General features: G+C 56.9%; 53 protein-coding genes and 2 tRNA genes (2 of these 55 only partly in view). 15 read left to right on the top strand and 40 right to left on the bottom strand.

The genetic code is table 11. The features are described from left to right. The 12 genes from CPY64_RS04220 to CPY64_RS19245 form a co-directional block, all read right to left on the bottom strand. A protein-coding gene (locus CPY64_RS04220) for a replicative DNA helicase (RefSeq protein WP_009457570.1) crosses the window boundary here: on the bottom strand, positions 1 to 208 show its beginning. Its footprint begins 1,163 nt before the window's first position; only the first 208 of its 1,371 coding nucleotides appear in the window; the start codon lies at positions 206 to 208; its stop codon lies off the left edge, out of view. 274 nt (positions 209 to 482) lie between these two features. Then, complete coding sequence (gene rplI, locus CPY64_RS04215; protein ID WP_042484281.1) at positions 483 to 938, bottom strand: 50S ribosomal protein L9; 456 nt, start codon at positions 936 to 938, stop codon at positions 483 to 485. Between the two features lie 18 nt (positions 939 to 956). After that, positions 957 to 1,229: a 30S ribosomal protein S18 gene (rpsR, locus tag CPY64_RS04210; RefSeq protein WP_003802444.1), complete on the bottom strand. Its 273-nt coding sequence runs from the start codon at positions 1,227 to 1,229 to the stop codon at positions 957 to 959. A gap of 89 nt (positions 1,230 to 1,318) precedes the next feature. Continuing rightward, positions 1,319 to 1,636: a primosomal replication protein N gene (priB, locus tag CPY64_RS04205; RefSeq protein ID WP_026484338.1), complete on the bottom strand. Its 318-nt coding sequence runs from the start codon at positions 1,634 to 1,636 to the stop codon at positions 1,319 to 1,321. A gap of 13 nt (positions 1,637 to 1,649) precedes the next feature. After that, entirely contained in the window at positions 1,650 to 2,048 is a 399-nt protein-coding gene (gene rpsF / locus CPY64_RS04200; RefSeq protein ID WP_026484337.1) for a 30S ribosomal protein S6, read from the bottom strand. 143 nt (positions 2,049 to 2,191) lie between these two features. Then, positions 2,192 to 2,995, bottom strand: a complete 804-nt coding sequence (gene folE2 / locus CPY64_RS04195; protein WP_042484276.1) for a GTP cyclohydrolase FolE2 — start codon at positions 2,993 to 2,995, stop codon at positions 2,192 to 2,194. Between the two features lie 149 nt (positions 2,996 to 3,144). Further along, positions 3,145 to 5,010, bottom strand: a complete 1,866-nt coding sequence (gene dxs, locus CPY64_RS04190) for a 1-deoxy-D-xylulose-5-phosphate synthase (protein ID WP_042484274.1) — start codon at positions 5,008 to 5,010, stop codon at positions 3,145 to 3,147. 113 nt (positions 5,011 to 5,123) lie between these two features. Beyond that, on the bottom strand, positions 5,124 to 6,032 hold the full coding sequence (locus CPY64_RS04185) for a polyprenyl synthetase family protein (RefSeq protein WP_080723742.1): 909 nt from the start codon (positions 6,030 to 6,032) through the stop codon (positions 5,124 to 5,126). 1 nt (position 6,033) lies between these two features. After that, a complete protein-coding gene (locus CPY64_RS04180; protein WP_003802451.1) occupies positions 6,034 to 6,300 on the bottom strand; it encodes an exodeoxyribonuclease VII small subunit in 267 nt (88 codons plus the stop codon). Between the two features lie 181 nt (positions 6,301 to 6,481). Next, positions 6,482 to 7,333 (bottom strand): sulfurtransferase, encoded by an 852-nt coding sequence (locus CPY64_RS04175; protein ID WP_042484265.1) that lies wholly within the window; start codon positions 7,331 to 7,333, stop codon positions 6,482 to 6,484. After that, positions 7,326 to 8,234 carry a DMT family transporter gene (locus CPY64_RS04170; protein ID WP_080723741.1) on the bottom strand — a complete coding sequence of 303 codons (909 nt, stop codon included), beginning with the start codon at positions 8,232 to 8,234 and terminating at the stop codon, positions 7,326 to 7,328. Before CPY64_RS04170 ends, CPY64_RS04175 begins: the two co-directional genes overlap by 8 nt. A gap of 112 nt (positions 8,235 to 8,346) precedes the next feature. Next, positions 8,347 to 8,481 carry a hypothetical protein gene (locus CPY64_RS19245; protein WP_255209290.1) on the bottom strand — a complete coding sequence of 45 codons (135 nt, stop codon included), beginning with the start codon at positions 8,479 to 8,481 and terminating at the stop codon, positions 8,347 to 8,349. Between CPY64_RS19245 and htpX the strand changes: the two genes are divergently transcribed. After that, a complete protein-coding gene (gene htpX, locus CPY64_RS04165) occupies positions 8,480 to 9,361 on the top strand; it encodes a protease HtpX (protein ID WP_026484332.1) in 882 nt (293 codons plus the stop codon). The two genes, CPY64_RS19245 and htpX, sit on opposite strands and share 2 nt — an antisense overlap. Positions 9,362 to 9,599: 238 nt before the next feature. Here htpX and CPY64_RS04160 read toward each other — a convergent pair whose 3' ends face one another. The 3 genes from CPY64_RS04160 to aceE all read right to left on the bottom strand — a co-directional run bounded on the left by CPY64_RS04160 (position 9,600) and on the right by aceE (position 13,927). Beyond that, positions 9,600 to 10,058, bottom strand: coding sequence for a GNAT family N-acetyltransferase (locus CPY64_RS04160; protein WP_042484257.1), 459 nt, complete (start codon positions 10,056 to 10,058; stop codon positions 9,600 to 9,602). Between the two features lie 62 nt (positions 10,059 to 10,120). Next, positions 10,121 to 11,065: an alpha/beta hydrolase gene (locus CPY64_RS04155; RefSeq protein ID WP_052362932.1), complete on the bottom strand. Its 945-nt coding sequence runs from the start codon at positions 11,063 to 11,065 to the stop codon at positions 10,121 to 10,123. Between the two features lie 186 nt (positions 11,066 to 11,251). Next, positions 11,252 to 13,927, bottom strand: a complete 2,676-nt coding sequence (aceE, locus tag CPY64_RS04150) for a pyruvate dehydrogenase (acetyl-transferring), homodimeric type (RefSeq protein WP_042484253.1) — start codon at positions 13,925 to 13,927, stop codon at positions 11,252 to 11,254. Positions 13,928 to 14,105: 178 nt separating this feature from the next. Between aceE and CPY64_RS04145 the strand changes: the two genes are divergently transcribed. Continuing rightward, entirely contained in the window at positions 14,106 to 14,555 is a 450-nt protein-coding gene (locus tag CPY64_RS04145) for a MarR family winged helix-turn-helix transcriptional regulator (RefSeq protein ID WP_042484250.1), read from the top strand. 60 nt (positions 14,556 to 14,615) lie between these two features. After that, complete coding sequence (locus CPY64_RS04140; RefSeq protein ID WP_042484247.1) at positions 14,616 to 16,280, top strand: Na/Pi cotransporter family protein; 1,665 nt, start codon at positions 14,616 to 14,618, stop codon at positions 16,278 to 16,280. Between the two features lie 104 nt (positions 16,281 to 16,384). Here CPY64_RS04140 and polA read toward each other — a convergent pair whose 3' ends face one another. Then, positions 16,385 to 19,102, bottom strand: a complete 2,718-nt coding sequence (polA, locus tag CPY64_RS04135; protein ID WP_042484244.1) for a DNA polymerase I — start codon at positions 19,100 to 19,102, stop codon at positions 16,385 to 16,387. Here polA and CPY64_RS04130 point away from each other — a divergent pair. The 4 genes from CPY64_RS04130 to hisM all read left to right on the top strand — a co-directional run bounded on the left by CPY64_RS04130 (position 19,101) and on the right by hisM (position 22,073). Beyond that, entirely contained in the window at positions 19,101 to 19,769 is a 669-nt protein-coding gene (locus CPY64_RS04130; RefSeq protein WP_042484241.1) for an LOG family protein, read from the top strand. The two genes, polA and CPY64_RS04130, sit on opposite strands and share 2 nt — an antisense overlap. A 102-nt stretch (positions 19,770 to 19,871) precedes the next feature. Beyond that, complete coding sequence (locus CPY64_RS04125) at positions 19,872 to 20,666, top strand: ABC transporter substrate-binding protein (protein WP_042484239.1); 795 nt, start codon at positions 19,872 to 19,874, stop codon at positions 20,664 to 20,666. A gap of 16 nt (positions 20,667 to 20,682) precedes the next feature. Next, complete coding sequence (locus CPY64_RS04120; protein ID WP_042484236.1) at positions 20,683 to 21,372, top strand: ABC transporter permease; 690 nt, start codon at positions 20,683 to 20,685, stop codon at positions 21,370 to 21,372. Continuing rightward, positions 21,372 to 22,073 (top strand): histidine ABC transporter permease HisM, encoded by a 702-nt coding sequence (gene hisM, locus CPY64_RS04115; RefSeq protein WP_042484233.1) that lies wholly within the window; start codon positions 21,372 to 21,374, stop codon positions 22,071 to 22,073. The genes CPY64_RS04120 and hisM overlap by 1 nt, the downstream gene beginning before the upstream one ends. A gap of 75 nt (positions 22,074 to 22,148) precedes the next feature. On the opposite strand, the gene CPY64_RS04110 is transcribed toward hisM, so the two are convergent. The 10 genes from CPY64_RS04110 to scpB form a co-directional block, all read right to left on the bottom strand. Continuing rightward, the gene (locus CPY64_RS04110) at positions 22,149 to 22,607 is read right to left on the bottom strand and encodes a DUF1641 domain-containing protein (RefSeq protein ID WP_171902905.1); all 459 of its coding nucleotides are present in this window, start codon (positions 22,605 to 22,607) and stop codon (positions 22,149 to 22,151) included. Positions 22,608 to 22,621: 14 nt separating this feature from the next. Beyond that, positions 22,622 to 23,812: an NAD(P)/FAD-dependent oxidoreductase gene (locus CPY64_RS04105; protein ID WP_042484230.1), complete on the bottom strand. Its 1,191-nt coding sequence runs from the start codon at positions 23,810 to 23,812 to the stop codon at positions 22,622 to 22,624. Between the two features lie 361 nt (positions 23,813 to 24,173). Further along, positions 24,174 to 25,991, bottom strand: a complete 1,818-nt coding sequence (gene typA / locus CPY64_RS04100; RefSeq protein WP_042484227.1) for a translational GTPase TypA — start codon at positions 25,989 to 25,991, stop codon at positions 24,174 to 24,176. Positions 25,992 to 25,994: 3 nt separating this feature from the next. After that, positions 25,995 to 26,747: a tRNA pseudouridine(55) synthase TruB gene (gene truB, locus CPY64_RS04095; protein ID WP_042484222.1), complete on the bottom strand. Its 753-nt coding sequence runs from the start codon at positions 26,745 to 26,747 to the stop codon at positions 25,995 to 25,997. A 33-nt stretch (positions 26,748 to 26,780) separates the two neighbouring features. Next, positions 26,781 to 27,194, bottom strand: a complete 414-nt coding sequence (rbfA, locus tag CPY64_RS04090) for a 30S ribosome-binding factor RbfA (protein ID WP_009457603.1) — start codon at positions 27,192 to 27,194, stop codon at positions 26,781 to 26,783. Positions 27,195 to 27,197: 3 nt separating this feature from the next. Then, complete coding sequence (gene infB / locus CPY64_RS04085; protein WP_042484218.1) at positions 27,198 to 30,254, bottom strand: translation initiation factor IF-2; 3,057 nt, start codon at positions 30,252 to 30,254, stop codon at positions 27,198 to 27,200. A 67-nt stretch (positions 30,255 to 30,321) separates the two neighbouring features. Continuing rightward, positions 30,322 to 31,806 carry a transcription termination factor NusA gene (nusA, locus tag CPY64_RS04080; protein WP_042484214.1) on the bottom strand — a complete coding sequence of 495 codons (1,485 nt, stop codon included), beginning with the start codon at positions 31,804 to 31,806 and terminating at the stop codon, positions 30,322 to 30,324. Then, complete coding sequence (gene rimP, locus CPY64_RS04075) at positions 31,803 to 32,294, bottom strand: ribosome maturation factor RimP (RefSeq protein ID WP_042484488.1); 492 nt, start codon at positions 32,292 to 32,294, stop codon at positions 31,803 to 31,805. The genes nusA and rimP overlap by 4 nt, the downstream gene beginning before the upstream one ends. Before the next feature lie 334 nt (positions 32,295 to 32,628). Then, positions 32,629 to 34,458 carry a 23S rRNA pseudouridine(2605) synthase RluB gene (rluB, locus tag CPY64_RS04070; protein WP_042484211.1) on the bottom strand — a complete coding sequence of 610 codons (1,830 nt, stop codon included), beginning with the start codon at positions 34,456 to 34,458 and terminating at the stop codon, positions 32,629 to 32,631. A gap of 2 nt (positions 34,459 to 34,460) precedes the next feature. Next, complete coding sequence (scpB, locus tag CPY64_RS04065; RefSeq protein ID WP_080723740.1) at positions 34,461 to 35,501, bottom strand: SMC-Scp complex subunit ScpB; 1,041 nt, start codon at positions 35,499 to 35,501, stop codon at positions 34,461 to 34,463. Positions 35,502 to 35,573: 72 nt separating this feature from the next. Here scpB and CPY64_RS04060 point away from each other — a divergent pair. Both CPY64_RS04060 and CPY64_RS04050 read left to right on the top strand, forming a co-directional pair. Next, positions 35,574 to 35,650: transfer RNA gene (locus tag CPY64_RS04060), tRNA-Met, on the top strand. 825 nt (positions 35,651 to 36,475) lie between these two features. Next, a tRNA-Met gene (locus CPY64_RS04050) sits at positions 36,476 to 36,552 on the top strand. Between the two features lie 216 nt (positions 36,553 to 36,768). Here CPY64_RS04050 and CPY64_RS04045 read toward each other — a convergent pair. Then, complete coding sequence (locus CPY64_RS04045) at positions 36,769 to 37,734, bottom strand: hypothetical protein (protein ID WP_042484483.1); 966 nt, start codon at positions 37,732 to 37,734, stop codon at positions 36,769 to 36,771. Positions 37,735 to 37,874: 140 nt separating this feature from the next. On the opposite strand from CPY64_RS04045, the gene CPY64_RS04040 reads away from it, so the two are divergent. After that, positions 37,875 to 39,017, top strand: a complete 1,143-nt coding sequence (locus CPY64_RS04040; RefSeq protein ID WP_042484205.1) for a GNAT family N-acetyltransferase — start codon at positions 37,875 to 37,877, stop codon at positions 39,015 to 39,017. Positions 39,018 to 39,020: 3 nt separating this feature from the next. On the opposite strand, the gene phaR is transcribed toward CPY64_RS04040, so the two are convergent. The 5 genes from phaR to CPY64_RS04015 all read right to left on the bottom strand — a co-directional run bounded on the left by phaR (position 39,021) and on the right by CPY64_RS04015 (position 43,973). Continuing rightward, on the bottom strand, positions 39,021 to 39,563 hold the full coding sequence (gene phaR, locus CPY64_RS04035; RefSeq protein WP_009457627.1) for a polyhydroxyalkanoate synthesis repressor PhaR: 543 nt from the start codon (positions 39,561 to 39,563) through the stop codon (positions 39,021 to 39,023). Between the two features lie 59 nt (positions 39,564 to 39,622). Then, complete coding sequence (gene phbB, locus CPY64_RS04030; RefSeq protein WP_009457629.1) at positions 39,623 to 40,360, bottom strand: acetoacetyl-CoA reductase; 738 nt, start codon at positions 40,358 to 40,360, stop codon at positions 39,623 to 39,625. A gap of 124 nt (positions 40,361 to 40,484) precedes the next feature. Further along, on the bottom strand, positions 40,485 to 42,116 hold the full coding sequence (locus tag CPY64_RS04025) for a PHA/PHB synthase family protein (protein ID WP_042484201.1): 1,632 nt from the start codon (positions 42,114 to 42,116) through the stop codon (positions 40,485 to 40,487). A 142-nt stretch (positions 42,117 to 42,258) separates the two neighbouring features. Continuing rightward, positions 42,259 to 43,026 carry a peptidoglycan editing factor PgeF gene (gene pgeF / locus CPY64_RS04020; RefSeq protein ID WP_042484197.1) on the bottom strand — a complete coding sequence of 256 codons (768 nt, stop codon included), beginning with the start codon at positions 43,024 to 43,026 and terminating at the stop codon, positions 42,259 to 42,261. Continuing rightward, a complete protein-coding gene (locus CPY64_RS04015) occupies positions 43,008 to 43,973 on the bottom strand; it encodes an RluA family pseudouridine synthase (protein WP_052362931.1) in 966 nt (321 codons plus the stop codon). Before CPY64_RS04015 ends, pgeF begins: the two co-directional genes overlap by 19 nt. A 95-nt stretch (positions 43,974 to 44,068) precedes the next feature. Here CPY64_RS04015 and CPY64_RS04010 point away from each other — a divergent pair, with 95 nt between their 5' ends. Beyond that, positions 44,069 to 44,866 carry an outer membrane protein assembly factor BamD gene (locus tag CPY64_RS04010; RefSeq protein WP_171902910.1) on the top strand — a complete coding sequence of 266 codons (798 nt, stop codon included), beginning with the start codon at positions 44,069 to 44,071 and terminating at the stop codon, positions 44,864 to 44,866. Between the two features lie 253 nt (positions 44,867 to 45,119). Here CPY64_RS04010 and CPY64_RS04005 read toward each other — a convergent pair whose 3' ends face one another. From CPY64_RS04005 to CPY64_RS03975, 7 genes are all read right to left on the bottom strand, one after another. Further along, positions 45,120 to 45,800 (bottom strand): TetR/AcrR family transcriptional regulator, encoded by a 681-nt coding sequence (locus CPY64_RS04005; protein WP_052362930.1) that lies wholly within the window; start codon positions 45,798 to 45,800, stop codon positions 45,120 to 45,122. 51 nt (positions 45,801 to 45,851) lie between these two features. Further along, a complete protein-coding gene (locus tag CPY64_RS04000; protein WP_052362929.1) occupies positions 45,852 to 47,147 on the bottom strand; it encodes a TRAP transporter large permease in 1,296 nt (431 codons plus the stop codon). A 2-nt stretch (positions 47,148 to 47,149) separates the two neighbouring features. Then, positions 47,150 to 47,656, bottom strand: a complete 507-nt coding sequence (locus CPY64_RS03995; RefSeq protein WP_042484193.1) for a TRAP transporter small permease — start codon at positions 47,654 to 47,656, stop codon at positions 47,150 to 47,152. Positions 47,657 to 47,676: 20 nt separating this feature from the next. Then, on the bottom strand, positions 47,677 to 48,669 hold the full coding sequence (dctP, locus tag CPY64_RS03990) for a TRAP transporter substrate-binding protein DctP (protein WP_042484192.1): 993 nt from the start codon (positions 48,667 to 48,669) through the stop codon (positions 47,677 to 47,679). 48 nt (positions 48,670 to 48,717) lie between these two features. Beyond that, positions 48,718 to 50,043: an NAD(P)/FAD-dependent oxidoreductase gene (locus tag CPY64_RS03985; protein ID WP_042484190.1), complete on the bottom strand. Its 1,326-nt coding sequence runs from the start codon at positions 50,041 to 50,043 to the stop codon at positions 48,718 to 48,720. Continuing rightward, the gene (locus CPY64_RS03980) at positions 50,040 to 50,405 is read right to left on the bottom strand and encodes an ethanolamine utilization protein EutQ (RefSeq protein ID WP_226791329.1); all 366 of its coding nucleotides are present in this window, start codon (positions 50,403 to 50,405) and stop codon (positions 50,040 to 50,042) included. The genes CPY64_RS03985 and CPY64_RS03980 overlap by 4 nt, the downstream gene beginning before the upstream one ends. A gap of 357 nt (positions 50,406 to 50,762) precedes the next feature. Continuing rightward, on the bottom strand, positions 50,763 to 51,650 hold the full coding sequence (locus CPY64_RS03975; protein WP_042484185.1) for an NmrA/HSCARG family protein: 888 nt from the start codon (positions 51,648 to 51,650) through the stop codon (positions 50,763 to 50,765). Between the two features lie 90 nt (positions 51,651 to 51,740). Here CPY64_RS03975 and CPY64_RS03970 point away from each other — a divergent pair, with 90 nt between their 5' ends. After that, on the top strand, positions 51,741 to 52,154 hold the full coding sequence (locus CPY64_RS03970) for a winged helix-turn-helix transcriptional regulator (protein WP_052362928.1): 414 nt from the start codon (positions 51,741 to 51,743) through the stop codon (positions 52,152 to 52,154). A 25-nt stretch (positions 52,155 to 52,179) separates the two neighbouring features. Then, positions 52,180 to 52,665 (top strand): hypothetical protein, encoded by a 486-nt coding sequence (locus CPY64_RS03965; protein ID WP_042484183.1) that lies wholly within the window; start codon positions 52,180 to 52,182, stop codon positions 52,663 to 52,665. Positions 52,666 to 52,679: 14 nt separating this feature from the next. On the opposite strand, the gene CPY64_RS03960 is transcribed toward CPY64_RS03965, so the two are convergent. Beyond that, a complete protein-coding gene (locus CPY64_RS03960) occupies positions 52,680 to 54,734 on the bottom strand; it encodes a DNA repair helicase YoaA (protein WP_042484181.1) in 2,055 nt (684 codons plus the stop codon). A 160-nt stretch (positions 54,735 to 54,894) separates the two neighbouring features. Here CPY64_RS03960 and CPY64_RS03955 point away from each other — a divergent pair, with 160 nt between their 5' ends. Further along, complete coding sequence (locus CPY64_RS03955; protein WP_042484179.1) at positions 54,895 to 57,243, top strand: Tex family protein; 2,349 nt, start codon at positions 54,895 to 54,897, stop codon at positions 57,241 to 57,243. 3 nt (positions 57,244 to 57,246) lie between these two features. After that, on the top strand, positions 57,247 to 57,671 hold the 5' portion of the coding sequence (locus CPY64_RS03950; RefSeq protein WP_042484177.1) for a hypothetical protein. Its footprint extends 88 nt past the window's final position; only the first 425 of its 513 coding nucleotides appear in the window; the start codon lies at positions 57,247 to 57,249; its stop codon lies off the right edge, out of view.

The raw sequence follows: 57,671 nt of genomic DNA, 5'->3' as shown, positions 1-57,671 counted from the left end.
CCAAGCCAATCAAGCGGGTAATGTGTTGCCAGATCAGCTTGTGATCAAAACGATAAAAATCCTCGTCGGTGACAATATCGGCCACCCGGTCAAACGCGGCATTATCGAGCAACAAGCCACCGAGCACCGACTGCTCCGCCTCAATGGAATGAGGCGGGACCCTAAGGTAATCCAGCGTTGAATCGGATTTGGCTGACTTGCTTTCCATGCATATACCTTCAAATCAAGGAAAAAAATCGACGCCGCAGCCAACAGTATGTGTTGTGCGGGCTTGAACAGTCTGTGTATCTGGGGTCAGAACAGTCAGGCTCAACAGTATGTTTGGCTGACAGGACCGGATGCGGCAGCACAGTCACGCGGCAGGCGTGCTGGCTCTCTTCGAACAGAATGAAGAGAAAACAAAAAAGCCGGCTTGCACCGGCTTTTTTGAGCTTGGCAGATACACTCCATGAAAGAATGTACCATGCGTCAACGCACTAGTCTTAGGCTACGTCGCCTTGAACCACAACGTTGATTTCAGCGATCACGTCAGGGTGCAGAACAACCTGAACGGGGTACTCGCCAACGGCTTTCAGGTGACCGTCGGGCAGACGAACCTGAGTCTTGACCAGGTCGGCAAAGCCAGCATTTTGCAATGCATTGGCGATGTCCATGGTGGTCACGGAACCGAACAGACGACCGTCCACGCCGGCTTTTTGAACCAGAGTGAAAGTTTGGCCGTTCAGCTTTTCGTTTTGAGCCTGAGCAGCAGCCAGCTTTTCAGCTTGCAGCTTTTCCAGTTCGGCACGACGTGCTTCGAACTCTTGCAGAGCAGCAGCCGTAGCACGGCGGGCAACTTTGCGTGGCAGCAGGAAATTACGGGCGTAACCATCACGTACGCGCACAACGTCACCCAGATTACCCAGGTTGGCGACTTTTTCGAGCAAAATAACTTGCATGACTAAGGTTCCTCTGGATTATTTGTGGTTGTCGGTGTACGGCAACAGAGCCAGGAAACGAGCGCGCTTGACAGCGGTGTCCAGCTGACGCTGGTAGTGAGCTTTGGTGCCCGTCAAACGTGCAGGGATGATCTTGCCATTTTCCTGGATGAAATCACGCAGGGTGTCCAGATCTTTGTAATCAATTTCTTCAACGCCAGCGACGGTGAAGCGGCAGAATTTGCGGCGCTTGAACAGTGGGTTCTGTTGTGCAAATTTGCGTTTTTTGTCTTTGCCTCTACGGAAAGCCATTTTGTGCCTCGTTAGTAACCGGGCTATACCCGGAAGAATTCAGTGTGAAGCGAGGTGTTGAACACTTCGCGACGATCGAGCCAGACCAGTCAAACCGTAACAGAGCCTTGTCCCGGAAAGTGACGCTGATATTGCTGCACATGCAGCACCAGTCGCGTCGAGCCTTTACGGGCGGGGGCAATAAAACCTTGTAGTTGCAAACGGGCTCCCAAAGGAGTATCTGCCAGACCCAATGCATTATTTCCCAGAGCCACTACCTGCATCGTCAAAACGATTTGCCGGGAGTGACCGGCTTCCATTACGGAAGATTCGTGTTCCAGGACCAATTCCAGAGCTGGGACACCCGCCGGCGTATAACGCAAAGGCTTGATGTCGATAAGCTGACCGGCAAGAGAGAACTGGTTCACGCAGTCGGAGCTATTACTCTTCAGCTTGAGCTTCAGCTTCAGCCGCTGCAGGAGCGCTGGCTTCAGTACTTGCTTTACGTGCTTCTTCGCGTTCGACGGACTTCATCATGACCGAAGCGCCTTCAGGGGCTTTCTTCGTGCCAGCGACGAGGTAACGCAAGATAGCGTCGTTGTAGCGGAAGGAATGCTCCAGTTCGTCCAGAGTGGACTGACCGCATTCGATGTTCAGGCACACGTAGTGAGCCTTGACCAGTTTCTGGATTGGGTAAGCCAGTTGACGGCGGCCCCAGTCTTCCAGACGATGAATAGCACCGCCTTCGGAAGTAACAATCGCCGAATAGCGCTCGATCATGGCGGGCACTTGCTCGCTTTGATCGGGATGCACAATGAACACTACTTCGTAGTGACGCATGGAACAACTCCTTGTGGATATCGCCTACTACCTGCTGTAAAACCAGTCAGGCACCAAGCGCGACAGCCCGCCCATTCAATCCGGGTCGAGCAAGAAACCATAGATACTAGCACCAAGAAAGGCTGGCTGACAAGCCAAAAGCCTTAGCCCTGCACGCTTGCGTAGGCAGAGTGATTATGAATCGACTCAAAATTCTCGGCTTCGATGCTATAACGCAACACTCCGGGCAGGCTGCGCACGCTGACGGCCACATCACGCACCAGGTCTTCGACAAACTTGGGATTGTCGTAAGCGTATTCAGTGACGTATTTTTCGTCAGTGCGCTTAAGCAAGCCCCACAGTTGGCAGGACGCCTGCTCTTCAACCGACTTGATCAGCGTGGGCAAATCCAGCGCCGCCGGATCGGCAAATACGGCCTGCACCGTGACGTGCGAGCGTTGATTATGGGCACCGTACTCCGAAATGGCCTTGGAGCACGGGCACAGGCTGGTGACGGGAACCAGCACGGACAATTCAAATTCAGGCTGGGCATCCACACCGACACGTGCTGTCCAGCTGACGGTGTAATCCATCAGGCTGGCCACACCCGATACGGGCGCCACTTTTTCCAGGAAAACGGGGAAGGTGGCTGTCATGTCGCCACGCCCGGCATTGAGCAAAGGCAGCATGGCCTGAGCCATCTGCACAAAACCGGCGGGCGTCATGGCTTGACGGCGGTACTCTTCCAGCAAAGCCACAAAACGCGACATATGGGTGCCTTTTTCTTCGGGCGGCAAGGCCACCGTCAACTCCCATTGCGCCACGGTGGGCACGGCCTGCCCTTGCAGGTCCAGCATCATCGGATGCCGCACCCCGCGCACACCCACGCGCTGAATCGCAACACGGCGTGTATCCATGCTGCTTTGCACATCTGGCATGGCCAAAGGCGATTCCGACACTGTATTCATATCCATCAGGTTCAGCTACGACAGAGCCGCAACCGTAAATAAAAACAATAATGAATTATTATCTTACGCTTATCGCAAGCGAGGTTCGATAACCTTAACAAGAACACGCATATTGGGGTATTTAAACCCTAAACTGTGCAGAAATTGCCTCACGCCTCAAGCAAACTTGAGAAACGCTCACGAATCGAACGCTCGATGCCGGCGGCATCCAGACCCAGATCCTGCGCAATTTTCTTCTGATCACCGTGGTCGATGAACTCGTCGGGGTAGCCCAGTTGCAGCACGGGCATCACCAGCGCATCACGGCTGACAAACTCCAGTACCGCGCTGCCTGCACCACCCATCAAACAGCCTTCTTCCACTGTCACAAAAGCCTGATGGCTTTGTGCCAGCTCTTGCAGCAAGGCTTCGTCCATGGGTTTCACAAAACGCATGTCCACCACGGTAGCGTCCAGAACCTCGGCCGCTTTCAGGGCCTCGTGCAAGACGGGACCAAAAGCCAGAATAGCCAGGTTCTTGCCCTGACGACGCAGATTGGCCTTTCCCAGCGGCACGGTATGGAGCTCCTGATCGACGGCAGCACCGATGCCGGCTCCGCGCGGATAGCGCACCGAGCTGGGCCCTGGGTGCTGATAACAACAGGTCAGCAACAAGCGGGTTTCGTTTTCGTCCGAAGGCGTGGCCACCACCATGTTCGGAATGCAGCGCAAAAAGGCAATGTCGTAATTACCGGCATGCGTTGCCCCGTCGGCGCCCACAATACCCGCGCGATCCAGCGCAAACGTGACATCCAGATTCTGCAGGGCCACGTCGTGAATCAGCTGATCGTAGCCGCGCTGCAGGAAAGTGGAGTAAATCGCCACCACCGGCTTTTGCCCTTCACAGGCCAAACCACCGGCAAAGGTCACGGCGTGCTGCTCGGCAATGCCCACATCAAAATAACGACGGGGGAATTGTTGCTCGAACTCCACCATGCCACTGCCTTCACGCATGGCAGGGGTAATACCGTACAGGCGCTCATCCTGCCTGGCCATATCGCACAGCCACTGACCGAAGATCTGTGTAAAGGTAGGACGCGGCTTGGTCGTAGGCGTAACCAGCCCCACTGAGGGATCGAATTTGCCAGGACCGTGGTAGAGCACCGGGTCGGCTTCAGCCAGCTTGTAGCCCTGCCCTTTACGGGTAACCACATGCAGGAACTGCAAACCACCCAGATCACGCAGATTGCTCAAGGTAGAGACCAGCGCATCCAGATCGTGGCCATCAATCGGGCCTACGTAGTTAAAGCCCAGCTCTTCAAACAACGTGGCCGGAGACAGAATCCCCTTGGCATGGCCTTCAAACTTGCGCGCCAGTTCCAGAACTGGCGGGACATGCTGCAAGACAGTACGGCCTACATTCTTGGCAGCGGCATAGAATCGGCCCGACATCAGGCGAGCCAGATAATGATTCAGAGCCCCCACAGGTGGGGAGATTGACATGTCGTTGTCGTTCAGCACCACCAGCACATTCACATCCGGAGTGACACCGGCATTGTTCAGGGCCTCAAACGCCATACCGGCCGTCATCGCGCCATCACCGATCACGGCAATGTGCTGACGCTCGATCCCGGCATTGCGCGAGGCCACTGCCATGCCCAATACGGCAGAAATTGAAGTCGAGGAATGCGCGGTACCAAAGTCGTCATACTCGGACTCGGAGCGCTTGGGAAAACCGGAAATGCCATCTTGCTGACGCAAGCTACCCATCTGATCGCGGCGGCCAGTCAGAATCTTGTGCGGATAGGACTGGTGGCCCACGTCCCATACGATACGGTCGTGGGGAGTCTCGAACACATAGTGCAAGGCGGTGGTCAATTCAACCGTGCCCAGATTGGACGACAAATGCCCACCGGTTTTGGATACGGATTGCAGAACAAACTCGCGCAGTTGTCGTGCCAGCTCGGGAAGATCACGTTGATCAAGCTGGCGCAAGTCGGCGGGAGACTGGATCTGCTCTAGGGAAACGGTTGTCATACTAAAGACGTCTATCCGGGCAAATAAGTGAAACGACTGTCTAAAAACAATCGCCAATCGGCTATTGTAAAACGCTTCGCGGCCTGTGCCAAAGTAGCACAGGCCCACGTCGCTTAATGATTGCGACCCACGATGTAGTCAGCCAGTTGCGTCAGTCGCGCAGCGGCAGGTCCCAAGGGGCGCAAAGCCAGCTGAGCCTGCTCGTTCAACGCACCGAGCAACTCGCGCGATCCGTCCATACCCAGGATGGAAACATAGGTGGGTTTGTTGTCGGCCGCATCTTTACCAGCGGTCTTGCCCAGCGTGGCGGTATCGGCTGTCACATCCAGAATGTCGTCCACGACCTGGAAGGCCAGACCGACTGCCTGGGCGTACTCCTCCAAACCATTACGCACGGTAGAGGACGCCCCCGCCACGATACCACCCAGCAAAACGCTGGCCTGCAACATGGCGCCGGTTTTCATGCTGTGCATCTCTTGCAACTGATCGCGATCCAGAGCAATGCCCACACTTTCACAATCAATAGCCTGGCCACCGGCCATGCCGGCACTGCCTGCAGCCTGAGCCAATTGGGTAATGGCTTGCACAATCAAGGCAGGGGCAATTGGCATTTGTGCCAGCAGCTCAAAGGCCAACGGTTGCAAGGCATCGCCAGCCAGCATGGCGCAGGCTTCATCAAACTGAACATGGGTGGTCGGGCGACCACGACGCAATTTGTCGTCGTCCATGCACGGCAAATCGTCGTGAACCAGCGAGTAGGCGTGAATCAATTCCACCGCCGCCGCTGCCAGCTCCAAGGCTTTCAGTTGGGCAGCCGCCATGGGCTTGCCTTGCAAGGCGGCCTCACCGGCGGCGTAGACCAAAGCGGCGCGCACGCGCTTGCCACCACCCAGCACGGAGTAGCGCATGGCTTCGTGCAAACGAGCGGGTTCCTGACTGACAGGGGGCAACAACTGTTCCAGTACGGTCTCAGTTTGCTCAACCCGGGCCTGCAGCCAATCAGAAAAACTGGTAGAACTCATCTTAACTATCTCCAACAGCTTCATCCCCGGACAAGGGGCGCAGCAGATTGCCTTGCAATACGCTGACTTGTTCTTGTGCAAGGTCCAGCTTGCGCTGACACAATTGGGCTAACTCCACGCCCTGCTCGTAAGCCTGCAAAGCCTGCTCCAGCGGCAATGCCCCGCTTTCCATGCGAGCGACCAACGCTTCCAGTTGCGCCAGGGCGGACTCGAAATCCTGCTGGGCTGGCGCCTGGGCGCTTTGATTATCATCGCGAGATTTAACCATAACTATTCCTGATCAATGAGGGCTGTTCGGACTAGCCGAGGCCCAATTGGAAGTGGCATTGTACGGGAGCCTGCGTCAGGCGGTAGCCTACAAACAGGATAGAGAGTCCGTACCAGGATAAAGCGGTAAAAAAAGCCGCCCTGAGGCGGCTTTTTCAGCACCACGAGGACGAGTCAGCAACCTAGCTGCGCGCAACAGGCCGGCTGGCATCACTGACCCATTCACTCCAGGAGCCGGGGTAGATGCTGGAACCAGATAAACCGGCCAATTCCATGGCAAAAAGATTGTGACAGGCTGTAATACCCGAACCGCACTGATGCACAACCATCTCTGCCGAAATCGAGCCCAGCAAGTCTTGAAACTCCTGACGCAATTGCTCGGCGGGTTTGAAACGCCCTTGTTCGCCCAGATTATTCAGGTGCGAACGGTTAAGCGCATCGGGGATATGACCTGCGACCGGGTCCATCGGTTCCACATCACCGCGATATCGTTCTGCGGCGCGCGCATCCAGCACAGTGAAAATAGGTTTGGACAGGTTTTTCAGTACCTGCTCGGTCTGCACAGTAGGCATGGCAGCCTGCTCAGGCACGCTCAACTTAGCAGCCGCTGGTACAGGCTTGGCCGAGCCGCTTTCTTCGGCTCCGCCCAATTGCTGCCAGGCCTGCCAGCCACCATCCAGAATGGCGACCTGGGGATGCCCCAGCCAGCGCAGCATCCACCACATATGGCTGGCAAACAAGGAACCCTGAGCATCGTAGACCACGACCTGCATGCCATCACGCAAGCCGTTTTGCTGCAAAAGCTGCGCCAGCTCCTGACGGCTGGGCAAAGGATGACGACCATTCAGACCCGTCTTGGGAGCTGCCAGATCGACCTCGTGATCCAGGAACACCGCGCCCGGAATATGCCCCTGCTCATAAGCGCGTCGTCCTGCCTGATGGTCGGCCAAATCATGGCGTACATCCAGAATCAACCACTCCGAGTTATCCAGATTGGCCTGGACTTGTTCTGCGCTAACCAGAAATTCAAACACGTTCTGCCTCCTTGACGGGTGCCTGCTCCGCTGCCGTGGCCTGACCTCGCAAGATACGATCCTCGCTGTAGGTACGCCAGGCCGACAACAGACCAGACCCAATAATCAATGCCATGCCAGCCCAGGCTAACCAGTCCGGCACATCGCCCCAGAAAGCAATGCCAATCAGGGCGGCGAAAATAATGGTGGTGTATTGCAAGGCTGCGGTCAACAGGGCCGAGCCCAATCCAAAAGCACGCGTCATGGTCAGCTGCCCGAACAAGCCGGACAAGCCTACCCCCAGCAAGGCCAGCCAGGCGCGCCAGCTTAGCTCACGCCAGCCTTCCCACAAAAGGCCAACCAGACTGGAACAGACAACAAAACAGGAAAACAGCAGCACGGTGCGCCACTCAGGCTCGCCCGAACGCCCCAGCGCGCGTACCTGCATCATGGCCACCGCGCTCAAGGCACCGGCACACAGGCCCAGCATCGCCGCCCACCATTGGTCAGGCGTAATGCTGGGGCGCAAGACACCGATCACGCCCATAAAGCCCAGCAGTACCGCAATCAGACGCACGGGATCACGCTGGGTGCCACCCCAGGCAAGCATCCAGAAAGCAATAAACAAGGGAGCGGTGTAGTTCAGGCTGACGGCTGTCGACAAAGGCAGATTGGCCAGAGCCAGAAAACCCAGCCACATGGAACTGACCCCGGAGACATTACGTCGGATATGCAGTTTCCAGCTTTGAGGAGCCAGCCGTAAACCACGGCTCTTGGCCCAGAACACCAGAAGAAGTACTGAGGGCACACCCCGGAACAAAACGATTTGCGCCATCGATGCGCCCGCATCGGCGGACACTTTGACACAGGCCCCCATAATGGCAAACATGGCGCAGGCTACCAGCATCCACAATGACTGCATGTGATCAGACCAAATCAGTAATAAGGGAAAGCCATTACTATACTCCCCACCTTGTAAAAGTGGCCCGGTAACCCCATATCCAGACCACTTACACAACAGCATGAAAGACAGCTCAAGAAACTATCTTGTCCAAAAGCTGACTAAAAGCTGAATCTTTGATTGTCCCGCCTGGAATCAAGGCTAAAATTCGCGCAGATCGTGTTTCCACGATCACGATTTCTTCTGTCATACCGGAATCCGCATTCATGAAACGAATTGTCCTTTTCTTAATAACCAACTTGGCCGTCATGCTGGTGCTCAGCGCCTCCATGAATATTTTGGGTGTGGGACGTTACCTGAACGCGCAAGGTCTGGACCTGACTCAATTGCTGATTTTCTCGGCTTTGGTCGGTTTTACCGGCGCCATCATTTCCTTGCTGATGAGCAAATGGATGGCCAAGCAAAGCGTGAATGCTCGCGTCATTGACCCGAACGCTCCCGCCAACGCCGAAGAAGCCTGGCTGGTAGATACCGTGCATCAACTGGCCGACCGCGCCGGTATTGGCCGCCCGGAAGTAGCCATTTACGAAGGCGAGCCCAATGCCTTTGCCACCGGTGCGTTCAAGAATGATGCGCTGGTCGCCGTGTCCACCGGCTTGCTGCGCGGCATGACCGAAGAAGAAGTCATGGCCGTGCTGGGCCACGAGGTCGCTCACATCGCCAATGGCGATATGGTGACCCTGACCTTGATCCAGGGTGTGGTGAACACCTTCGTGATCTTCCTGGCCCGTCTGGCCGGCTACTTTGTGGACCGCGTGCTGCTGCGTAATGATCGCGATGTGGGCATGGGTTACTACGCCTCGGTTTTTGTGTTTGAGCTGATTTTTGGCGTGCTGGCCTCCATCATCGTGGCCTGGTTCTCGCGTCAGCGTGAGTACCGTGCCGATGCCGGCTCCGCCCAGCTGCTGGGTTCGCGTCAGCCCATGATCCATGCTCTGGCCCGCCTGGGTGGCATGGCTCCTGGCGAACTGCCCAAGAACTTTGAAGCCTCCGGTATTTCGGGTGGTCGTTCGATCAGCGCGATCTTCGCTTCCCACCCCCCTATCGCGGCACGTATCCAGGCTTTGCAAAACGCCCAGTCAGTCTAAGAGCACCGGCAGCCTGAACGGCACATCCCAACAAAACACCCCAAAAGCCTTTGTGCTTTTGGGGCGTTTTTTTTTACCTTGGCGCAAAGTTAACGTATCGGCTGTCGGACGATCATCCTGTGCCGACTCGACGCCGCCTTGCTCCAGTCATTCAGATGGATCTCGTGGTACACGCCCCGAGGCTCCAGCACTTCCTGCGCTAGAAACCCGCCATAGGCGGTCACAGACAGCTCCAAACTTAATCTGCAAAGTGATATTCCAAAATATCGTCACCGAACTCATCACGCTGGCCACTTTCGGTCCCGCCCAAATGACGATAGAAACCATAGGAACGCACCTGAGGATCGCTATTACAGGCCAGGAACAGGCGCGTAAAACCACGCGCCTGCAAATCCTGCACCATCTGTTCCAGCAAACGGCGGCCCAAACCCAGGCTTTCGTATTCAGGCAATAGCGCCAGCACCATGATCTCGCCGCTCTCGCTATCACCAAAGCAATAGCCAGCCATCTGCTCATCGACCAGGGCGACATAGCCGGGGCAACTGCCATCCTCGATACCGGCGGCCCAGCTTTCGGCGGTAATCCCCAAGGCCGCTAGGTCCTGCTCGGAAAAGGCATTCTCGCGGGTCAGCCCCCGAATACGCAGGCATTCGCGGGCATCTTCAGGCACCGCAGCGCGCAAGATTGTCTTGCTCATTGACTACTCCAATAAAAGGAACGCGGACGACAAATCATCACCTTATCGACCATAAAAAAGACTTAAGGGGTGCCGCGCTTGAACTGATTGAGCCACTGGGCAATATCCCCCACCACCTGTGGCATGGCCGAGCTGCCGTCGGGCTGATTCATGCCGTGGTCCAGATCGGGATAGGTGCGCCACACCAGATGTGGGTTATCAACCTGAACCAGCATCTCGGCAGCCGCTTGCGGCGAGACCGAGGCATCGCGCCCGGACTGGATCACCAGCGTTGGAATACCAATTTGTCGCAGTACATCAGCCTGATCCAGGTTCAGCATTTGCTGCCACCAGTCCCGGCCATGCTGACTCATCTCGGTATCCAGACCAGCCTTGGCCTGCTTCAGAAAACCACCCAACCCATCCAGCATGGCTTGCTTGTCAGCAGCCGGCATCTCCTCCACCGACACGCTATAGAGCACATCATCCTGGAACCAGCGCCCGCCACCATTAAAGCTGACGGCGGCATCCAGATAAGGGGTCCGGGCCGCCAGCAGATGGACGATGACCGCCCCTTCGCTCCCCCCCAAGGCAAAGAGCTGGTCATAGCGAGTCTGGCTTTGCAGCTGTTTTAAAACTGCCTCAAGATCGGCCACACGCTGCTGGGGATTGTCGTGCTGAATATAGTCTGTCGGGCAGTCGCTGCGCTCGGGGTCATCGCTGGCGGGCAAAGCCGCTGTCAGCGCATACTTTTCTACGGCCAGCACCTGGGCTTGCGGGCGGGCTTTGGCCAGGGTTTCCCAGACAATCTTCTTGTGTGCCACGCTATTGCAGTCCGAGCCTTGCACAATCAGAAGCAGTTCATGCACGCCGTCCTGGGGAGCGACAGCAGGCTGGACATAATAATGGATGGTGCTGCCATCTGCACGCGCCAACTCATGAGACTGGACCTGAGCATGGGCCTGACCGCCCAAGCTAGCCAAGACAGCAAGGCCCACCAGGCGAGCCAAAGAAATTGAGTAATCCATGCCGTACTGTGGCACAGAATGATGAAGATTTGATGGAGAAAATGGCGCGCCCACCGCCATAAAAAAGGGACCAGCCAGCAAAGGGCTGACCTGACCAGGGGAGACAGCAGGCCATCGCACCCCTTGCTGACTGGTGTCCCGCCGCCGGTCGCCGTTTGCCCAAAAAGACGACCGGACTGGTAAGACTCAAGGCTTCATGGGATTGGTCTTCTCGGGGTTGATTTGATAGCGCTGCAAGGCCTCACTGACCAAGGAACGCGGCACCGAACCTTCATCAGCCAAGGCTTTCAAGGCCGAGACCAAGATGAAATGCCTATCCACCTCAAAGAACTCGCGCAGCGACGCACGTGTGTCGGAACGCCCAAAACCGTCCGTACCCAACGCCAGCAAACGACGCTCTGGCAGGAAGGGTCGAATCTGCTCCCCCACAATCTTCATATAGTCCGTTGCGACCACAATCGGGCCTGCGTGCCCTTCCAGGCAAGACTGCACATAAGGAATGCGCGGCTCGCTTTCCGGATGCAAGGTGTTCCAGCGCTCGGTGTCCAGACCATCACGACGCAGCTCGTTCAGGCTGGGCGCACTCCAGACATCGCTGGCCACGCCAAAGTCGTCTTGCAGCAATTGCGCGGCAGCCAGCACTTCCATCAGGATCGAGCCACTGCCCAACAACTGCACACGCGGGGCCTTGGCTTTGTGCTGCGGTCCAGCCTGCAAGAGATACAGCCCTTTGATAATGCCCTGCTCCACGCCGTCGGGCATCTCGGGATGCGGGTAGTTTTCGTTGAGCACGGTAATGTAATAGAACACGTCCTCCTGATCCTGATACATGCGACGGATACCATCCTGCATGATCACGGCCAGCTCATAGGAGAAGGTGGGGTCGTAAGAGCGGCAGCTAGGCACCACGCTGGAGAGCACATGGCTATGACCATCGTCATGCTGCAAACCTTCGCCCATCAAGGTGGTCCGGCCCGAGGTTGCGCCAAACAGGAAACCCCGTGTCCGTGCATCCGCCGCAGCCCAGATAAAGTCCCCCACTCGCTGAAAACCGAACATGGAGTAGAAAATAAAGAGCGGAATCGTGGGAACACCGTGATTGCTGTAGGCCGTACCTGCCGCAATCCAGGAGGAGATTGCCCCGGACTCATTCAGGCCTTCCTGCAAGATCTGCCCATCCTTGGCCTCTTTGTAATAGCTCAGCTGGCCGGCATCCTGCGGCGTGTACAACTGCCCTAAATAAGAGTGGATACCAATCTGGCGGAACAGACCTTCCATCCCAAAGGTGCGCGACTCATCCGGCACGATGGGCACAATCAATTTGCCCAGCACCGGGTCTTTCAACAAGGTGCTCAAGATACGCACAAAAGCCATGGTCGTGGACAGACCACGCTCCCCTGTCCCTTTCAGCTGGGCCGCAAAACTGTCCAAGGCGGGCACCGCCAAGGCCGGGACAGAGGTTCTGCGGAATGGCACAAAGCCACCCAAGGCCGCACGACGCTGCTGCAAGTACAAGGCTTCCGGGCTGCCTGGCTCCGGACGCAGATAAGGCAGCTCTTCCAGTTGTTCATCCGTCACGGGGAGCTGGAAACGATCCCGGAAGGCACGCACGGCATCGGCGCTCATTTTCTTGAGCTGGTGATTGATATTCTGGCCTTCACCGGCCTCGCCCATGCCAAAGCCTTTCACGGTTTTCACCAGAATCGCGGTTGGCCCACCCTGAGGGTTACGCGCAGCTTGCGCATAAGCAGCGTAGACCTTGTCGGGATCGTGACCACCACGAGCCAGAGCCCAGATATCCTCGTCCGACAAATCCGCCACCAGTTCCAGCAGTTCGGGATACTTGCCAAAGAAGTGCTCGCGCACATAAGCGCCACTTTGCGATTTGAAGGTCTGATAATCCCCGTCCACGCACTCCATCATGCGTTTACGCAGCAAGCCGGTTTTATCTTTGGCCAGCAGATCATCCCAGCCTGCGCCCCAAATCACCTTGATGACATTCCAGCCTGCGGCACGGAAGGTCGCTTCCAGCTCCTGAATGACTTTGCTATTGCCACGCACAGGGCCATCCAGCCGCTGCAAATTGCAGTTGACCACGAAGATCAGGTTGTCCAGCTTCTCTCGGCCACCCACAGCAATGGCGGACAGGGCCTCGGCCTGATCCATCTCACCATCACCCAGAAAGGCCCAGACCTTGCGGCCATCCATAGGCTTCAGGCCCCGGAAATCCAGGTAGCGCATGTAGCGAGCCTGATAAGCAGCCATCAATGGCCCCAGACCCATGGACACGGTGGGAAACTGCCAGAACTCGGGCATCAAACGTGGGTGCGGGTAAGACGGCAGGCCACGACGTCCGGCCTCACGACGGAAGTTGTCCATCTGCTCATCGTCCAGGCGCCCTTCTACATAAGCACGACCATAAATGCCGGGGGCGGAGTGGCCCTGTATATAGACCAGATCACCGTCAAAGCTTTCTGTACGGCCCCGGAAAAAATGATCAAAGCCCACGTCGTACAAGACCGCCGCAGACTGATAGGTGGCAATGTGCCCGCCCACATTGGAATGCCGACCAGCACGCAGCACCATGATCATGGCATTCCAGCGCACATAGGCATTGAGCTTGCGCTCCAGTTCCTTGTCACCCGGGTACGGGGTTTGCTGATGCACGGGGATGGTATTCACATACGAGGTAGTCACGCGCGTGTACAGGTCGCCATGATGACGCGCATCGAAATCCAGCAATTGGTCAATCAAATAATGGGCACGGGAGCGCCCTTCTGCCGCGGTGACCGATTCCAGGGCATCAAGCCACTCGGTCGTCTCTTGCGGGTCCACATCCGCGATCTGCAAAGCGTGATTCATAACAATCTCCAGGTGGATAGGCCGGATTCGCCACGTGGCGTCCTCACGGCCTGAACAAGACGCAGGGCAGGACAGACCCTCACCCATACGATTGCAATTGCAACTACTTTATGTAGCGCATCTTATCCACGTATAATTGCATTTGCAACTAAAAAATAAACTCCTGGGGGAAAGAACGATGAGTCGCTCCGATACTGATCTGTGGTTTTCCTTTGTGCGGGCGCACCGCAGCATCCTGAAAGAAATCGAACGCAGACTGGCTGCCGAGAAGCTGCCGCCTTATGCCTGGTACGACGTGTTGTGGGGGTTGGAAACCGGGCCGGAAGGCACCCGCCGCATGCATGAACTGGCCGACCGGCTGGTCATAGAGCGCTATAACCTGACACGACTGGTTGACCGGCTGGAAGCGCAAGGTCTGGTCCAGCGCAGCCGTTCTTCTGAAGATGGCCGGGCCGCTTTTGCCCGCATCACAGATGAAGGCCGGGCCTTGCGCAAACAAATGTGGCAGGTCTACCAGAGCGCGGTGCAGGAGCTGTTCCTGTCGGCCTTTTCCGACCAGGAACAAGCACAGTTTGCAAAAGGTCTGGATCTGGCTGCCCGACAGGCGCGGCAAACTCCCAACACCTGAATGTGTCCAACTGCAAGCTGAGACTCACGCTTGCAAGATGCGCTGGGCTATTATTTAGCAATGAAAGAAATCTTCGCACTTCTCGATTTCGGGGGTTATATCGCCTTGCTCCTGTGGGGTATCCACATGGTGCAAAGCGGTGTGCAACGCGCCTTTGGTGCTGAGCTGGGCGTCTGGATGGGCCATGCCCTGGGCCGCCCCCGTCGCGCCTTTTTTGCGGGTGCGGCCATTACTGCTGCCATTCAAAGCAGTACCGCCACCGGACTGATGATTACCAGCTTTGCCGCCACCGGCATGGTTGCCCTGGTTCCGGCCCTGGCCGCCATGTTGGGCGCCAATGTGGGCACGACGCTGATCGTGCAACTGCTGTCCTTCAAGATGACCGCGCTGGCCCCCGCCCTGATTCTTCTGGGTGTCTGGCTATTTCGCTCGCAAGAGCCTGGACGCCGTCGCGATCTGGGCCGCGTCTTTATTGGTCTGGGCCTTTTGCTGCTGTCCTTGCATGAACTGGTGGGTCTGTTCTCGCCCATTCAGGACGCCCCACTACTGCAAACCATTCTAGAAGCACTGGCAGGCAGCCCCATGACAGGCATGTTGCTGGCCGCCCTGCTAACCTGGGCCGCGCACTCCAGCGTGGCCATTGTGGTGCTGATCATCTCGCTGGCCAGCCATCAGCATATGGACCCACAGCTGACCTATGCGCTGGTGCTGGGTGCCAACGTGGGCACGGCCATCAACCCGATTCTGGAAGGGGCTGGTAGCACCAAGGACCCAGCCAACAAACGCCTGCCCATCGGCAACTTGGGCACACGTGTGTTTGGCTGCCTGATTGGCATGATCGTGCTGCCCTGGATTCCGGATCTGATGAGCTGGTTCACCGACGACCCGGCCCGTGCTGTGGCCAACTTCCACACCTTCTTCAACCTGGCCGTGGCAGCGCTGTTCCTGCCTTTGCTCAAACCCTATTCGCGCCTGCTGAGCCGTTACCTGCCTCGTCGCACCGATCCGGATGATCCTGGCCTGCCCTTGTATCTGGATCAGTCCGCACAGGAAGTGCCTGCCGTCGCCTTGGGCAATGCGGCTCGGGAAGCGCTGCGTCTGTCCGATATGCTGCAGGAGATCCTGGATACGGCCCGCCAGAACATGCTGAACAATAGCGCCCAAAGCATCAACCACGCGCGCTATATCAGCAATGCTGTCAACCGGCTGGAGCCGCTGATCACCACTTACCTGGCCAGCATGGACCAGGAAAACCTGAGCAAGAAAGATACCCGTCGTCTGAACGACATTCTGACTTTCTCCACCAATATCTCGCACGCCGCCACGATCAGCGTCAATGGTTTGCTCAGTCACACGGCCAAGCTGCGCAAGCAAGGCTGGATACTGCAATCGGAAGAACAGGCCGAGATCGGCAAGGTCATGGACAGGCTGATTCGCAATCAGCGTCAGGCTGCCGCTCTGTTCGTGGCCGAGGACGTGAAAACCGCCCGCTATCTGGCCTTTGAAAAAGACTTCTTCCGCGAGCTGGAAGTGGCTGCCGCAGACCGCCATATTCGCAAGATCAAGGCCGGTCAGCTGGACTCTGCTGAGCAGGGTTCCTTGTACCTGGAGATTTTGCGTGACGTGCGCACCATCAACTCCTATCTGGTCAGCGCCGCCGCCTATCCCATTCTGGCCAAGCACGACGAGTTGCTGCCCAACCGGGTACGCTCCAACGAGGAATAAACAGACTGCAGCCGGGCGGTTAAAACAAGCCGTTCTGCTGCTTAAAAAGGAAAAGGCGACCATCAGGTCGCCTTTTCCTTTTTTCTTTAGCTTGCCAAGAAGCCTTAGTGAGCCTGTTCCCAGTTATCGCCCACGCCGACTTCAGCCACCAGCGGCACATCCAGCTTGGCCACATTGCACATCAGGCCCGGCAAGTTTTCACGCAGGACATCCAGCTCGTCTTCGGGTACATCGAATACCAATTCGTCATGTACCTGCATCACCATCTGCGTACGCAGCCCTTTTTCTTCCAGCCAGCGTTGCACAGCCACCATGGCCATCTTGATCAGGTCAGCCGAAGTGCCCTGCATCGGGGCGTTAATGGCGGCACGCTCTGCACCGGCCATGCGTGGCCCTTTCGCGCCCTTCAGTTCAGGTAGCCACAGACGGCGACCAAACACGGTTTCCACATAACCCTGCTCGTGCGCCTGCGCTTTGATGCGCGTCATGTAGCTGGCCACGCCAGGATAACGAGCGAAATAACGATCAATATAGGCACGGGCTGCATCACGAGTAATACCCAGATTGCTGGCCAGGCCGAATTCGCCCATGCCGTAGATCAGACCAAAGTTGATCGCCTTGGCCGCACGACGCTGATCAGAGCTGACGTCCTTGGCATCCACACCGAAGATCTCGGCAGCGGTCGCCGTGTGCACGTCCCCGCCCTGCTCGAACACCTGCTGCAGATTTTCGTCGCCCGACACATGGGCCATCACACGCAATTCGATCTGGGAATAGTCAGCCGAAACCACTTTGCCCAGTTCGGACACGAAGGCGGCACGAACACGGCGACCTTCTGCCGTACGCACCGGAATGTTCTGCAAGTTAGGATCGGAGGACGCCAAACGCCCCGTAATGACGGCAGCCTGTGCATAACGGGTATGCACGCGGCCACTGTCCGGATTCACCATTTTGGGCAGTTTGTCCGTGTAGGTGGACTTGAGTTTGGCCAGACCACGGTACTCCAGCAGTACCTGCGGCAAGGGGTAATCCTGAGCCAAACGGGTCAGCACATCCTCATCGGTAGAGGGGGCACCGCTGGCCGTTTTACGAACCACCGGAATACCCAGCTTGCCGAACAGAATCTCGCCCACTTGCTTGGGGGAGTTCATATTGAAGGGCTGATCGGCCAGTTCGTAGGCCTTGTTTTCCAGCTCCAGCATTTTCTGACCCAACTCGTGGCTTTGGCGCGCCAAAGTAGGCACATCAATCTTGACGCCATTGCGCTCCACAATGGTCAGCACATCCGAGGCCTGAACTTCCAGCAGGTAAATGCGCTCCAGCCCCTCTTCCTTGGCCACTTGGGGACGCAGGCACTGATGCAGACGCAGGGTGTAGTCCGCATCTTCGCAGGCGTATTGCGAAGCCACCGGAATATCCACTTCATCAAAGCCGATCTGCTTGGCTCCCTTGCCGCAAATATCCTCGTAAGACGCCCCTTTCAGACCCAGCCATTGCAAGGCCAGCTCTTCCATGCCGACACGCTTGTGCGATTGCAGAACATAAGCCTGCAACATGGTGTCCTCGCGGATACCGCGCAGGCTGACTTTTTCATTCAGCAGGACATGAGTATCGTATTTGGCGTTATGCAGGACCTTGGCCGCCTCTGCGTTTTCCAACCAGGGGCGCAGGGTTTCCAGCACATAGTCTTTATCCAGCTGTTCCACATCCAGCGAGCCACGATGGGCCACCGGCACATAAAAAGCCTGACCGGCCTTGACCGACACCGACAAGCCCACCAGACGCGCCATCAAGGGGTCCAGGGAGGTGGTTTCCGTATCCAGCGCCACCAGCTCGGCCTTTTCCAGCAGGCTTAACAGGGACTGCAACTGTTCTTTAGTCGTGACGGTCTGGTAATCCAGCTCAGCGGGGGCTGCAGGCGTTTCAGCCTCGACACGCGCATCCTGGGCGGGCACGCGCGTGGGATCAGCCGTCAGTTCACGCAACCAGCTACGGAACCCATAGGTTTCGTAGATATCCTGCAACACGGCATTGTCGCGGGGCTCCGGCTCCAAGGCTTCGAAATCCCCCGTAAAACCAGGCACCTCGCAATCGAGTTTGACCGTGACCAGCTTGCGCGTCATGTCAAAGTTGGAGCTGAAATCACGCAGGTTCTGGCCGGCCACCCCCTTGATCTTGTCGGCATGCTGCAACAGTTCGTCCAGGCTGCCATACTCGGCCAGCCACTTGGCGGCCGTCTTGGGGCCCACCTTGGGCACGCCGGGAATATTGTCCGAAGTGTCGCCAATCAGCATCAAATAATCGATAATCTGATCTGGGCGTACGCCGTACTTGCTGGTGACGCCCTCTACATCCAGCTTTTCGTTACTCATGGTATTGACCAGCTGCACATGCTCATTGACCAGCTGGGCCAGGTCCTTGTCCCCGGTAGACACCACCGTCTCGATGCCATTTTCAGCCGCCAGACGGGAAAGCGTGCCGATGATATCGTCGGCCTCTACGCCAGGCTGACAAATCAGATGCCAGCCCATGGCGCGTACCGCTTTGTGAATAGGCTCTATTTGCACTGCCATATCTTCGGGCATGGAGGGCCGGTTAGCCTTGTATTGATCGTACAGATCGTCCCGGAATGTGCGGCCCTTGGCATCGAAAACGCATACCATATAGTCCGCCTGATAATCCTGTAGCAGACGGCGCAGCATATTGATGACCCCGTACAAGGCGCCTGTAGGCTGGCCTTGCGCGTTTCGCAGATCGGGCATCGCATGGTACGCTCGGTACAGATAGCTGGAACCATCAACGAGCAACAAGGTTTTTTTCATGTCTAACAATAAAATCGTCCGTTTACCGGCCTCTGAGCAGATTCCTACCATCATGAAGGAACTGCAAACTGCGGTCGATACATTAAAAGAAATGGGTGCTGGCGTTAGTGTTTTCGGCAGCGCACGCATCAAACCCGGTCATCCTTACTACGAACTGGCCCAGGAACTGGGTCGTCGTCTGGCCGAAGCGGGCGTCACCCTGATTGCAGGCGGCGGCCCTGGCCTGATGGAAGCCGCCAATAAAGGCGCGTACGAAGCAGGCGGGCAAAGTATTGGCCTGAATATACGCTTGCCCCACGAAACCACCAACAACCCGTACCAGACACAAAGCCTGCAGTTCGAGTACTTCTACTCGCGCAAGGCCACCTTTTTCATGCACAGCTGGGCTTACATTGCCCTGCCTGGCGGCTTCGGTACCCTGGACGAGCTGTTTGAAGTCATGACTTTGGTCCAAACGGGCAAAGTCCCACCCGCACCCATTGTACTGATCGGCACTTCCTTTTGGTCCGGCCTGCTCGACTGGATTGGTGAGCAATTGATGGAGATGGGCCTGATCGGCCCCAAAGACCTGAATTTGCTGGTCCTGACCGACGATCTGGACGAGGTCATGGGCTACATCAACCAGTGCTGCGTACTGCCTAGGGCGGAACCCGCATTGCCCCAGTAAGGCGTACGGGTTAAATTTGCAGTCTTTCTTCGGCCCTCCATCAGCAGGGCCGAATTTGTATTGAATGCCACAAGCTAGTCGATATTTGCCGGAGTCCTCCACATGAACAAAATGCTTGCCCGCCTCCTGATGGTGGCTTTTTGCAGTGCCTTGGTGCCCGCTGCTGCCCATGCAGCCGGGCCGTCCGAAATCCGTTTTGCCACTGAAGCGGGCTACCCCCCCTTCGAGTTTCTGGACCCCAGTGGCGAGCTGCAAGGCTTTGACATCGACATCGGCAACGAAATCTGTAAGCGCCTGGACGCCAAGTGCGTGTGGATCGACCAGTCCTTTGACAGCCTGATCCCTGGCCTGCAAGCACGCAAGTTCGATCTGGCCAACTCCACCATGACGGCTACTGAGGCACGTGCCAAGGTGATCGACTTCAGCGAGCCCATGTACATCGTGCCGGTTCGCCTGGCTGCGCGCAAAGGCAGCGGTCTGGAACCCACCGCCGAATCCCTGAAAGGCAAGCGTGTCGGCGTGCAACAAGGCACCACCATGGAAACCTATGCGCGTCAGAACTGGGCCAATAACGGTGTGACCATTGTGGCTTACCCCAGCTACACCGACGCCTTCAATGACCTGGCCGGTGGCCGTGTGGACGCCACCTTCCAGGAAGCGCAAAACGCCGTTGAAGGCTTTTTGACCAAACCGGCCGGTGCCGACTTTGAGCTGACCGGCAGCACCGTGGACGACAGCCCAATTCTGAACGAGCCTATCGCCATGGGCATTCGCAAGGGCAACAAGAAACTCAAGAAAACCGTTGATGAAGTTCTGCGCGAAATGAAGGCCGATGGCACCATGCAAACCTTTGCCGACAAGTACTTCCAAAAAGAAAACATTCGCATCGCGCCCTGACCTGGATACCTGAACCATGTTGCTTTACGGTTATGGGCCGCAGTTGCTGGTCGGCACCTGGGAAACCATCAAACTGGCCGTGCTCTCACTGCTGGTTTCCCTGGTGCTGGGTCTGGTCGCTGCCCTGATGAAACTGTCCCGCGCCTCGCTGCTGCGTTGGGTGGGCGGTTTGTATACCACCTTGATCCGGGGCGTCCCGGACCTGGTGCTCTTGATGCTGTTCTTTTTCAGCCTGCAAATCTGGCTGAACGAGCTGACTGACTGGCTGGAATGGGACATGATCGAGATCGATCCCTTTGGCGCCGGTGTGGTCACGCTGGGCTTTATTTATGGTGCCTACTTTGCCGAAACCTTCCGTGGTGCCCTGATGGCCATCCCCAAAGGCCAGATGGAAGCCGGCAAGGCCTGTGGCTGGAGCGCCTGGCAGGTTTTGCACCGCATCCAGATTCCACAAATGATGCGCTACGCATTGCCCGGGCTGGGCAACAACTGGCAAATCCTGCTCAAATCCACCGCGCTGGTGTCCCTGATCGGCCTGAGCGATGTGGTCAAGATTGCGCAAAACGCTGGTAACGCGACCTTCAACTCCTTCTTGTTTGTCGGCATCACCGCCCTGATCTATCTGGGCCTGACAGCCGTCAGCAATATCGGGCTGGGCTACCTGGAACGACGCTACAACATTGGCGTGAAAGGAGCGCAGTTCTAATGGATGTTCTGAACGAATTCTGGCGCGCCTACCTGTACCAAAGCAATGGTCAGCTCTCGGGCCTGGCCATGACACTGTGGCTGCTGGTGATCTCGGTCGTGATCGGCTTTTTCCTGTCTATTTTCATGGCCATTGGCCGTGTCTCGGGCAAAGCCTGGCTGTCGCGCCCTATCGGTGCCTTCACCTACTTTTTCCGTGGCACTCCCTTGTATGTGCAGATCCTTTTGATCTACACCGCCATGTACAAGCTGGCCATCGTCAAATCCGTGCCTGCATTGGAAGCCTTCTTCATGAGCGGCTTCAATTGCATGATTCTGGCACTGACCTTGAATACCGTGGGCTATACCACCGAGATTTTTGCCGGCGCCATCCGCTCCATGCCGCCCGGCGAAGTCGAGTCGGCCCGCGCCTATGGCATGTCCGGCTGGACCTTGTACCGCCGCGTGATTCTGCCGCAAGCCCTGCGCCGTGTCCTGCCTGCTTACAGCAATGAAGTGGTGCTGATGCTGCATGCCACCTCGCTGGCCTTTACCGCCACGGTTCCTGACCTGCTCAAGATCGCGCGAGATGCCAATGCGGCCACCTACCAGACCTTCACCTCCTACGGGATTGCTGCACTGATTTACCTGTGCGTGTCCTTCATTCTGGTGGGTGCTTTCCGTATTGTGGAAAAACGCCAGATGGCATTTTTGAATCACTAAGTGCTGAGGTACTGAGTAAAAAAATGGGCCGCTTGCAAAAGCGGCCCATTTTTCTTTAGCGATACAGCTACCGTATCAATCCCCCATATGGTCCAGGTTCTGATAGCGCATCTGGCGCCCCATCACACCGGCCATCATCAGAAAGAAAGTCAGACCACGTCGCACTTCCGGCTCCTTGGCCAGGCGTATAAGCCCCATCAGGGTCGGGGTGGTCTCGGTAGCCCTCACCTGGTCCGCAGCCATACGTGCAGCGTTTCCAACCGACCAGGCGGCCCCTACGCCCTCCTCAAAGCCCTTCATGAGCTTTTCAAGCATATAGTCGTCGCTCATATCGACCAGATCGACCAGCAGGGACACCGCATCCACCACCCGATTCAAACGACCACCCGCCAGCAAGGGTTCGATCTTACCGATCAACTCATCCAGGCCCTTGATGCCTGGATCTTCTCCCAGCAGGCTTTCCAGAGCGGAAGGGGCCTTCTGAGCAGCGCCCGCATCACCGGGATTCAAGGATTTATCCGATACCGAATTCATCTGTCTCTCCTGAATTAGACCAAGCCACGGGCCACGGCCCAGTAAATACCCCGGTTAAAACCCTTGCGCAGCAAGCCACCCAGCTTGGTGGGCGGCGTAGGATGCACATCCTCCTTGTAGTCGTACCAGAGCGGCATGCCGCCCTCCAGACCCATTTGTGCCACCGCCACCACCCGGCCATCGTATTCGTCACAAGTGCGTCCGAAACGCAGCTCCGAGGCCAGGTTATTAACGACGACGGGAGACTGATTGTGACAAGAACCACCGGCTTTACTGATAGGCAAGTCCACCGTATCGCCCAGTACATACACATTGTCCAGGCCCAGCACTTTCATTGTCTGGTGATCCGTGGGTACCCAGCCTTCGTTGTCGGCTGCTTGAGAAATTCCCGAGTCACGAACGGCGGGCACGGCCGTAATGGGAGGAGTTGCCATCAGGAGGTCGAATGGCTCTTCTGCGCCTTCTTCGGAATAGGCAATCTTGCGTTCAGGGTCCACCCGGCTCAAGGTAAAGCCGCGTTGGTGCTTGATGTCTCGGTCCTCAAAAATGGGCGGCAAAACCTGACACACCTCGTTTTGCATGAACAGGCAGTTGCGCAAAAGCTGAGAGGTCGTTGGATAGGTGTAGGCAATCTCCACCTTGTCGCGCACACCACGGCGGCGCAGATACTCATCCAGCATCAAGGTGGTTTCTACCGGCGCGATACCGCACTGGTGGGGAACGTTATGGGTCTTTGGGAAAGTCACCGTTACCAGCACACGGCCCTTTTCCAGCTTGCTCAGGCGGTCCGCCAATTGGCGCGCGGGCGCATGCTGATAGAAATGATCACCGCCCTCTTTCAGGCCTTCGATTTTTTCCGGTGAGGGGACGCAGCCGGTAGACAGAACCAGGTAGTCATAGTCGATCTTCTTGCCGCTGGCGCAGTGCAGACGGCTGGCCTTGAAGTCGAAACCAGTGACTTCCTCCAGCTGGAAATCAATTTCGGGACGTAAAAGGGAAATTTGGGGGCGTCGCAGCTCGTCCCTGAAAAAAGCATCAAAAGCCACGTACATAAAAGCGGGCTTGTAATAATGCCAGGGGGAATTGGACAACATGGTAATGCGGACTTTACCAGAGCGAATTTCCGGGTATAGCTTGGTCACCAGATGATTGGCGGTCATCGTACCGCCAATACCACCACCTACAATCACAATATGCTGCACCATCAGTATTCTCCTTAATGGGGGAAACTGCGCAGAGCATCCTTAATCAAAAAAATCCAGCAAAAACAGGATGATACACAGCAATAACTGAGACTTCGCAAAGCGAGCTTGGTAATGTGTCCAGCCAGTTTGTATCAAGCAGGTATTAAGCCAAAATTAAAACAGCACTCTCTTTTTGATAAGCTGCTTAATCAATTTTATTTATCTCACACCCTCTGCTGATTTTAAAAATCAAGCTGGGGCGATTATGCATGCGCCCCAGCTTTTTAATAATTTCTGGAAATCTGACCTGACCCAGACAATATAGAATAAAAAAAACGCCTGCATCAAGCAGGCGTTTTCTCGTATCGCTAAACCCGAAAAATCAACTTTCGCGTTGGCTACGACGGCGCTCGTGTTCCTTCAGATAACGCTTGCGCAGGCGAATGGACTTGGGAGTCACTTCAACCAGCTCGTCATCATCCAGAAAGTCCACGGCGTATTCCAGGCTCAAGCGGATAGGCGGAACCAGATCAATGTGCTCGTCCTTGCCGGAAGCGCGCACGTTGGTCAGTTTCTTTTCCTTGATGGGGTTAACCACCAGATCATTGTCGCGGCTGTGAATACCAATGATCATGCCTTCGTACAGGGCATCACCGGGGGACACGAACATGCGACCGCGATCCTGCAGTTTCCACAAGGCGTAGGCCACGGCATCCCCGTCGTCCTGGCTGATCAGCACGCCATTACGACGCTCGCCAACCGCGCCTTCACGCATGGGGCGGAACTCGTCAAAGGTGTGGCTCATCAGGCCAGTACCACGTGTCAGCGTCATGAACTCGCCCTGGAAGCCGATCAGGCCACGGGCGGGAATACGGTACTCCAGGCGTGTACGACCACGGCCATCGGCAACCATATCCTGCAAGTCACCACGACGGCGACCCAGTTCTTCCATCACGCCACCTTGGTGGCCGTCTTCGACGTCCACGGTCAGTTGCTCGTAGGGTTCCATCTTGACGCCGTTCTCTTCACGAATCAGCACGCGTGGACGCGATACGGCCATTTCATAGCCTTCACGACGCATGTTTTCGATCAGAATGGTCAGGTGCAACTCACCGCGACCGCACACTTCAAACACGGTATCGTCGTCGGTTTCGTTCACACGCAAAGCCACGTTGGACTTCAATTCGCGGTCCAGACGGTCACGCAGCTGACGGCTGGTCACGAACTTGCCTTCACGGCCGGCCAGAGGCGAGGTGTTCACCATGAAGTTCATGGTCAGGGTAGGCTCGTCAATGCGCAGCAAAGGCAACGCTTCCTGGTGAGCAGGATCGGTTACCGTGCAACCAATGCCCAGCTCTTCAATACCGTTGATCAGCACGATGTCGCCGGCTTCGGCTTCATCTACCGACACACGCTCCAGACCCTTGAACTTCAGAACCTGGTTGATGCGGCCCTTGATAGCTTCGCCATCAGGACCAAATTTCACGACCACGTCCTGGGCCGCGCGCACGCGACCACGGTTCACACGGCCTACACCGATCTTGCCCACGTAGGAGCTGTAGTCCAGGGAACAGATCTGCAGCTGCAAAGGTGCGTTGACGTCATCTTCACGCTGAGGAACGTGTTCCAGAATCGCGTCGAACAAAGGACGCATGTCGCCTTCACGCACATCTTCGGTCAAACCGGCGTAGCCCGACAGACCCGATGCGTAAATGATGGGGAAGTCCAGCTGTTCGTCGGTCGCGCCCAGTTTGTCGAACAAGTCGAACGTGGCGTTGATCGCGAAGTCAGGACGGGCGCCGGGACGGTCAACCTTGTTGACCACCACAATCGGACGCAAACCCAGTTCCAGAGCTTTACGAGTCACGAAACGGGTTTGAGGCATGGGGCCTTCAACCGCGTCCACCAACAACAGCACGCCGTCAACCATGGACAGCACGCGCTCGACCTCACCACCGAAGTCGGCGTGGCCGGGGGTGTCGATAATGTTGATGTGGGTGCCTTCGTATTCGACGGCACAGTTCTTCGCCAGAATGGTAATACCGCGTTCTTTCTCGATATCGCCCGAGTCCATGACACGTTCGGAGATATGTTCGTTGTCACGGAACGTACCTGCCTGTCTCAACAATTGATCGACCAGGGTGGTCTTCCCGTGGTCAACGTGGGCAATAATGGCCACATTGCGCAATGCGCGTCTCATAACTCATCCTTCTGATTGAAGTTTTTTGGGCAAAATCTCGGTAGGCAAGCTCTCGATGGCCAGCAAGGCCGACATCGGGTCTTCCATCGCCTGCAACCCGTCCAGGGTGTAGGCGTCGTCGATATGAAAAGGTCCTAACTCTGTCCGGCGCAAGGCCGTCAGATGGGCAAAACACCCCAGAGCACGTCCAATGTCTTGCGCCAGGGTCCGGATATAGGTTCCCTTGCTGCAACGTACAAACAGACGCGCCGATTGCGGCGTAAAGTCTTGCACCTGCAAATCGTGAATCACGAGATGTCGTGCCTCACGTTCCAGCTCTATACCCTGACGGGCATATTCATACAGGGGCTTGCCATCGCGCTTGAGCGCGGAATACATGGGCGGCACCTGGGTAATGGGTCCTCGGAAAGCAGGTAGTACTGCTTCCAGCGCCTCGAGGATGACACCGGCAAAATCTGCCGGAGCCTGGGACACCACATTGCCGGTCAAGTCACCTGAATCGGTTTCCTGCCCAAACTGCAAGGTAGCTTCATAGGCTTTGTCTGCTTCCAGCATCGTGGCGGAAATCTTGGTAGCCCGGCCAAAACAGCAAACCAGCAGGCCCGTTGCAAACGGGTCCAGGGTTCCAGTATGGCCAGCTTTGCGGGCATCCAGAGTGCGGCGAGCACGCTGCAAGGCGTGGTTGCTGGACATTCCGTCGGACTTGTCCAGTAGCAGCACACCGTCAATCAACTGCCCGCGTTTTCGCGTAGCCATCGTGTGTCAATCCGTGAAGAAACAACAGCCGCGTCAGGGCTGTTCGTCTGGCTCGTCCGATTTGGAAGCAGAGCCAGTCAATTCGCTATCGGCCTGGTTGGCGCTGTCGATGAGCTTGGAGAGCTCCATGCCGCGTTCCAACTGTCGGTCGTGATGAAAATGCAGAGTAGGAACGGTATGGATATGCAGCAGCTTGAACAGCAGCGAGTGCAACCAACCGGCCTTCTCGGTCAAAGCCGCCTGGGCGACTTCGGGCTCGGCGCCCAGCACCGAGTAATACACTTTGGCGTGAGCGTAGTCGGGAGACAATTCCACGCCGGTCAAGGTAATCAGACCAGCGCGGGTCATGTCGATCTCGCGCTGGATCAGGACCGCCAGATCCTTCTGGATCTGGTCGGCCAGGCGCAGATTGCGCCCTGGGTTTGGTTTGGACTTGTGTCGTGCCATAAATTACAGTGTCCGGGCGATCTCTTTGATCTCGAAGATCTCAAGCTGGTCGCCCACTTGGATGTCGTTGTTGCCGCGCAGCGTGATACCGCAATCGAAGCCGGAACGCACTTCCTTGGCATCGTCCTTGAAGCGGCGCAGGGAATCCAGGTAGCCACTCCAGTGCACGACGTTGTTGCGCAACAAGCGAACTTGCGAGTCGCGACGGACCACGCCTTCGGTAACCATACACCCAGCGATGTTACCAATACGTGACACGTTGTAGACTTCACGAATTTCAACCATGCCGATGACTTCTTCGCGCTGCTCGGGAGCCAGCATGCCGGACAGAGCCGCTTTGACCTCGTCAACCGCATCGTAAATGATGTTGTAGTAACGCAGGTCAATGCCATTGGCTTCAGCCAGTTTCTTGGCGCTTTGCTCGGCACGGACGTTAAAGCCGATCACCACCGCGTTGGACGCAATAGCCAGGTTGACGTCGCTCTCGGAGATGCCACCCACGGCCGCGTGTACAACCACCACACGCACTTCGTCGGTAGACAGCTTGACCAGCGACTGCACCAGCGCTTCTTGCGAACCTTGCACGTCGGTCTTGATGATGAGCGACAGGGTTTGCGTGCCTTCGCCCAGGTTGTCGAACATGGACTCCAGCTTGGCGGCCTGTTGACGCGACAGTTTCACATCACGGAACTTGCCTTGACGGAACAAAGCGATTTCACGGGCTTTACGCTCGTCGGCCATCACAACCAGTTCGTCACCCGCGGCTGGCACTTCGGTCAGACCCTGAATTTCCACAGGAATCGACGGACCTGCCGAGTTCAGCGACTTGCCGGTTTCGTTCAGCATGGCGCGAACGCGACCGAAGGAAGCGCCAACCAGCACGCTGTCACCACGATTCAAGGTACCGCTTTGAACCAGGATGGTGGCGACAGGACCGCGGCCCTTGTCCAGACGGGCTTCAATAACCGTACCCTTGGCTGGTGCGTCAACCGGAGCCTTCAACTCCAGCATTTCGGCTTGCAGCAGCACGTTTTCCAGCAATTCGTCGATGCCCTGGCCGGTCTTGGCCGACACAGGAATAAAGGGCACATCGCCACCGTATTCTTCAGGCACCACTTCTTCGGCCACCAGTTCCTGCTTGACGCGTTCCGGGTTGGCTTCAGGTTTATCAATCTTGTTGATCGCCACCACCAGCGGTACGCCAGCAGCGCGAGCATGGTGAATCGCTTCACGAGTCTGAGGCATCACGCCGTCATCGGAGGCCACCACCAGAATCACAATGTCTGTTGCCTTGGTACCTCGAGCACGCATGGCCGTAAAGGCTTCGTGACCGGGGGTATCCAGGAAGGTGGCAGTGCCGCGATCCGTTTTAACGTTGTAAGCACCAATGTGCTGCGTAATACCACCGGCTTCGCCCGACGCGATCTTGGCGCGACGGATGTAGTCCAGCAGCGAGGTCTTGCCGTGGTCAACGTGACCCATCACGGTTACCACTGGCGCGCGGGGCTTCAGTTCGGCGTCGTTCTGGGCATCCGTATCCACCAGGAAGGCTTCAGGATCGTCCAGCTTGGCGGCAATTGCCTTGTGACCCAGTTCTTCGACCAGAATCATGGCCGTTTCCTGATCCAGCACCTGGTTGATGGTAACCATCTGACCCAGCTTCATCAGATGCTTGATCACCTCGGCAGCCTTGACGGCCATCCGGTGAGCCAGATCGCTGACCGAAATGGTTTCAGGCACGTGCACTTCACGGGCAATGAATTCTGCCACTTGCGGTTCGCGACGCTCGGCCTGCGCATTGCGGCCACCACGGCCGCCCTTGCCACGACCAGCCTTGGCATTGGACTTCCAGCCTTCGCGACCACCACCGGCACCGGCGGAAGCCACATCAGCCTTGGAAGGCTGCTTCTTGCGACTGGCATCGTTGGTCCAGCCAGGCGTGCTGTCGGTCTTGACGGGTTTGCCTGGAGCCTTGTCAGTTTTCGAGCCTTTGGCGTCTTTCTTCTGAGCGCCCTTGGCACCTGCCTTGCTATCAGCCTCTGGCTCGGGAGCACGCAAGACCTTACGAGGACGGTTCAACATATCGCGCAAAGCAGCGGCCTCTGCCTCTGCGGCCTTACGGGCGCGATCACGATCCTGGTCTTGCTCCACATCGGCGGCAACAGGCGGAATCACCGGGCCACGCACTGCACGGCGCTGACCAGTGGCGGCCATATCCCGAGGTTTTCCAGTCGAAGTGGGCGTTTTAGTCCCTTGAGGGTGCTGATTTTTATTCACAGAGTTAGCTTGACGGGCGTCGTTTACAGATTTAGTAGGTTCCACGGGCTTTTCTTGGGCCGTAGGAGAGGGAGCCGATTCGGCCTTTTCCTGAACAGGCGCTGCCGCGGCTTCGGAGGGTTCCGTTGCAGCAGGTGCTTGTTCCTGAGGCTGAGGCTCGGGTTTCTTAGTATTTTCCTGGGCAGCCACAACGGGCTCTGCAGGAGCAGCAGGTTCGGGCGCGGGCTCAGCAACAGGAGTCGGCTCGGGAGCAGCGACCACTTCGGGTTCAGGCTCTGGCTTGGGCTCAGGCTTGGACTCCACAGGGGCTTGCTCTTTCACAGGCGCTTCAGGAGCGGCTGCCACAGGAGCGACGGGCTCGCTGACAGGCGCGGCAGGCGCCTGTTCAACAGCCGGTTTTTCCTGACTGGCCGCCTGGGCCTGAGCAGCTTGCTCCTTTGCATTTTCCTGTGCCAATGCCGCATTGGCTTCTGCCACCAGCTCGGAGGGATCACGCTTTACAAACACACGTTTTTTGCGTGTTTCCACCTGAATCGTGCGGGAGCGACCCGACCCGTCATCCTGACGGATCTCCGATGTTTGACGGCGAGTCAGGGTGATCTTGTTGCCTTCCTGACTGCCGTGCGAGCGGCGCAACGATTCAAGCAGCTTCGCCTTATCCGAATCAGTGATGGTGTCATCAACTGATTTGAGCTCAATACCTGCGCTACGCAACTGCTCCAGCAGAACATTCGCAGGCATTTTCAGTTCTTGAGCGAACTGGGCGACAGTGTTACTCGACATTCGACTCTCTCTTGCTTTACTACAACTATTCTTAATGAATACAACGCGCGGGACCTAGCTAGACATATCAGGCCTCGTCGTCAAACCAGTGGGCACGGGCACGCATGATCAGATCGCTGGCCGCATCTTGCGCCAGGCCGGTCATCTCGGACAGCTCGTCCGTTGCCAGTTCCGCCAGTTCATCCAGCGTTGTAATCTCGTTTTCGGCCAGTACGGCGATCAGCTCGGGCGTCATGCCCTCGACTCCTGCCAGTTCCTTGACCGCGGTCTGTACCAATTCTTCCTTGGCGATGGCCTCGCTCAGCAGTGCATTGCGGGCGCGGGCACGCAGCTCGTTGACGGTTTCTTCGTCAAAGGCTTCGATGTCCTGCAATTCCTGCATGGGCACATAAGCGATTTCTTCCAGACCGGTAAACCCTTCGTCGATCAGAATATCGGCCACGGCTTCATCCACATCCAGACGGGACATGAAGGTAGCGCGCAATTCTTCGCGCTCTTCGTCCTGACGGTTGCGGCTTTCTTCCGGTGTCATGATGTTGATCTGCCAGCCGGTCAGCTCCGATGCCAGACGCACGTTCTGACCACGCGAACCAATCGCCTTGGGCAGGTTTTCTTCGTCTACCACCACGTCCATGGCGTGCTTGTCTTCGTCCACCAAAATGGATTCGACGTGTGCCGGCGCCAGAGCACCGATCACAAATTCGGCCGGATCATCCGCCCACAACACGATATCGACCTGCTCACCGCCCAGCTCGTTGCGCACCGCAGTCACGCGCGAACCACGCATGCCCACGCAAGTACCGATAGGATCGATGCGCTTGTCATAAGCAATAACGGCGATCTTGGCGCGCACACCCGCATCACGGGCAGCGGCCTTGATTTCCAGCAGACCCTGTTCGATCTCGGGCACTTCGTTCTCGAACAGTTCTTTAATAAAGTCAGGCGCAGTACGCGACAGGATGACCTGCTGGCCACGTGCTGCGTAATCCACTTTCTGAACCCAGGCACGAACACGATCGCCCACGCGGATATTTTCCTTGGGGATCATTTCCGAACGAGGCAGACGTGCTTCGATCTTGCCCATTTCGATAATGGCATCGCCCTTATCCATGCGCTTGACCGTACCGGAAACAATGGTTTCACCACGTTCCAGGAAGTCGTTCAGAACCTGTTCGCGCTCGGCGTCGCGGATCTTTTGCAAAATGGCCTGTTTGGCCGCCTGGGCACCGATACGACCGAACTCGATAGGTTCGAGCGGCTCTTCGATGTAATCGTCCACTTGCAGCTCGGGATCGATTTCCTGGGCGTCCGACAACATTTCCTGTTTATCGGGCTCTTGCAGGCCGGCCTCATCAGGCACAACCAACCAGCGCCGGAACCCTTCGTGGGCGCCAGTTTCCCTGTCAATTTCCACACGGATATCGACATCTTCCTTGAAGCGCTTTTTCATGGCCGAAGCCAAAGCGCTTTCGAGCGCGGTGAACACGACATCACGCGCTACGGATTTTTCACGCGCCAGCGCATCGACCAGCAATAGAATTTCGCGACTCATCGCTTCTTACCCTTGAAATCAAGAACGGGATCCAATTTGGCACGATCCACCTGGTCATAGGTGAATTCGACCTGCGTCAGCTTGCCCGATGCTTCGTCCAGTTCCAGCCTAAAAACGGTATCCAGCGGAACACTAGCCGGTAGCGCCCCTTCAGGAGCGTGGAGCGTACCCACAAACACTTTCCGATTATCGAGTGCTTCGTGCAGGCGCACCTGCACCCGACTGCCCGCAAAACGCACGTAATCGCCAATGCGCAGCAAAGGGCGATCCACCCCCGGCGAGGTCACTTCCATGCGGTTGTAGTCCACGTTTTCCACTTCGAAAACGCGCGACAATTGTTTAGACACCCATTCGCAGTGTTCGATACGCACCCCTTCCGGGTGATCGATGATGATGCGTAACAAGCCTAGCGGCGCACGCTCCACGTCCACCAGTTCGTACTCGGTACCCGCCAGGGTCTCTTGTGCCAAAGCCAGAATGTCTGCCATAAAATCCAAAAAAAATGGGCTGTACGCCAGCCCATGGTCACCATGCACACTTGAGAGTCAAGCGGGCCCTGGTCTTGCGCATTGCCAACGTCAAATCGGGATAGTTGCAGGCGCAACCGAACCGGATGATCCACGCGGTCTTTACCTTGACTTTGCCTTGAAAGACCGCCCTATTCGCTGGCGCGCAGCATCAAAAAAGACCCAGCCGACACAAACGTCTCTGAGCCAAGTTCTATATTCTACCAGAAAACCGGAAAATACGTGCATTCACACGGCCTTACAGGCCCAAACCGCAGGGTTCGGGCCACAAACTCAAAGTCCGTGCGACTTGGCTTTACCGGCGCCCGCGTCCCAAGTGGGATTCATGGGCTGCCGAGCTGGCTGGCTGCCAGTCGTCATCACGACGGCTGACACGGCGCACCACCGTTGTTTTCTTCACAGACGCCCTGGGCGCTTGCCCGGCACCGGCGCGATCGGAAGCACCGCGACGGGTTGAAGGCGCACGTCCTTCCTGAGCACCGCGAGCGTGACCGCCACGGGCCTGATCACCACGACCTTGCTCACCACGCGCCTGATCGCCACGTGCTGGGCGGCGGCCATTATGCACACGGGCACCTTCCTGCGAACGCCCCTCGCGACCGCGACCTTCGTGTGTACGAGCCTCCGAAGAACGTCCTTCTGCCGAACGACCGCGCTGCTGCCCACGAGCACCCTGGCCGCTACGTGGAGCACCACGTCCGTGACCACCCTGTTCACGACGACCACCATCGGGATGACCGTTGGCCAGACCACCGCTGATGAACAAGGCGCCGCTGACGGATTCATTCACGCGCACATTGTTCGAGGAACGACCGCGACCAGCCACACGACCACCACGACCCATGCGAGCACCGCTCAGACCATTGTGCTCCAGCGTCCCGAAACCGGGAGGCAAGGCGCTATCGTGAGACAGTGGCTGGCGTTCGCGACGCTGGTGCGGGCCTTCGTCATCCGATTCCTTCACCAGGCCCAGACGCAGCATGAATGCCATCACCACATCGGCATCCAGCTCTTCCCAACGACCACGGCGCAGGTTTTTAGGCAGACCGACATCACCAAAACGGGTACGAATCAAACGGCTGACCGTCACACCCATGGCTTCAAACATGCGACGCACTTCACGGTTACGACCTTCATGAATTGTGACGCGATACCAACGGTTGCTGCCCTCACCGCCCAAAAACTCGATCAAACCGAACTTGGCCACACCGTCTTCCAGCTGCACACCATCACGCATGGACTGCATTTGCTCTTCGCTCAGCTCGCCCAGAACACGTACTGCGTATTCACGCTCGGCACCGTAGCGTGGATGCATCATGCGATTGGCAATATCGCCCGATGTCGTGAAGATCAACAAACCTTCGGTGTTCAAATCCAGACGACCAACAGACAACCACTTGCCCACTTTCAGGGAAGGCAGGCGACCGAACACGGTGGCACGACCCTCAGGGTCGTCGTGCGTAACAATTTCGCCAGCGGGCTTGTGGTACAGAATCACGCGCGGAGGGCGCTTGGTATTGGCCCGATTGATCAATTGACCATTAATACGCACCTTGTCGTCTGCACTGACACGTTGACCAATATGAGCAGGCTCGCCATTCACGGAAACACGGCCTGCAACAATCAGCTCTTCCATATCGCGGCGCGAACCGATACCGGCCTCGGCCAGCACCTTGTGCAATTTAGGCTGCACCAGCTCGCTGCCCATGTATTTACCCAGGCGCTGCGACAGACGATTTTGCTTGTCCAGGTGGCTGAATGCGATGTCGTCATCCCCATCCAGAATCACAACCGGCGCGTCATCAACCGGGTTCGAATAGCGAGCATCCTGCGCGCTGCCCTGGCGTTTGCCAGCACCACCGCGTGCATCTTGACGACGACCAGCCGGGGCGGGTTTGCGACGATTATTCTGTGGGCGAGCAGGACGGGCCTTGGCCTCACTAGGAGCGGCCGCCTGGGCCTCTTCATTCTGACGGGGAGCCGACTCTTGCGTGGCATCGCCACGACGGCGGCGAAACGGGGTGCGCAACTTGCGCCCTTGGCCTTTCGCGCGGGGATTCTTGGGGTCGGCCGCGCCAGAGGCGTCCGACATGGAGGCTGTGTTCGTCTCGTGCGAATCAGTCATTTTTAATCATTTACTCCAGAGTTTTTTATTTCATCCGGTGCCTGTATATCCGATAGGCCAGCCGTAGCCTGGGCCTCATCCACGGGGTCCGGTGTCGTATTCACTTCAGCTTGTTCAGTTTGTGGCCGCTCCGCCTCTGGAGCCGCCTCAAGCAAATCGTCCTGACTACCTGGCTCGGAATCCGGTTCGGACTCCAGCTCAAGCTGAGCAACAGAGGCCTGTAGCGGCTCCATGCTCACTTCCAAAGCAGCGTCTTGCTCTGCTTCTTGTTCTATTTCTTGCCCTGCTTCGGAACCCGTCTGCTGCGTTGCTGCAAAGGCAAACTCGTGCTCTGCGCCCTGCTCTGCCGCTTGCTCCTGGTTCTGACCCTGATGATCTTCACCCTGCCGTTGATCCGGTTGCTGACCCTGTTGCAGGTCCAGTTCTTGATCCTGCTCTTGATCTTGCTGTTGACCCTGTTCTTTGCCCTGCTCCTGATCAGCCGATGCCGCCTGCCCGTTTGGCAAGGACGCCAGCACATCCAGGGAATCCAGAGTTTCAACCGAAGGCAATTCATCCAAAGAACGCAGACCCAGATCGTTCAGAAACTGACGGGTCGTTCCCAGCAATGCCGGGCGTCCGGGCGCATCACGATAGCCCAGCACTTCAATCCAGCCCCGATCTTCCAGGGTGCGCACAATTTGAGTCGATACGCTGACACCACGTATGTCCTCAATATCCCCACGGGTAACGGGTTGCCGCCAAGCAATAATCGCCAAGGTTTCCAGCACGGCCCGCGAATACTTGGGCGCGCGCTCCAGACTGAGGCGGGACAAAAACACTTGCATGGCCGGGCGACTTTGAAAGCGCCAACCCGAGGCGACCTGAACCAATTCCAGGCCACGCTCTTTCCAATCCAGTTGCAAGATAGCCAGATAACGGCGCAGATCATCCGCGCTCAGCGGCGGGGAGACAAACATCTTGCGCAACTCGGCGCTGTTCATGGGCTGCTGCGCACACAGCAAAGCCGTCTCCAGGACTCGGATTATTTCACTTTCAGTCACTGCTGGGAAGCCTCACTTTCTGGCGATACTTGCATAAAGCAAAAATTCCATGTTAATATTTATCTTTTCCGGCGCGGGGTGGAGCAGCATGGTAGCTCGTCGGGCTCATAACCCGAAGGTCGTAGGTTCAAATCCTGCCCCCGCAACCATCATCCGGAACTGCTTAGCAGAATCAAACAAGCCAGCCAATTCGCGCTGGCTTTTTTGTTGCCCGCCGTTTTGATCTTCAATCTTGCGCGCAGCGCAGCCCATAGCCAGGGCACGCAGACCAGCCATCAGCACCGCGGCAACAATCCCAGCCACAGCAAAGGCCACCACAGCGGCCACAGCACGCACCCGAGCCACTATGGTCGCCACCGGGCCTTGTACAGGGCCGGACGCGCACGCAAGCCCACCGCCCTGGCTCAAACCAGAAACAGCCGCTTTAAAAGCAATTAAAAATGTTGTGTAAGCACACATGCTGATGATGAGTATGTCCGCAAGCCCTATCGGACTGGATTTGAATTGGCGCTCCTGATTGGCGGAACGCGAAAACAGCACAACAACGTTTGGGGCAATAACTGATCGGGGCGACAGGTCTACATTGTCAAATGCCAACATCAAGGCACCAACAGACCACCGCAGGGGTTATCGATTGCCTAAACCTGAAGCAAAGCCAGAAACAGAGAAATTCGTTTTGCCGGGACATCCCGCCTAGTAGGGGAGCCGACTGCTATCAAAGCCAGATGCCAGCCATCAAGAACTGGTCGCTATACAGGGAGCCGCTTGCGCGTTTGAGCTTTTAGAAATGCCAATCCGGCTGAACCTGTAAGCACAGTCCGTATTACACCATTGCGACCAGCAAGACGCAAGAAAATTGAGGGCCGTTTTATCCTGCCTTCATGCCCTTCCCGGCGACAATCGCCAAATATTAATGAAATAAACACGCCACACTATGTACATAATCAAAAACTATGTTATAGTTACTTTTCTGACGCGGGGTGGAGCAGCATGGTAGCTCGTCGGGCTCATAACCCGAAGGTCGTAGGTTCAAATCCTGCCCCCGCAACCAAATTTAAAAAACCGTCGCTTATGCGGCGGTTTTTTTTGTCCTGCTTCCGGCGCTCACACTACCAGGCTTTCCCGCCGCTTGCGACAAAGCAAGCAGCACGCCCCGGACACGCCTTGCGCCCTAAGCCATAGCGTGTGTTGAACAGCACCCTCACTATCAATCGTAAAAGCCAGAAAAGCACTGCCAGCCCTGACAGCCAACAGTGCTTGGTGCCGATCAATTCGATGCGTCGGCCTTGCCAAGGCCAAACAACTTCAAGCCATAACGCAGGTGATCACGCAGCCAGACATAGGCAGAGGGGACTTCTTGCCCTGTATCGAACCTGGCTTTCACCTTCAGGCCGGACATCAATTTACGCATTTGATCCACAGACAAGCCAGACTCCAGGCGTGCTGCAGGCCAAGGCGGGTCCATGTTCATCTCCAGTGACAAACGTCCCTCGGGTGCGGGAAGTTGGGCGATGAAGGCCAGCAAGGCATTGCGACTATCCCGATCAGCCACCGAGTCAGGCATCAGCTGCACGGAAGTACGGGCTGCCAACAAGGCCTTCTCGACGGCGGGACGCGGGTCCTCGTACATGCTCATGTTCAAGACCAATGCAGGCATGACCATGGTCTGGATCAGATTCTGATTATCCAGGTACAGATTCAGGCTTTTAAGCTCCACCTGCTCCAGCTCATCCGCGCCCAAGGAACGTCCTGCTGCCGATGGAATCTCGAATTGAGCCTGAACACGAACCTCACGCAGGTACTTGCTGCGCAGTCGGAGCTGCTCCACATCCAGTTGCGCCGAGGCCGAGTCCCACTTGTACTTAAGGGAAAAATCCATGGGCTTGGCTTGCAGGCGCATCACGTAGTCCTGCCCTGGCAAACGCCCTGTCAGAACGTAGATTCCGCTTACTCGTAGATCCATGGAATCAGGAATAGCTTGCTGCTCGGAAAGTTTTGCCAAACCCTCATCACGCAGGATCAGCTCATCAAAGGCCAGCAGCATCGATGAAAAGCCGGCCGACAACTGTCCGTTCTGAACCAGACATGCTCCATCCTGATCCAGCATCTGCAACTCATCGCCGAATTGCGGCTGCAAGACGACGTGATTACGCAAATACTCACAAGCAGGACCTGCTTGAGCCGAACTCGCCAGCACCATCACGGCACCCAGCGTCAACGCAATTTTCTTCATGAATTCCTCGTATTGGGCAAGCACAGGCGACAATGCCCAACAAGCCTTCCCTTTGCATGAAACGCTGGCTAGTATACAAAGCCGTCAGGGGCAATACCCTACCCCTGTTTCAAAATAGGCGCACTGAAGTCCCCCTTGCCATGGCCAGCACTGAACCCATCCAATTTTCACTTTGCACACAACTGAGTCAGCTCGACGCGGCACACTGGGACGCGCTCTCTGGCCATCACCTGCTGCTCAGCCATGCTTTTTTGACAGCTCTGGACGCCGCTGGCTGCGCCACGCCACAGACAGGCTGGTCGCCCCATTACCTGTTGATGCATCGTGGACAGAGGCTGTGTGGCGCCGTACCCCTGTATCTGAAGCATCACTCCCGGGGGGAGTATGTGTTTGATCAGGGCTGGGCTCAGGCCTATCACCGCCATGGGCTGGACTATTACCCCAAGCTCCTGTGCGCGATCCCCTTTACGCCTGTCAGCGGCCCTCGCCTGCTGGCTCGCTCCCAGGAAGATCGCGTGCTGCTGGCCCGACAACTGATCCAGCTGACACAGAGCAATCAGTTGTCCTCTGTGCATGTGCTGTTCCCGAATCCGGACGACAGGCAGGCTCTGGAGCAAGCAGGTTTCATGATTCGCCATGATGTGCAGTTTCACTGGCAGAACCAGGACTACGGCAACTACGAGGACTTTCTGGCCTCCCTGACCCAGCAAAAGCGCAAAAAAATGCGACAGGACAGCCGCAAGGTCTACGAACAGGGCCTGTCCTTTGAACACAAGCAAGGCCAGGACATTAGCGAGCAGAACCTGGACTACTTCTACCAGTGCTACGCCAACACCTATCAGGAGCGTGGACAACGCCCTTATTTGAATCGGGATTTCTTTGCGCGCCTGCACGCGCAGTTACCCGAATCCCTGGTGCTGATTCTGGCGCAGCAAGATGGACAAGACGTGGCCTGCGCCCTGTCGCTACGGGACGGGCACACACTTTATGGACGTTACTGGGGCTGTACTCGATACGTACCTGGCCTGCATTTCGAGACCTGCTACAACCAGGCGATTCAGTTCTGCATTGCGCAGCAACTGCGTTTCTTTGAAGGCGGCGCTCAAGGGGAGCACAAGCTCTCGCGCGGCTTGCTGCCCACTCCCACCAGCTCGGCGCACTGGATTGCAGACCCGCGCTTTGCCCACGCCATTGAAGAGTTCCTGCATGAAGAAGCGGGCCATGTGGCCCGCTATCAGGAAGCACTCAGCAGCCATACCCCGTTTAAAACGCTGGCAGGCTAAAAATCAGTCTTTCTTGTCTTTGCCTGGTGGCGCAAAGGGAAAGACCGAAAACATTTGCCGGGTCTGATCCTGCATCTGGTCCTGCATTTGCACGAACAGATTCTTGCTTTGATCGATATAGCTGTTCATGACGGTTTGCATCACAGGCGCCTGTATGCTCATGAATTGTGCCCAGGCCTCGGGGCCGAACTGTCCACCATACACGCCCTTGGACTGTTCGGTCATGCGCTCCTGAATCTCCATGAAGGCCTGAATGTTCTTTTCCAGATACGAGCCCATCACCCCCTGCATGGCATTGCCATAAAAGCGGATGATCTGCATCAGCACCGGAGTGGAGAACATGGGGATACCCCCGCTTTCTTCCTCAAGAATGATCTGCAACAGAATACTGCGCGTCAGGTCCTCGCCGCTTTTGGCATCGACGACCGCGAACTCCTCTCCTGACAGGACCAGTTGCTTGACATCAACCATGGTGATGTAAGCGCTGGCCTGCGTGTCGTACAAGCGACGATTGGGGTATTTCTTGATGAGTCGAGGGGATCCCATGCTGGTGCTTACTTCCTAATCAATAAAACAAAAACACGCGCTATGCACTGCAACAAGCCTTAGCTCATGTGCAAGCCACCGTTCAGGGAGAAATCCGCACCCGTGGCAAAACCGGAATCACCCGAAGCCAGCCAGGCCACCATGGAGCCAATTTCATCCGGCGTACCCAAACGGCCCACTGGAATGGTCGCCACGATTTTCTCCAGAACATCGGGGCGAATCGCACGCACCATGTCCGTACCAATATAACCGGGGGAAATAGTATTGACCGTCACCCCCTTATTGGCAACCTCCTGGGCCAGGGCCATGGTAAAGCCGTGAATCCCGGCTTTGGCCGTGGAGTAGTTGGTCTGGCCAAACTGTCCTTTTTGCCCGTTCACCGAACTGATGTTGATGATACGGCCCCACTGACGCTCTACCATGCCATCAATGACTTGCTTGGTCACGTTGAACAAGCTGTTCAGGTTGGTGTCGATCACCGCACGCCAATCTTCCTGGCTCATTTTACGGAAGGTGCCGTCGCGTGTAATCCCGGCATTATTGACCAGCACGTCCACACGACCAAAATCGGCAAATACCTTTTTAAAGGTCTCAACGGTCGAGTCCCAGTCTGCTACGTTGCCCACCGAAGCATGAAATGTGTAGCCCAGCTCGGCCTGCTCGCCCAACCATTTCTGAAAATCACGGTTGGGGCCGCAGCCGGCAATAACGGTAAAACCGTCTTTGGCCAGGCGCTGACAAATGACTGTCCCTATCCCTCCCATACCACCAGTTACGTAAGCTACTTTGCTGCTCATATACATCTCCTGAAAGGGGTGACAAAGCTCGATCCCTTTGCCGGCCCGGGCAATGTAAAGCCTGACATCGGGATAAAGGAAGCAGGCCGATTACCCTGCTCCCGAAACCTGAAAAATTGAAGAATTAACTGGCGCGTACTTTGACGTAACTGCCGGGCGCCTCTTCCAGAACGGGATAACGCGCATGGCCCAGGCGACGTTTTGCACGACGTCGCGAGCCCGACAAGGGCGCAATCCAGGCAATCCAGTCTGTCCACCAGCTGCCGGGTACGGACTGGGCTCGCTCCATATACTGCTGGGCATCCAGCGTGGCGACCGGCTCGCCATCTTGCAGCACCCAGTAATTGCGGCGCTGCTTGGCAGGCGGGTTAATGACACCTGCGATATGGCCCGAGGCTCCCAGCACAAAGCGATGCTGGGCCGCAGGCAAGGCCTGCAAGGACGCGTAGGCCGACTGCCAGGGCACGATATGGTCTTCTTTGGAGCCATACAGGTACACAGGCAAATCCAGTTGGCTCAAATCCGCGCGGTGCGCCCCCACGGGGACACCACCCTTCTGAACCAGCCTGTTTTCCAGATAGGTATTGCGCAAATACCAGGTAAAGAAAGGACCGGGCAAATGGGTGCCGTCGGAATTCCAGTACAGCAAGTCAAAAGCAGGTGGCTTTTTACCTTGCAAGTAGTTGCTGTTCACATAGTTCCAAACTAGCTCGGCGGGACGCAGGAAAGAAAAGGTACTGGCCAGCTCGCGAGCATTGAGCAAACCACCCTGCCCCAACTGCCACTCCCGAAACGCGACCTGTGCCTCGTCAATAAAGACGTTCAGCATGCCCACGTCGGTAAAGTCCAGCATGGTGGTCAGCAAGGTCATGGAAGCGGCCGGGTCCTGGCCTTTATCGCGTGCCAGTGCCAAGGCACTGGCCAGCAAGGTGCCACCAATGCAAAAGCCCAGCGTGTTGATTTTCTCCTGTCCCGACAGCTCTTGGCTGACGCGAATCGCCTCCAGCACGCCTTGCTCCAGATAATCCTGCCAGCTCAGGGCATGAATATGGGCCGCGTCGTTAGGCTGGGGATTTCGCCAGGACATCAGGTACACCGTCAGCCCCTGATCGAGGGCATGACGCACAAAAGAATTCTCGGGCTGCAAGTCCAGAATGTAGAACTTGTTGATGCACGGGGGCACGATCAGCAAGGGCACGGCATGCACCATGCTGGTGGTGGGTGCGTACTGAATCAACTGAAAAATATCGTTCTGGAACACCACGGCACCCGAGGTGGTGCCCACGTTTTGCCCCAACTGAAACTGGCTTTCATCCGTTTGGGTCATGCGCCCTTTCTGCCAGTCGTCCATAAAATTGGCCATGCCTTCCAGCACAGACTGGCCGCCCGTCTCCATCATGGTTTGCAGGGCCTGGGGGTTGAGCATCAGATAGTTGCTGGGCGACATGGCCTCAGCCCACTGCATCATGGAAAAGCTCAGACGCTCGCGCTGTGCGGCGTCCAGCTCCATCAGGTCCAGCATCTCGTTCATGGCCTGAACGCCAAGCTGCCAGACATGGGCATTGAACGAGGCGGTAGGATTGCTCTGCCAGGCGGCATCCGCAAAACGGCGATCCTGTGGGGGTGGCAAGGCGCCGCGTTGGGCCTGGTCCCACAGATCCTGCCACTGCTGCATGTAACGAGCCTGAAGTTCAGCACAGCGGGTGGCATCCATCGGTTTGCCAAAACCTTGAAAAGCACTGTTGTTACTCGACATCTGCCACCTGTAAACGAATTGCAAATACGCTTAGAGCATGACGTTCGTAACAAAAGCAGTCAATTGGGGTAATTAATTAGGCTGGCACGCCAATAGACGGAATTAAAGATTCCATATCGTATTCAATACGATCAAAAAACCGTTAAAGCGGGTTCAAGCGAGCAATGGTGGCCTGTCGGCCCGTCAAGGACGAGCGCCGGTAGGAATAAAACAATTCATTGTCTTGAAACGTGCACAAGCCACTTAAATGCACCGTCATTTTGCCGGGGCCCAATTTTTCCAGTCGATGGCGTGCAATACCCGGCAAATCCGCCTGCCATTTTCCAGGACGCTGTCCCTGAGTAAAAAAGGCGGCCAATTCAGGCTCGTCCAGGACATAGGCATCAAAGACCTCCTGCCCGACTTCGAAGTGCTCCTGACTGATCGCCGGCCCAATCCAGGCTTGCCAGGACTGGGCTTGCGGACAACGAGCAGTCATCGCCTGCCAGGTACGCTCCAGGACTCCGGCTTGCAAACCACGCCAACCAGCATGGGCCACGCCCAGCACCTGGGCCTGCTCGTCCCAGATCACCACCGGCAGGCAATCCGCCGTCAGAATGGCCAGGGTGCGATCCCGACGTGTGGTGATAGCGGCATCAAACTGTCTGGGTACGGCAGGCAGGATGTCCTGATCCGCATCCAGTACCTCTGTGCCGTGTACCTGTGCCAGCCAGACCGGCTCCGAACCCAGGAAGTCTACAAGCCGCTGCCGATTGACCTGCACTCGCTCCGGATCGTCGCCAGTATTCAGGCCCAGGTTCAGGCTATCGCGCTCGTCCTGACTGACGCCGCCTGCCCGCGTTGTACAAAAATAAAGCAGCCCCTCTTGTTCGGGGCCGCTAACAGTAGCAATCAGCTTTGAGTGTGCCATTCAATCGTCTCTGCAACAGATTGATAATCAGACGGTGGCTCCGCCGAGAAGCTGCGGCGCTCGCCCGTATCGGGGTCCTCAAACTCCAGCACGTGGGCATGCAGCATTTGGCGCTGCGCCCCCGCGACGACGCGACCACCATAGAGGGTATCGGCTAGCAAGGGATGCTTGATCGAACTCAGGTGGACACGGATCTGGTGGGTACGGCCTGTCTCCAGGCGGCAAGCCACTTCGGTCACGGCTTCCTCGCCCGCATAACCCTGACGCAACATTTGATAATGCGTTACAGCATGCTTGGGGGCAACCGACGGCCCAGTACTCATGCGCACGGGCACGCGCAAATCGCGTCCAATCGGCTCATCGACCGAGCCCTGGCCCGGCAAGACACCATGGACCAACGCCAGATATTGGCGTCCCATGCTACGCTCTTGCAGTTGTCGGACAAAGTGAGTTTGTGCGACTTCTGTGCGAGCCACCACCAGCAAGCCGGAAGTGTCTTTGTCCAGCCGGTGTACAACACCGGCACGGGGTACCTGACGCAGATTGGGGAAGCGAAACAGCAAACCATTGAGCAAGGTGCCACGCCAGTTACCCGCGCCCGGATGCGTGACCAGACCCACTGGCTTGTTAACCACCAGCCAGGAGTCGCTTTGAGCCACAATCTCGAAGTCCACGTCATCAGGTTCGAAGGCCATGTCTTCTGGGGCCTGTTGTTCCCAGACCAGCACGGTATCACCGGGGTAAACCGTATGCTTGACCTTGACGGCCTGGCCGTTGACGAGAACATGCCCACTCTCGACCCAGGACTGTAGACGGCTGCGCGAATGCTGTGGCAGTAAACGCGCTAACGTCTTGTCCAGACGATCGGGAGACGCAGTGATGGGAAGGATAAAACGCAGTGCGTCGGAAGAAACAACACTATCTTTTTCAGTATCTGTGTCAGGCATGGCGACAAATCATATAATTGAGCAGCAATGCTAACACCAAGGACGCTTTTGTGACTCGCCTGAACCTGAACTTGCCACGCATTCGTGGTACCAAGCTGGCCCAAGTAGCCGCATTAATGCTGGCTGCCACTTTGCTTGCTGGCTGCGGCACTACCAAAAAAGAAGTTGACCCCACCTCGGGTTGGACCGCCGAGCGCCTGTATAAAGACGCCCGTGAAGAAATGTCCGCCGGCAACTGGAAAGACGCGCGTACCCGCCTGGAAGCCGTCGAGTCCCGCTACCCCTTTGGCACTTACGCACAGCAATCGCTGATCGACCAAGCCTATATCAACTGGAAAGACGAGGAGCCTGCCAAAGCCTTGGCCGCTATCGACCGCTTCCAGAAGCAATACCCCAGTCACCCCGGTACCGACTACATGTTGTACCTGAAAGGGCTGATCTCCTTTACGCCTCCTAGCGCTGCCCTGTCCAACATTACCCAACAGGACCCCAGCGAGCGTGACCCCAAAGGTCTGCGCGAATCCTACGAAGCCTTTAATGATCTGCTGCAACGCTACCCCAATAGCCGTTACGCGCCAGATGCCGCCAAGCGCTTGACCTGGCTGGTCAGCACTATCGCCCAGAACGAAGTGCACGTGGCCGAGTACTACTACAAGCGCGGCGCTTACGTGGCTGCCGTCAACCGTGCGCAAACCGTGATTACGGACTTCAAGGGCGTGCCTATTGCTGAACGCGCGCTGTACTTGATGTACCTGTCCTACGACAAGATGGGTCAAACCGAGCTGCGTGACACCACCAAACGCGTGATGGACGAGAACTTCCCGGACTCCACTTATTTCAAGGATGGTCTGGACGCCAAGGTGAACTACTGGAACCCGATCAACTGGTTCTAAACCTTGAAGCAAAGCAGCGAAAAATACGGACTGCTTTTGTGAAGCAAACATAAAGCGCTTCACAGAAAGCAGCCCAAAAAAAGGGCCGAATCCCATCCCGGATTCGGCCCTTTTAGTTTTCCAGCGTCAAACTGATGTTCCTTGCCAGCTCGTTCTGCCCTGCTCCACATAGCAAAGACGACCTGTCAGGTAACTTCTTCCCCTGTGGTCGCCCAAGCACGCCTATCCTCACTGCCTGCAGAGCATCCAGCTATCACCCCACTTTCTTGGCATTATCCTTTTGCACGCTATACATACGCTCTGCAAAAGCCTTGGCCTTGGCCGGGTCCAGAGGCTGACCGCCCAGAATCTTCATGGTGTCGTCCAGATAAACCATCCGGTCTTCCAGCTCTTCCTGCAGGCCAATCAGGTAATAGCCAATCTGACAAAAGTACGTCGTCCGGGCTCGGGTCTGGGCTTCGATCTCTTCCAGACCCATACGCTGAAAGAAATTGGCCAAGGCATTCATGCAGGCCTTGTCCGCCCGCGCGACGGCCTGACGCACCCGCTCGGAGCGCCTGGCCCAATCACGCATGGCCATGTCCAGACCCGGTTCAAAACGGGACACGTCCAGCCAGGTGGAGAACAGGGACAACATGCCATCTTGCAGATTGTCCACATTCTCCAGCGCCAGCATGGTGGAGCGCATGTTCTTTTGCTCCCAGAAACCGACCAGCCCATCGAGCAAGTCGTCCCTGTCCTTGAAATGCCAATAAAAGCTGCCCCGCGTGACGGCCATAACTTGCGCCAGCCGGGTGATGCGCACCGCTTCCACGCCTTCCTGCATAAACAGGCGAATGGCAGCCTCCAGCCAATCCGCCCGCGTCAAATGCACATTGGGCTCGGTCAGTGCCCCAGCCTGGGCCACGCGTTCAATCAGTTCCTTATCGCTCATATCGCCTGCTTGTAGAGTCGCTTTAGTCGCCAAAGTATACCGGCGCTCCTCTTATAACAGGCCCAGCATTCGTGGAAACGCCAAGGAAACGGCGGGCACGAAGGTGGTGATCAATTGAATCGGAATGGCCACAAACACAATCATGGCGATGGCCGGGCCAAAGGAGCGATGTACCGCGACTTTGCTGATGCGGCAGGACATATACAACACAGGTGCCATCGGCGGGCTGTTGGAACCCACAATCACCGCACACGCCACAATCGCGGCGAACTGCACCGGACTGACATCGGCCACGCCCACCAAAGGCAACAGCAAGGGGGCCACCACCACGGTCAAGGACACATCATCAATAATCATGCCCACCAGAATCAGGAACACATTGACTATCAGGAGAATGCCAATGGGGCTGTCCACCAGACCCGTTACAAAGGTGGTCAGGTCCTGCGGCACACCCTGGGCGACCAGAATGCGGCCAATCAGGAAAGAGAACAACAAGATCAGGATGACCGTCCCCGTGGTCTCTGCCGTGCGCACAAAGCTGTCGCACAACTTGCGCATGCTCAGCTCGCGGTACACAAAGCAGCCAATACCGATGACCAGCACAACCGCGACTGCCGCCGCTTCTGTAGGCGTGAAGATACCGCCGTAAATCCCGCCCAGAATCAAGGCAGGAATACACAGGGCAGGAATGGCATAGAACAAGGTCTTGAGCGAGGAACGCCCCTTGGCCTCATCAGCAGGTTGAGCAGGCGACTCCTTGAACCAGCGCCCCGCCACGACGTAATTGAACAGAATCAGGCCAGCCATCAAGAGCAAGCCCGGTCCAATCGTCGCCGCAAAGCAGGCCACCACGGATTGCTGTGTCACCACGGCAAACAAGATCATGGTGATGGAGGGCGGGATCAGAATCCCCAGCAAAGAAGAAATCCCCAGCAGGGCTGCCGAATACTGGCGCGGATAACCGCGCTGCTCCATGGGGTCGACCAGAATGGTGCCAATGGACGCCACCGCCGCCGAGGCCGTACCCGAAATCGCCCCGAACACTCCGGAGGCCAGAACCATGCTGGCCCCCATGCCACCGCGGCGATTCTTGACCAGCATCTCGGCAAAGCCCACCAAACGGTGCGCAATGCCGCCGGCCTGCATCAGATAACCCGCCATGATGAACAAGGGCAAGGCTAGCAAAACCAGGGAGTTCAAGGAACGGAAACCTTGCAGCATCAAGGTATTCAAGTTGACGTCATACACCAGCGTCAACATCAGCAAGGTACCGGCAAAAGACCAGGCTACCGGCACCCCAACACCCAGCAGGAACAGCAGCAAGAGAACAGAAAATCCAGCATGCATAATCAATGGCCTCCCTGGCGCAAGGCCATCAAAGACTGATAAACATCGCGCAAGGCATACAACAGGCTACCGACTGCGTTCAGGCCAATTGCAGACTGAGGTACCCAGACAGGAATCCCCAGCTCCGCCATGGTGGTCGAGAACCGGGAACCCCACATGAACATGCGCAAGGTCCAATAAGCAAAGGCCACCACAATAATCAGCACCAGCACCGACACAAAGAAACGGTGAATGGCGCGCGCCCGTGGCGTCTTCAAACGATGGGACAGGTAATCCACCACCAGATGCTGCCGGGACTGGCTGGCAATCAGCGCCCCCGTCATGTACAGCCAAATTGCGGCCACCATCACAATGGTGTGCACACCGATTGCCGGCCAGTTCAGGTAATAACGTGCAGCCACCACGTAGGCCAAACCTGCCGCCACCACAATGCTGGACACAATGGCCAGCCATTCCAGGGCGATCAGGGTCGGCCCGCGCTTGATCGGGATGTCCTCACTCACATTCATACTCCCTTGATCCAAAGTGCTCACTTCAGAGCCGAGGCGTTTTTCTCGATATGGGCCATGATGCTGTCGCCTACTTCGGCGTGCATGGAGGGCCACACCTTGGAGCGAACATGCGTACCCAAAGCCGCCAACTGATCCTTGTCGAGTTCAACGTAGTTTTTACCCAGCGCCTTCCACTTCTCCACAATGGCCGCGTCGGCCACCTGAGCCTTGGCAAACTGCTCTTGCATGATGGTGATGGCCGAGGTCTGGATCACTTCCTGCTGCTCGGGCTTCAAGGCTTCCCAGGCTTCCAGATTCATGGACAACACGCCGGTAATGAACTGTTGCTTGCTGCGCACGTAGTAATCCAGCGTGTCGCGGAAGTATTCGTAGTCGTAATAAATGACGTTGGCCGCATCGCCATCCACCACGCCGGTCTGAATTGAAGTAAACACTTCCCCCCAGTCAATGACCGCTGTCTGATAGCCCATGGCTTGCACGGACTGCTGCATCATGGAAATCGGGGGCACCCGTACCTTGATGTTCCTGGCGTCCTCCACCGTCACCGCATGCTTGCCCTTGGTGGCGACGCCATTAAAGCCTTCAGGCCAGGCACCAAAGAACTTCAAACCGTTCTCTTTGTAGATACCGTCCAGCGTCTCATTCAACCAGCCACCGGGCTGGTAAGCGGCCAAGGCCTCTTCCCAAGTGGTGAACATATAGGGGGTGTAGATCACCGCAATGCGCTTGTCGTAGGAAGTCATGGGCCAGTTCAACATCAACTGCACATCACCGGCCACGTGCTGATCAAACACCTCTTCCTGACCACCCAACTGGTTCTGATAAAAAACGCGGGGCGACACGGCGCCTTGCGTGCCTTCTTTGATCATCGCGGCCCACTTCTCGATGGCATCACCGCTAGGCGAACCTTGCGCGCCCGAGTCCGTTGCAATGCGCATGGTTTGTGCGGACACGGTGGCCGCGCTCAGGCTGAACATTACCGTCAGCAAAGTCTTGCTCAAAAGCTTCATAACTCCTCCTGGGTATTTCTTTTAAATTTATTGTTCAAACGTCGGGTATCAGGCTTCCGCTCGGTGCCGCCACAGTTCCCAGCCCAAACGGGCCCGGACACCCACATCCAGAAACGGCCGTGGTGGCAAGGCATCGGGTTGTCCCAAGGCCTGCATATCGGCAATCAAGGGATTGTCCACACCGCAAGCCAGATCCGCGACCAACATGCCGGAGATCGTGCCCTTGGTCAGCCCCACCCCGTTCTGACACACCGCGGAATACACATGCGGGGCCACCTGACCAAAGCCGGGCGAGCCATTACGGGACAGGCAGATAAAGCCCGTCCAGGTGTGCTCCATTTCCACGTTCTTCAAATTCGGGAAACGCTCGTCAAACAGGGTTTTGTGCTCGATGCGCACGCGGCGACGGCTCTCGTCATCGCTACGCAAATTGGGGGCGTACGTCATGTGCTGACGAATCAGAATGCGCTGGTCATTGGTGCGACGCATGGTAATGCCCACAAACGCGTTGGCGGGCGTCAAACCCCAGCTGGGCAAACCACCCAATTCGCGCTGTTCGCTTTCCGTCAGGCAACGGGTCAAGCTGGCATGAGCCGCCATCGGCATCAGCTTGCCGCTATAAAAACCGAACTGCTCCGCAAAGACGTTTACGGCCAGAATCATCTTGCCTGCACGAACCTTGCCACCGGGGGTTTCCAGCGTGACGCCATCGCCTTGCTGCAAGGACAGCACGGGCGTTTTTTCGTAAACGGTGACGTTGGGAGGCATATTGTCGGCCAGACCACGCGACAGACCCGCCGGGTTCAGCAACACGGTACCGGGGGTATAAATGCCTGTGCGGAAATGCTTGAACCCCAGCTTGTCGTGCAAGGCCTTACCATCCAGCCACTCATGCGGTTCCTTCAAGGACTCCAGCACCTGCAGCGTAGGCTTCAAGGTTGTGCGTACGCCTTCCTCGGAAACCGCAGCGTGGAATTTCCCGATGGGGCTCCAGTCGCACTCGATACCGTAACGCTCAACCTGGGTTCTTAGATAAGCAATCGCCGTACGCGCAAGGCGCACATGCGAGCGGGCGGCGTCCAGTTCGCCCATGGAACTGCCGACGTTATGAGGGCTATCAATCGCAAAGCCGGAGTTTCGGCCTTGAGCGCCCTCGCCCACCAGATCGGCCTCCAGCACCACGATGCTGTCACCGGGGCGGTTCTCTGCCAGGCGACGGGCAGCGGCCAAACCGGCCAGGCCACCGCCGACAATCACCCAATCAGCCTGCACGTCTTTGGCCAAAGCGGGTTTGGGCGTACGGGGAGCCAGGAGCCGACTCCACCCATTGGTCTTGTCGTTCTCAGGCAGACGCGTAATTTTCTTGATGCTCATGCCGCCGTCCGTGCGCTGGCCCAGTTGCTGGGATGCAGGCAGTAGTGGATCAGGGCAGACTCTGCTTCGTAGATCAAAGGCGTGCCTGCGGGCAACCACACACAATCACGTGGACCGGCTTCCAGAATGCCCTGCGGCGTATGAATGCGCATGCTGCCCTCGATCACCGTCACGACCTCGTCGTACAACACGGTCCATTCAATGCGAGCCTGATTCAAGCGCGCATACCCCGCCCCCAAAGGCGTCCCATCCTCCTCACCCACGATTTCCGCCAACTGCGCCATCTCCGGTTTTTCCTGTCTGGGCTGGAAGACCAAATCGTCAAAACGCATTACTCGCGGCAAAGTTTTTTCTGTTGTCATGTGGATCACCAAACACAAGTGGTTTTAGAACATACATAGTTGTATGTTGTGATGGTAATGAGCCGAATTTGACGCGTCAATGCGTGGAGAGATGGGGATTACCCTGCGTTCCAGGCGGGAGAGCTTTATATTTAAATAATTAAATTAGCCTTGTGACAGGATCTGAAAGGAGGGAGCTTCGCAGCGTTTGGGGCTGTTTTTAGTAGGCTTATTGATAAGAAAAATAGCGCATGACAGTGGCGACTATTCAACAAGCAGTCGCTAAGCCGCAGGAATGAAATGGAGTTCTTCAGCCACAGCCAGAAAGCAAGGAAGATGGCGAGACTCCATCTGCGCACATTCCTTCGCAAAGCCTATCTACGCCTGTTTTCTGCGCAACGCTTCTTCCAGCTTTTCACGCCCTTCTCCCATCAGCCAAGAACGCAGCGAGACAAGTTCAGGATTGATTTCTCGCATCAGACCGAGGTCCACCTGTTCTGCAAGAGGGCCATCCTCCAGACTTGACGCCATATGTCCCAAATCGGCGTTGGCAGCTAATACTTCATCAGGGAATCGGGCATAGGTGATAGAGCGACCTGCGGCTTCAGAAAAGGCGGCCTCCAACTCCTGGCCGGTCACGCGATCACTGGCGATCTTCAAGCTCATTCCGGCAAAGCGCGCCCTGTCCGCAAACAGGGCGGCAACGATTCTCCCTATGTCTTGCACGGCAGTAAGTTGGATCGAATGATCACGGTGTATCAGGGACACCAGCCGTCCCTCCTCCAGGCCAAAGCCTGGACGTACAAGCATCTCCATGAAGATCATGGGACGGATGATGGTTGCAGTCAGCGGCAGTTCGCGAATATGTGCCTCAGTACGAGGCTTGGCATCAAAGCGCGCAACACCTGTCAGTTTGTCCCCAGCGCTAGCCCCCGAGGAATAGATGAAATGCTCGACGCCATTTTTTGCCGCCAGATCAGCAAGGCGTGTGCCATAACAAACCTCCTCTTCTGCTGATAGGTTCGCAGGCATCACGCTGAATACGCCATACACATCCTTCATGGCCGACGCGATAAGATTGGCATCGTCCAATGACCCTTGCACGATTTCGGCGCCTGCTTCCCGCAGAGCGATTGAAGCCGGTTTGGATGGAGATTGCACAAAGGCGCGGACAGGCCAGTGAGCCTCCAGAAGTGCTTTGGCCACCGATCCGCCTTGCCGGCCTGTGGCTCCGAAAACCAGAATGGGACGATGTACTTTGTTCATGATTCAGCTCGAAAAAAAAGAGAATGTCGTATTCTTTCCTCGATATCTGAATTGCGGAAGACGGCACTTTTTTTAACCTCAGGCACAAAAATGAAACCCATAGATCCAGCAGAGTCGGATTCTCTCAAGGAGAAGCCCAACAGCGACTCATCCTTCCAGCCGATTCCCTTGAATGGAATCTGCACGCGACTCGGTGACAAATGGACCGTGCAGGTCATCTGGCGCCTTGCCATCGCGGGTGATCGTCGACTGCGATTTTCCGAAATCAAGCGTGAGGTGGAAGGAATCACACAGCGCATGCTGACGCTGACACTCAGAAACCTGGAACGAGATGGCTTGGTAGAACGCCATTATTTTCCCGAGGTCCCCCCACGTGTGGAATACGAACTGACGGAGATGGGGAAAAACATGCTCGATGCGCTGAAAGGCATCAATGTGTGGGTCAGAGAGAACCTTCCGCGTATACAGGAATCACGTCAAACCTACGATGCCAAAAAGCCTTGATATAGAGTTACTGAGTCACAAGACCATGAATCATGAACAAGCAGAAACACAGGTACTGCAAGCCATTCCTGTACTGGCAAAGGATCAAAGTATTGAGGAGTGCATCGCTCAACTGCAAGCCAGCGGCCTGTCTGAAGTCCGTGCGACCAAACTTTGCGTGATGATTCCCGAAGCCTTCGGACTGGCACTGGCCTGGCGCCTGGGCGCAGCACTGCCTGATGAAGAGCAGATGTTTGATGTGCACAATCGCGCAGGCGAGACGGTTCAGGTCCCCATGCTGGGCCAGCATGTGTTTTCCGTCGCGCTGGCAATGGCGGTGGCGGTGCTCAAAAAAGGCTGGTTTACGCCTATCACTCGGGAAGCGTTTGAGGCAGTCAGCAATCGCAGTGCCGTCATGTCCATTCTTCAGCAGGTAGAGGGCAGTCTGGAAGGCGCTGGCACACCCAGCCTGTTCTTATGGGGCTTGGTGGCAGAGGACATCGTCGCAGACGAGTCCTTGCCCTCGCTTTAATAGACAAAATACGCTCAAGCCTGCTCCGAGCTGTCGTTCAGCTCCACATCACTGACCTGAGCGCTCTGCCGCCTGGCTTTCTGCTCCCGCAGAAACGCCAAGGCACGAGCAGGATCACGGGTACGGGCAAAGGGGGGCAAACCCCGCCACAGCAATTTGCCGTAGGGTTTCTCGACAATACGGGTGTCGCCCACCATCAGCACGCCCCAGTCGCGCTCGGTACGGATCAGACGCCCTGCCCCTTGTTTCAAGGCAATGGCAGCTTCGGGCAACTGGTATTCCATGAAGGGATTACCACCCCTGTCCTTGCACTCTTTGATACGGGCTTCCAACACCGGATCATCGGGTGGTGCAAAGGGCAGCTTGTCGATAGCAACCAGCGTCAAGGCGTCACCGGGCAGGTCAATCCCTTCCCAGAAGCTGGCACTACCCACCAGCACCGCATTGCCACGCGCACGGAACTCGTCCAGCAGGACCTGCCGTGAACGCTCCCCTTGGCGCAGCACATTGCGCTCTATGTCTTCCCGATCAAATCGGTCCCGCAGCATATCTGCAATCCGCTCTACCGAGCGCAAGGTGGTACAGAGCACCAGCACACCGCCCTGACCGGCCTTGATCAGCGGAATGAGCGCATCCACGAAAGCCTGGTTGAAGTTCGGATGACTAGGAAGCGGCAAGGTGCTGGGCACATAGAACAGCGCCTGATTCGGGTAATCGAAAGGCGAAGCCCAGGCTTCGGTGCGCGCATCGAACAAGCCCAGCTGTCGCTTGAAGTGGTTGAAATCCCCATGCACCGACAAGGTGGCCGAAGTCAGCACCCAGGACTGCTCCTTGCCTCTGTAGCGCGAGAAAATCTTGGCCACCGACAAAGGCGCACTGTGCAGGCGCAGATAGTGCTGGCCGCTTTCTACCCAACGCACAAACTCGTCGGGTTGGTCTTCATCTTTTTCACTTTCGGGCAGATAGGCGTGGCGGCCCTGACGGTCGGGCTGGCTCCATTGGAACAAGCGTGCACGCAATTCCAAGGCACTTTTATGCGCTGCCGCCAGATCTGGATGGCGTTCAGCCACCATGGCCAGCATCTTGATGACCTTGTCGAAGGTCCCCAGCAAATTCTCCAGCGCTTCATCAAAAAGCTCGGGCTCGGGCAAGGCCTGGAAAGTGGCACGACCACCTTGAGCCGCCAGCGACGCGGTACGCAAATGCAAATCCCGAGCCGCCTGCTCCAGCTTGCGGGCAACCTGACTCCAGTCCACGGTCTCGCGCGCCTGGGCCAGCCCTGCCGCTTCTATCTGCCGACACAAATCCGTTAATTGATACAAGGACACGCTGCTACCCAGAAAGCGGGTGGCCACGTCGGGTAATTGGTGCGCTTCGTCAAACACCACCAGATCCACGCTGGGCAGCAAATCCGTCACGCCCTCTTCGCGCAAGGCCAAATCGGCCATGAACAAGGCATGGTTAACCACCACCACATCAGCATCCTGAGCATGCCGACGTGCTTTCATCACAAAGCAGTCGCGCACAAAGGGACAATCCTGCCCCAGGCAGTTATCCCGTGTGGAAGTGACTCGGTGCCAAATATCGGCGTCCTCGGGGACTTCGGCCAGCTCGCCCTTGTCACCGCTACGGCTGCGCTCGGTAAAAAGCTGGATGGCACGCAGATAAGCAATTTCCGCACGGGACTTCAGGGCCCGGTCATCCTGCCCCAATCGCTCCAGATGGTAATGACAGACGTAGTTGCTGCGCCCCTTGAGCAAGGCCACATCCACTGGCAAGGCCAGCGCTTTACGCAGGTGGGGAATATCCCGACGGAACAATTGATCCTGCAAGGTACGCGTTCCTGTCGAAACCAGCGCTTTGCCCCCTTGCATGAACACGGGCACCAGATAGGCCCAGGTCTTGCCCGTGCCTGTGCCCGCCTCGGCAATCAATACGCCGGACTCGGCGACCGTCTCGCTGATGGCTTGGGCCAGCTCCAGCTGAGCCTGCCGCGGACGATAGTGCGGAACAGACTCTGCCAGTGGGCCTTGGGGAGAAAAGATATCGGAATAATCCTGCAACAACATGGGGCAAAACCGCTCAGGGAGAGGTGACGAATGACAGAACTGTCTACAATCACAGTGGAATACATACAAGATGATACCTGCCAATTCTGGGTCGCTGCCGGTCTTTATGGCAAAATGCGGCGCTTGCAGACCCTTTTACAACGATGGACCCATAACTGAAATGACTGTGGAAACCCTCGCCCAGCAACAGGATCACCAACAGATTCTGGCGCTACTGGCCTCTGAACTGAACATCCGCATCCAACAAGCCGCCTCTACGGTTGAGCTCTTGGACAACGGGGCCACGGTCCCTTTTATTGCCCGTTACCGCAAGGAAGCGACTGGCGGCCTGGACGATAATGTCCTGCGTGATCTGGAAGTGCGCCTGATCTATTTGCGCGATATGCAATCGCGTCGTCATGCCATTCTGGAATCGATCCGCCAGCAGGAAAAACTGACGCCCGAGCTGGAGCAAGCCATTCTGGCGGCTGACACCAAGCAGCGTCTGGAAGACTTGTACGCGCCGTACAAGCCCAAGCGTCGTACCCGCGCCCAGATTGCCCGCGAAGCCGGCCTGGAGCCGCTGGCGGACGCCATTCTGGCCCAGAAGGATGCAGACCCTCTGGCGCTGGCCGAAGGCTATCTGAATGCCGAAGCCAAGATCGATACGGCCAAAGCCGCCCTGGACGGTGCCCGCGACATTCTGGCCGAACGCTTTGCCGAGCAGGCCGACCTGCTGGAAGCCATGCGCGACTATCTGTGGAAGTCCGCCCACCTGTACTCCAAGGTTGCCGAAGGCAAGGAACTGGAAGGTGACAAGTTCCGCGACTGGTTCGACTTTAACGAAGCGCTACGCCAACTGCCTTCTCACCGCGTACTGGCTTTGTTGCGTGGTCGTCAGCAAGGTGCACTGGATCTGCGCCTGGGCCTGAACCCCGAGCAGGATGCGCTTCTGCCCCACCCTTGTGTACTGAAAGTCGCCGAGCTGACCGATATTGGCGCGGACTTCTCCGCCGATGCCAGCCCACGTGATCACTGGCTGGCTGAGGTCTGCCGCTGGACTTGGCGCGTCAAACTGCTGACAGCATTCGAATCCGAGCTGATTGGCCGTCTGCGCGAAGAAGCCGAGCAAGAATCCACCCGCGTGTTTGCCGCCAATCTGCGTGATTTGCTGCTGGCGGCCCCCGCTGGCAACAAAGCCGTTCTGGGCCTGGACCCAGGTATTCGTACCGGCGTAAAAGCCGCTGTGATCGATGCAACCGGCAAGGTGCTGGATACCGCCACCGTCTACCCCTTTGAACCTCGTCGTGACCGCGAAGGCGCGATTCGTACCTTGGCCGGTCTGGCTACTCGCTATCAAGTTGAACTGGTGGCGATTGGCAACGGCACAGCATCGCGCGAAACCGAGAAACTGGTTGCCGACCTGCAATCCGCTTTCCCGCAATTGCCTTTGACTCGCGTAGTCGTGTCCGAGGCGGGCGCTTCGGTGTACTCCGCCTCTGAACTGGCCGCACAAGAATTCCCGGATATGGACGTCAGCCTGCGTGGTGCCGTCTCTATTGCCCGCCGCCTGCAAGATCCACTGGCCGAGCTGGTCAAGATCGATCCAAAATCCATTGGTGTGGGCCAATACCAGCATGACGTGAACCAGCGCGAACTGGCTCGCAGCCTGGATGCCGTGGTCGAGGATTGCGTGAACGCCGTAGGTGTGGACGTCAACACCGCTTCTGCTCCCTTGCTGGCGCGCGTTTCCGGCCTGAACAACACACTGGCCAAAAACATCGTCACCTGGCGTGACGAAAACGGTGCGTTCCAAAGCCGCAAGCAGTTGCGTGACGTGCCGCGCTTTGGTGAAAAAGCTTTTGAACAGGCAGCCGGCTTCTTGCGTATTCCTGGCGCAGCCAACCCTCTGGACGCCTCGGCGGTTCACCCCGAAGCCTACCCGGTTGCCGCCCGTATTCTGGAGCGTCTGCAAACCGAAGCCAGTGATGTGATGGGAAAATCTGGCGCACTGAAAGGCTTGTCGCCCTCGGACTTCACGGATGAACGCTTTGGTTTGCCCACCGTGCGTGATATTTTTAACGAAATTGAAAAGCCCGGTCGCGACCCTCGCCCTGAATTCACCACCGCCAAGTTCCAGGAAGGCATCAACTCCCTGAACGATTTGACGCCCGGCATGATTCTGGAAGGCGTGGTCACCAACGTGGCCAACTTTGGTGCCTTCGTGGACGTGGGTGTGCACCAGGACGGTCTGGTTCATATCTCCGCCCTGTCCGAGACCTTTGTCAAAGATCCACGTGATGTGGTTCGCGTAGGTCAGACGGTTAAGGTTAAAGTCCAGGAAGTGGATGTAGCCCGCAAGCGTATTGGCTTGACCATGCGCCTGAACGACGACAGCGCCCCGGTGCGTGGCTCCAGCAGCACAAGCAACGCTCCCCAGCGCCGTTCCGGAAACAATCGCCCCAACCGGCAAGCTGAACCGGCACCAACAGGTGCCATGGCAGCCGCCTTTAGCAAACTTCGGAGATAAGCCATGACTGAGACCGAGCGCCTTTCCCAACTGACGCGTCTGCTCAATCTGCTGACCGGATTTGATCAGAAGGAACAGGATATTGCAGCCATCAGCCAGTCCGTGCTGACCGCCAGCGCCAGCCCGGCAGCGATGGGTGAGGCGTATGGCAAACACGCCCAGAACCTGATGGAACACGATCCCGATGGCGCTCTGATTCTGGCCATCAGCTACGAGCTGGACGACTATCTGGCCCTGGCCGATACCGTGGACGAACTGTGGGAAGAAATTCTGGCCGCTTTTGAAAGCCAGGACCTGCCCGCCTTTCCCTACGACGACATGCCTTTTCAGGACGTGGACGGCTTTTTCCAATGGGCGAACGAGCAGCTGCAGGAGTTTCACCCCTCCTACTGCCTGCTGGAGTTTGCCCAAAGCTATGACGAGGAATT

Source organism: Alcaligenes faecalis (genome assembly GCF_002443155.1).
Classification (GTDB): Bacteria; Pseudomonadota; Gammaproteobacteria; order Burkholderiales; family Burkholderiaceae_B; genus Alcaligenes; species Alcaligenes faecalis.
Note: the sequence above shows the minus strand (reverse complement) of the source record. Positions and strands in the feature narration are given on the sequence as shown.

Bases quoted from the DNA above. Each gene is read 5' to 3' on its own strand.
- rplI (WP_042484281.1), bottom strand. From the start codon at position 938: ATGCAAGTTATTTTGCTCGAAAAAGTCGCCAACCTGGGTAATCTGGGT.
- rpsR (WP_003802444.1), bottom strand. From the start codon at position 1,229: ATGGCTTTCCGTAGAGGCAAAGACAAAAAACGCAAATTTGCACAACAG.
- rpsF (WP_026484337.1), bottom strand. From the start codon at position 2,048: ATGCGTCACTACGAAGTAGTGTTCATTGTGCATCCCGATCAAAGCGAG.
- folE2 (WP_042484276.1), bottom strand. From the start codon at position 2,995: ATGAATACAGTGTCGGAATCGCCTTTGGCCATGCCAGATGTGCAAAGC.
- dxs (WP_042484274.1), bottom strand. From the start codon at position 5,010: ATGACAACCGTTTCCCTAGAGCAGATCCAGTCTCCCGCCGACTTGCGC.
- CPY64_RS04185 (WP_080723742.1), bottom strand. From the start codon at position 6,032: ATGAGTTCTACCAGTTTTTCTGATTGGCTGCAGGCCCGGGTTGAGCAA.
- CPY64_RS04180 (WP_003802451.1), bottom strand. From the start codon at position 6,300: ATGGTTAAATCTCGCGATGATAATCAAAGCGCCCAGGCGCCAGCCCAG.
- CPY64_RS04170 (WP_080723741.1), bottom strand. From the start codon at position 8,234: ATGCAGTCATTGTGGATGCTGGTAGCCTGCGCCATGTTTGCCATTATG.
- htpX (WP_026484332.1), top strand. From the start codon at position 8,480: ATGAAACGAATTGTCCTTTTCTTAATAACCAACTTGGCCGTCATGCTG.
- CPY64_RS19245 (WP_255209290.1), bottom strand. From the start codon at position 8,481: ATGAATGCGGATTCCGGTATGACAGAAGAAATCGTGATCGTGGAAACA.
- CPY64_RS04160 (WP_042484257.1), bottom strand. From the start codon at position 10,058: ATGAGCAAGACAATCTTGCGCGCTGCGGTGCCTGAAGATGCCCGCGAA.
- CPY64_RS04155 (WP_052362932.1), bottom strand. From the start codon at position 11,065: ATGGATTACTCAATTTCTTTGGCTCGCCTGGTGGGCCTTGCTGTCTTG.
- aceE (WP_042484253.1), bottom strand. From the start codon at position 13,927: ATGAATCACGCTTTGCAGATCGCGGATGTGGACCCGCAAGAGACGACC.
- CPY64_RS04145 (WP_042484250.1), top strand. From the start codon at position 14,106: ATGAGTCGCTCCGATACTGATCTGTGGTTTTCCTTTGTGCGGGCGCAC.
- CPY64_RS04140 (WP_042484247.1), top strand. From the start codon at position 14,616: ATGAAAGAAATCTTCGCACTTCTCGATTTCGGGGGTTATATCGCCTTG.
- CPY64_RS04130 (WP_042484241.1), top strand. From the start codon at position 19,101: ATGTCTAACAATAAAATCGTCCGTTTACCGGCCTCTGAGCAGATTCCT.
- polA (WP_042484244.1), bottom strand. From the start codon at position 19,102: ATGAAAAAAACCTTGTTGCTCGTTGATGGTTCCAGCTATCTGTACCGA.
- CPY64_RS04125 (WP_042484239.1), top strand. From the start codon at position 19,872: ATGAACAAAATGCTTGCCCGCCTCCTGATGGTGGCTTTTTGCAGTGCC.
- CPY64_RS04120 (WP_042484236.1), top strand. From the start codon at position 20,683: ATGTTGCTTTACGGTTATGGGCCGCAGTTGCTGGTCGGCACCTGGGAA.
- hisM (WP_042484233.1), top strand. From the start codon at position 21,372: ATGGATGTTCTGAACGAATTCTGGCGCGCCTACCTGTACCAAAGCAAT.
- CPY64_RS04110 (WP_171902905.1), bottom strand. From the start codon at position 22,607: ATGAATTCGGTATCGGATAAATCCTTGAATCCCGGTGATGCGGGCGCT.
- CPY64_RS04105 (WP_042484230.1), bottom strand. From the start codon at position 23,812: ATGGTGCAGCATATTGTGATTGTAGGTGGTGGTATTGGCGGTACGATG.
- typA (WP_042484227.1), bottom strand. From the start codon at position 25,991: ATGAGACGCGCATTGCGCAATGTGGCCATTATTGCCCACGTTGACCAC.
- truB (WP_042484222.1), bottom strand. From the start codon at position 26,747: ATGGCTACGCGAAAACGCGGGCAGTTGATTGACGGTGTGCTGCTACTG.
- rbfA (WP_009457603.1), bottom strand. From the start codon at position 27,194: ATGGCACGACACAAGTCCAAACCAAACCCAGGGCGCAATCTGCGCCTG.
- infB (WP_042484218.1), bottom strand. From the start codon at position 30,254: ATGTCGAGTAACACTGTCGCCCAGTTCGCTCAAGAACTGAAAATGCCT.
- nusA (WP_042484214.1), bottom strand. From the start codon at position 31,806: ATGAGTCGCGAAATTCTATTGCTGGTCGATGCGCTGGCGCGTGAAAAA.
- rimP (WP_042484488.1), bottom strand. From the start codon at position 32,294: ATGGCAGACATTCTGGCTTTGGCACAAGAGACCCTGGCGGGTACCGAG.
- rluB (WP_042484211.1), bottom strand. From the start codon at position 34,458: ATGACTGATTCGCACGAGACGAACACAGCCTCCATGTCGGACGCCTCT.
- CPY64_RS04045 (WP_042484483.1), bottom strand. From the start codon at position 37,734: ATGAAGAAAATTGCGTTGACGCTGGGTGCCGTGATGGTGCTGGCGAGT.
- CPY64_RS04040 (WP_042484205.1), top strand. From the start codon at position 37,875: ATGGCCAGCACTGAACCCATCCAATTTTCACTTTGCACACAACTGAGT.
- phaR (WP_009457627.1), bottom strand. From the start codon at position 39,563: ATGGGATCCCCTCGACTCATCAAGAAATACCCCAATCGTCGCTTGTAC.
- phbB (WP_009457629.1), bottom strand. From the start codon at position 40,360: ATGAGCAGCAAAGTAGCTTACGTAACTGGTGGTATGGGAGGGATAGGG.
- CPY64_RS04025 (WP_042484201.1), bottom strand. From the start codon at position 42,116: ATGTCGAGTAACAACAGTGCTTTTCAAGGTTTTGGCAAACCGATGGAT.
- pgeF (WP_042484197.1), bottom strand. From the start codon at position 43,026: ATGGCACACTCAAAGCTGATTGCTACTGTTAGCGGCCCCGAACAAGAG.
- CPY64_RS04015 (WP_052362931.1), bottom strand. From the start codon at position 43,973: ATGCCTGACACAGATACTGAAAAAGATAGTGTTGTTTCTTCCGACGCA.
- CPY64_RS04005 (WP_052362930.1), bottom strand. From the start codon at position 45,800: ATGAGCGATAAGGAACTGATTGAACGCGTGGCCCAGGCTGGGGCACTG.
- CPY64_RS04000 (WP_052362929.1), bottom strand. From the start codon at position 47,147: ATGCATGCTGGATTTTCTGTTCTCTTGCTGCTGTTCCTGCTGGGTGTT.
- CPY64_RS03995 (WP_042484193.1), bottom strand. From the start codon at position 47,656: ATGAATGTGAGTGAGGACATCCCGATCAAGCGCGGGCCGACCCTGATC.
- dctP (WP_042484192.1), bottom strand. From the start codon at position 48,669: ATGAAGCTTTTGAGCAAGACTTTGCTGACGGTAATGTTCAGCCTGAGC.
- CPY64_RS03985 (WP_042484190.1), bottom strand. From the start codon at position 50,043: ATGAGCATCAAGAAAATTACGCGTCTGCCTGAGAACGACAAGACCAAT.
- CPY64_RS03980 (WP_226791329.1), bottom strand. From the start codon at position 50,405: ATGACAACAGAAAAAACTTTGCCGCGAGTAATGCGTTTTGACGATTTG.
- CPY64_RS03975 (WP_042484185.1), bottom strand. From the start codon at position 51,650: ATGAACAAAGTACATCGTCCCATTCTGGTTTTCGGAGCCACAGGCCGG.
- CPY64_RS03970 (WP_052362928.1), top strand. From the start codon at position 51,741: ATGAAACCCATAGATCCAGCAGAGTCGGATTCTCTCAAGGAGAAGCCC.
- CPY64_RS03965 (WP_042484183.1), top strand. From the start codon at position 52,180: ATGAATCATGAACAAGCAGAAACACAGGTACTGCAAGCCATTCCTGTA.
- CPY64_RS03960 (WP_042484181.1), bottom strand. From the start codon at position 54,734: ATGTTGTTGCAGGATTATTCCGATATCTTTTCTCCCCAAGGCCCACTG.
- CPY64_RS03955 (WP_042484179.1), top strand. From the start codon at position 54,895: ATGACTGTGGAAACCCTCGCCCAGCAACAGGATCACCAACAGATTCTG.